Below are 46,340 nucleotides of genomic sequence, written 5' to 3' on the forward strand. Positions count from 1 at the left end.
GTCGCAGCTGATCCGCCGACTGACCTCGTTCCGTGTCCTCGGTATCGATGAGCTGACGCAGGAGTTGACGGCGCTCGCCACATGAAGCCCCTGTCCGGTGACCCGGACTCACCTCCACTACGCGGCAGCGAACTCCCTTCCCACGCAAGCGGGCCCGTGACCTGTCACCAGGCGGCCCTCACACGAGACGAGGCTTTGGTGTACGTAATGCGTCTGGCCACCGACGACGACCGGGCGGTGGTCCACGGACTCCTCCGAGCTCGCGATGACTGGTCGTGTCAGCGCGGCCTGTTACCCGCGGACGGCATGGCCATCCGTGTGCTCGTCGGGGATGTCGACGACGACATGGCTCTGATGCTCCTTGCAGAGGACGACGCCGTCGTGGGCTGCATGGCCATCTACGCCACCACGCCCGAGTGGGGATGGACGCCGAGCGAGCGTACGGAGGTGTCCATGAGCGTGGCTCTGATGTACACCCACCCCGACCAGCACGGGGGTCACCTGGCGCGTCTGATGACCCTGTGGGTGCTCGACTACGCCGCCCGCCGCCCCGATCCCGAGCCGAAGTGGGTGCGCTGCACGGTCCCCAACCTCCAGCTTGCACGCTACTTCCGCGACGACCTCGGCTGGAACGAGGTCCGAGTCATCGTCGACGGTCAGAGGCCGCGCCGGGTCCAGATGCAACAGCGTCCCCGTCAGATGCCCGGACTATCCGCCCTGATCACCGGTGACGGCCCGCTCCTCAAGCCCAGCGTCCCGACGCTCACCACATTCCCCGTTGCACCCCGGCAGGCATGCCAGAACCCGGACATCGTCACCAGCGACCAGGGAGGAGGCCGCCCATGACCTCACGCCCGAAGCGGCCGCTGCGGACCCGGATCGCCGAGGCGGTCATCACGACCACGCTGGCCGGGCTCATCGTCCTCGCCTTCGGCGTCGCGCTGGTCCACACGCTCTGGACCCGCTGAGAGAAGGGAGGACAACGATGACCGCCGGATCTGCGGCGTCCCAGCCCCCGCACCACCAGGGCGGACCGACCGCCGACGGCGTCCTGGAGAACCCGTGGAAGCGCTCGCAGTACCTGACGCTCCAGTACGCCACGACCGATCCCGACGTGGAGGACAAGGCGACAGCCAACGTCGGCCTGTTGCTCGTCGCGTGGGCCGTACCTGAATCGACCGCTGAGACGATCATCAGCTGTACCCGGGCCCTCATCGCCGACGCGGTGGAGACTCACGCCGGCGACCGGATCGCCGTCGCCACCGTACTGGCCGACGGCCAGGTGAGCGTCAACGTCGTGTCGGTCTCCTGCACCCAGCCTCATACAGACCTCATTGACCCGGACAGCGCCCGCGTGCTGCACAGCGTGGCCAACCAGTGGGGAGCCGGCGAGCCGAGCACGCGGTGCCTGTGCACCGACTTGGCATTGGTGGCGGAGGACTGGAAGCCCGGACGCATGTTCATCGCCCGCCCCACCAACCCCCGGCCCTTCTCCCCCGGCCCCTAGACCCGCAGGACCGTGCCCCCGTCGCGGTTCTGCTCCGAGGCGCCCCCGCCCGATTCCCCCGACTCGGTCGGGCGGGGGCGCCCTACCCCTCACCGATCACTGGAGAGCGCCATGAACACCACCCTTGACGAGCCGCCGCGCCACGGCCACGGGGGTGCGCAGTGATCGACGTCAGCACGCCCGCGAGTGCCCGGATGCACTGCTACCTGCTGGGCGGCACCGACCACTACACCGCCGACCGCCTTGCCGTCGGCGTGCTGCGGCAGCTCCATCCCGGCGCGGCCGTCCAGGCCCGGCAGGCCCGCGCGTACGCGCACAGCGCCCTCGACCGCCTCGCCCGCGACGGCATCGCCCAGCTGCTCGACCTGGGGTGCGGACTGCCCCACCGCCCCCACCTCCATGACACGGTCACGCGTCGGCAGCCGGGGGCCCGGACCGTCTACACCGACCGCGATCCGATCGTGCTCGCGCACGGCCGCATGATGCTGGAGGAGTCCGCCAACGTGCGGGTGATCAAGGCCGACCTGAGCAGGCCCGGCATCCTCCAGCACCCCGCCCTGCAGGAGCACCTCGACCTGACCGAGCCCGTCGCCGTCACCGCCGTCAACCTCCTGGAGCACCTCGACGACGACGCCGCCAGCCGCCTCCTGCGCGACCTGTCGGCCCTCGCCCCCGCCAGCGTCGTGGTCATCGCCACCCCCGTGTGCGCCGACCCCTCCCGCGCCGCTCTGATCACCCTGGCGATGGACCGGGCCGCCCACGGCGCCTGGGGCAGACTCCGCACCCCGCAGGAGGCCAAGACACTGCACCCCGCGCTGAGTTCGGGTCTCATCCACGCCCCCAGCGCCCATCCCCAGCTCGCCACCGCGCTGATCGCCACCACTGAGCTGTAGAGCCCCGCTGCCCGCGCCGTGCCGAGATCAAAGGGCGCGGGCAGCCTACGCCGGCGGTTGCGGCCTTGCCGCCGGTACCGGCCCCCTCGCGGCGCTTCCTTCGACGCCACGAGGGGGCCGGCCCTTTGGCGGCCGCACTCTCGGAGACGAAGGTCTCTGCCGCCGCCTACCGGTGGCCCCTGGGTGCGGTAACAATGGCCCGTGCTCTCGCTCGCCCGAATCCGGGCCGAGCAACGGCACCACGTACACCCCTAGGCCGAATGCATGCACGATCCGGCTGCGGCAGCCACGTCGGCGGGCTCATTCCCTGGGGTCACGGGCCCGGCGTCCGGTACGACCGTTAGCTGTGGCATGGACTTGGCTACGGCATGGGCCGATCAGGCCGCGAGCGCATCGCGGAGCTCGCGTACGGCGGCTTCTTGGTGATGATGGGCAGGGATCGCGCGGTACAGGTCCAGTGCGCGGCGGCGGACGAGCCCGCTGCGGTAGGCCTCCGGGAGACTGTCCATCACGGCGATCGTCCGCCTGCACGCCTCGTCGGGGTCACCGTCGTGGTGGACGCACGTGGCAGCGTCGATCTTCAGCAGGGAACGCGTCATCGTGCTGGTCGACGCGGACAGCTCCAGCGCCCGGGCCTGGCTCTCCCGGGCCCGGGAAGTGTCCCCGAGCGCGGTGAACGCATGGGACAGGTGGACGTGGTGCTTCTGCTCGCCGTGGGTGAACCAGGTGTCGGCCCGCGCGCCGGCGTCGAGTCGCTCCATGTACGTGTCGGCGACTGCAAGCGCGGCGCGGGCCTGCTCGGCCTGGCGGGAGAGGGCGTAGGCGCGGGCGGCGACGGCGGCCGCCAGGGTCGCTGCGGCGGTCGGCCGGTCTCCGGCGGCCTGTCGTGCCCGCTCGGCGAGTTGGGCGGCGGCTTGTGGGGCGCCGTAGTTGATCGGGACCATGGCCTCGCGTGCCCAGATCCAGGCGAGCAGCTGCTTGTCGCCGGACTCCCTGGCGGCTGTGGCGGCTGTGGCGAACCAGGCCCGGGCGTCGCGCCGGGCGCCGAGGTCGTGCAGCACGATCGCCGTCATGCCGGCCATCTGCCCGGCGGTCCGGCACACCCGAATCCGTGTGGCGACCGGCTGAGGGGTGCTCAGGAGGGGGCGGAGCTCGTCGAAGTCGGCGACGAGGTCGGCCAGGACACGGGTGGGGGCCTGACCGTGGTAGCCGTAGCCATAGGTCTCGGCGGCCGCTTCCAGGTCGGACAGGTCGGCCGGTTCGGTGTCGGCGGCGAGTGCCAGGTCCAACGACTGGCGGGTGTCGGTCAGTGTGGTGAGCGCCGTTCCGGTGAGACCGGCGGCGAGGGCGCCGCGCAGCAGCTGGCGGCGGTTCATGGGGTCGTCTCCATCGTCGGACTCCGGGTAGGGCGTCGGGTACCTGTCTTCCCAGGGTCGCGCAGCAAGTCCGAGAAGGGCACCCGGAATCCGAAGTGCGTCCGCAACTCGCTCGATGGTGTCAAGCGAGGTCACCGTCGCCTCGCCCCGAGCGATCTTGGAGACCCGTTCGGACCTCATGCCGCACGCCTCACCGATCCGGTTGAAGCTGACCCCGGCCCCGTGCGCCATGGCGAACACGACCGAGAAGTCCCGGTCGCGGACGGCATGGACGAACACCGGATCGCGCAGCAGACGGTACGGAACCTGAGCTGGTGAACGCGATAAGTCGTCCACAAGTCCCCCTGTGTTCTTGCAGCGTGACGGTGCGTCAGCACAGACGATACCCCCACGGTGGGGCCCCCATGGTGGGGGTTACCGGCCTCGACGAGAGCGGTTTCACTGGCGGACGTCAGCTGGCGTGCCGGTCCGGCCGGCCGCTGAACTCCAGTCCCTAGGAGGGGTCATGAAGTCCAAGTCCGCTGCCGCAGCCGCGGCCACCACCGCCGTCGGAACGCCGCCGGCGGAGGAGAGCCCGGTGACCACCGAGCCGGTGGTCGTCGCCGAGGACGTCGAGAACGACGACCCGTTCGTCCCCGCCTGATCCGTAGCAGTGCCCAGGGTGTTCCTCCCCGTGTCCCGCAAGGGCCGGGGAGGAACACCCCTCCCGTTTGACCGTAAGGAGGAGCTGTGCACCACGTGTACGTCGGGCCGACGCTCGCGCGGTCGGAGCCGGTGCTCTCGGAGCCGGGGGTGCGGGTGCTGCCGCCGGTCCGGCACGGGGACCTGTTCGACGCCTCGATCTGCGACGGCGACACGGCCGTGATCATCGACGGGGTGTACCACCAGGCCCCGGCGCTCAAGCACAAGGAGATCCTGCACGCGATGGGCCGGGGCGTGCAGGTGATCGGCGCGGCCAGCATCGGCGCCCTGCGGGCCGCCGAACTGGACGACTACGGGATGATCGGCATCGGCACCATCTACACCCACTACATCAACGGAGAGATCAGCGGCGACGACGAGGTCGCGGTCGGCCAGGCCCCGGACGGGGACCAGGAGGCGCTGACCTGGCCCCTGGTCAACGTGCGGCACGTTCTTCAACTGGCCCGGGCGGCCGGAATCATGGACGAGGCGCGGGCCGAGCAGCTGCTCGCCGCGCTGCGCGGCGTCTACTACCCGCAGCGCACCACGGCCGCCGTACGGGCCGTCTGCCAGCGACAGGGAGAGGCGGAGTTCGCCGGGTGGCTGGCCGAACAGCGCGAACGCGACCCGTACTTCGGCGACCTCAAGCGCCTCGACGCCCTCGCCGCCGTACGCACCGCCCTCCGCGGCCGGGGCCCGACCGGAGCCCCACCGGCGCCGACAACGTGGGATTCGCCGTACTTCTGGGGCTGGTCCAACCACTTCGCCCGCCACGTCGTGGACGGGCTGGAGCTGCCCACGCAGATGCGCGTCATCTACCAGCAGGTGTTCGACGAGGACTTCCGGGAGCGCTGGGCCGACTTCCTCGACCACCGCTCCCGGCAACCAGCACGCGGGGGCGAGGGCTTGCCGCTGCCCGAGCGTCTTCAGCGGGCCACCGGCGGTGTGCTGCCCGCGCACCGGGTGTTCCACCCGAAACTCGACCTGCGCGACGAGGCGACCCTCACCGTCCTGCTGGCGGGGGAGACCCGAGAAGACCGCGTCGCGGTCGCCCGGTACGCCGACGCACTCGCCGTGTTCCGCCGCGAGAGGCCCGGGGCCGCGTCCGTGTCCGACGACGTCGCCCGCCAGGTCCTGCTCCAGGTGTGGCACTGCCAGGCGAAGACGCTCGACGCGGAGGCGTCCGCCCGCGGCCTGATCAGCGGGGCGTACGCCGTCGAGACGGTCAAGCGGCTTGTGCCCGGCTTCCTGGCCGAGACGAGAGAAGAGACCGAGACGACGACGAGGGAGGCGGCCTGTGATGGGCGGTAACGGCCTGTTAGAGCTGCCCGGGACGGTGCGCGCCCGGGACCCGGAGCAGACCTGGGAGCTGCTGGCCGGACGGCTGACGAAGTACGGGATCACCCGGGTCGCCGACCTGACCGGCCTGGACACAATCGGGCTGCCGGTGTGGACAGCGATCCGGCCCGCCTCCCGCACCCTGAGCACGTCCCAGGGCAAGGGCGCCACCAACCTGCTGGCGAAGATCTCGGCGGTCATGGAGGCCATCGAGCTGTGGCACGTGGAACAGCCGCTGCCCGCCGCCGCACACGGCCCCGCCCAGGACATCGGCCCGCACTGCTCGCTGACCGCGCTGCCGCTGACCGTCCCGTACACCGCTGACGTGCTGGAGCGGATGGTGTGGGAGTGGACGGCGGGCAGCGGCCTGGTGAGCGGCGACAAGATGCTGATGCCCCTCGATGTGGTGCGCCGGCGGGTGCAGCGGCCGGAGTGGAGCCCGGATCTGCTGCGGGCCACCAGCACCGGCCTGGCCTGCGGGACCACCCGCGACGAGGCCCTGCTGCACGCCCTGTGCGAAGTCGTCGAACGGGATGTCCTCTACCGCGACGGCCAGTCCGGCGGACGGCGGCGCACACTGATCGCCCCCGGCACGGTCGACGACCCCTACGCCCGGGACGTCCTCGACCGTCTGACGGCGGCGCAGATGGCTGTGGAGATCGCGCTCGTGGACGGCCCGTACGGGCTGCCGGTCGCACTGGCCTACCTGTGGTCGGAGGACCTCCCGATGGTGTTCGCCGGCGGCGGCTGCCACCCCAGCCCCGCCATCGCGCTGACCAGGGCGCTGACCGAGGCCGCACAGTCACGGCTCACCCTGATCTCCGGGACACGGGACGACCTGCCGAGCGAGCCCGCCTCCACCGACCAGGTCCCCGACTTCCGCCCCGCACAGAGCACCGGCCTCGCCGACTGGCAGCAGGCTACGGCAGGTTTCGCACCCGCCCGCAGGGGCTTCGCCGACCAGGTCGCCGAGACCGCCCGGCGTATCCAGCGCGTCACCCGCCACGAGCCCGTGGCCCTGGACCTGTCCGACCCGGCCGAGCCCATCCACGCCGTGCAGGTCGTCGCTCCCGGCACCCGCTCCCGGATCACAAGGTCGATGCCCCGATGACACACCAACCCCTCCCCGCGGCCGCAACCGCCGCCGCAGCAGCACCAACCAACTCGCAGACGTCGGCGGCCGCGTTCGACACCTGGCACACCGTGCGGGCCGGCGCACCCCTCGTCACCCGCCTGTACGCCGAGGCGATGGGCGAGCGCTACCCGCACGAGGTCGCCGCGAACAGCTCGTGCGACGTGCCGCTGCTGGGACTGCTAGTCACCCGCCTGCACCTGACGCCCGGCCAGCTCCTGGTCGATGCGGGCTGCGGGAGCGGCGGGGTGGGCCTGTGGCTGGCCCGCGCTCTGTCCGCCCGCCTGGTAGGGGTCGACGTGTCGGCGTACGCCATCCAGCAAGCCACCGCCCGCACCCCTTCCTTCCTTCCGGTCGACCGTGTCGCCTTCCGTGTTGCCCAGCTGGAGGCCACCGGCCTGCCCGAGGGCTGGGCCCACGGCGTGGTGTGCGTGGACGCCTTCTCCTTCGCCGCCGACCGGACCGCCGCTCTGCGCGAACTCGGCCGCGTCCTGGCACCCGGCGGCCGTCTGGCCCTCACCCGGGCCGTACGACACGACGCCGACCCGGCCTTCGAGGAGCACGCCCGGGCCGCCGGGCTCGTACTGGAGCGCGTCGACGAACGCCCCGACGAGCCCGCGACGTGGGAGCGGCTGTTCCAGCTGTGGATCCGTCACGCGGACGCCCTCACGCGCGAGCTCGGCGACGCCGAGGCGCAGAACATGCTGGCCACCGCGAACCGCATGCTTCCCCGCCTGCCCGGCCGGCGGGCGGTCCTGCTGACGCTGCGCCGCCCTGCCGCAGGTCCTGCGGCCGATACGATGACCGTCCCCGGCCGGCACCCCGACGGAGGCCCGGCGCCGACCGAGAGGACCGATCCGTGAGCCAGCACTCCGTCCGTGCGGCGGTGTTCTCCGCCGGGTCCTGGGGCACCGCCGCAGCGGCGGTCCTCGCCGATGCCGGCACCAGCGTCGTTCTGCACGCCCGCCGCAGCGAGATCGCCGACTCGATCACCAACGACCGCCGCAACCCGGGCTACTTCCCGGACATCGAGCTGCCCGCCTCGCTGACCGCAACGACCGATCCGGCGGCCGCGCTGGCCGGTGCGGACTACCTCGTGCTGTCCGTCCCCGCGCAGTCCCTGCGCCAGTGCCTGGCGGAGTGGACGCCGTACATCGAGCCCACGACGGTCATCGTCTCGCTCATGAAGGGCATCGAGACGCACAGCCACCTGCGGGCCAGTGAGATCATCCGCGAGGTGACCGGGGTGCCCGCCGAGCGGGTCGCGGTGCTCTCCGGGCCGAACCTGGCGCGGGAGATCATGGCCCGGCAGCCCGCGGCCGCCACCATCGCCTGCACGGACGAGGCCACCGCCCGCCGGTTCCAGGCCGCCTGCCACACTCCGTACTTCCGGCCCTACACCTCCGCCGACGTGATCGGCTGCGAACTCGGCGGTGCGTTGAAGAACGTCATCGCGCTCGCCGTCGGCATCGCCACAGGCATGGGCCTGGGCCACAACGCCACATCCTTGATCATGACCCGGGGTCTGGCGGAGTGCATCCGGCTGGCCACCGCGATGGGCGCCCAGCCGGCCACCCTCTCGGGTCTGTCCGGCATGGGCGACCTGGTGGCCACCTGTTCCTCCCCGCTTTCCCGCAATCGCACCTTCGGCCACAGCTTGGGGCGCGGCCTGAGCGTCGACGAGGCCGCCGCTGAAACCCGGCAGACGACCGAAGGCGTCAAGTCGGCGGAGGCGGTCCTGGCGTTGGCTCGTGCTCACGGCGTCGACATGCCGATCACGGCCGTGGTCACCGCCCTGCTGCACGGCAAGGTCACCCTCGACGAGGCCGCTGCCGACCTGATGCAGCGGCCCCCCAAGCCCGAGTAGCGGCCTTCACCACCACGTTCACCCTCCCGCTCCCGGAGGTCCACTGCCATGCCCTCAGCCTTACTGTCCGCTGCCCAACTCGCCGTCACCGTGGCCCTGGTGGCGTGGATGATCACCGGGTTCACCCGCAGGCCCGGCCGCTGGTTCCGCTATCCCCTGTTCTCCCGGGCCACCTTCGTGATCATCGACCTCACCGGCACGAAGGACGGCCAGAGCGAGCCGGTCAACCCGTACGCGTTCCTGTCGCCGGGCACGTTCCTCCTTCCCCCGCCGCAGCTCCAGACGGTCATCGACCACCTGATCCGCACCGGCCGCTACGACCGGATCGACGGGCAAGGCCGGTGCCTGTCCGTCAAGGGCGAGCAGCCGATCGAGGTGAGGGACAGCCATGTGGTTCTTTGACGCCCTGATCTCCGGCTTCCACAGCCCCACCGACCCCGGACGCCTCCAGTTGTTCCGCATCGTCTACGGCACCGTCCTCGCCGCGCGGTTCGCCCTCGCCCTCGGCCAGGGCGGCTGGAGCCGGTTCGCGCCCGGATCGATCAGCCTCCGCCTCGCAGAACAGCGCTTCGGCCTCCGGCGCGGCCGCCTGCTCGCCGGCGTCTACCGGCCCGCCCTGATCGTCCGCACGGCCGCCGCCGTCGCCCTGGCCGCCGGCCTCGTACCCCGGCTGGCGCTCCTGCTGGTCCTAGCCGGGGCCGCCATGGAACAGCTCTACCTCAAGAGCCCGAGCGCCGTACGGTTCACGCTCCTGACCGGAGCCTGCCTTCTCGTCGCCGGAGACCTCGGCCACGGCCTCCACCTCGAGCACCACCCCAGCACCGCCAACACCTGGGCCCAGGTCCTCATAGTGCTCGTCACGACGGACCTCTACTGGAACAGCGCCCTGCAGAAGTACCGGTCCCGCCAATTCCGTACCGGCCTCTTCCTCGCCCAGTGGATGCACGCCTACACCCAGCTCAAGGACCGGGTCCCCTACCGCCGCCAGCACGCCATCCCCGGCTTCGTCCACCGGCACACGGGCAACCTCACCGCCCGTGACATCCGCCTGTGGCGGCTCGTTGCCGTCACCATCATCGTCGCCGAGGTCGCCCTGCCCGTCGCGCTGCTGATCCCGCAGACCACGCCGTACGCCGCAGCCGCTGGCATAGGGATGCACGCGGCGTTCACCTGCCTCAAACCGCGCCAGCTCCTGACGTTCTCCGGCCTCACGGTCGGCTCCTACTTTGCTTTCGCTGCCTGAGCGACCAAGCCCAGCTCCATCGACTTCGCCGCGGCCGCCCTGCGGCCTCGGCGGCCTGATGCCCCGCTGTCCATGCGGGCGTCAGGCAGGCGATCGTCCAGGGACGGAGTAGGGTCAACTCCGAGGCGTACGAGGCAAGGAGGAGGGGACTCCCGGTGGGTCAGGTGTGGATCGCAACGCACAACGCGGACTCGTGGCAGGCGGCTGGCGCGAAGCGGTACCCCGTCTGGTTCGCACTGGTCAACGCGGAGGACATCCGCACCGTGTACGTCAATACACGTGAAGGAGCCGGAACGTCGGTCGTCGCCCTCGTCAAAGGCTCCGGCCTCGATGGCAGCGGAGACTCCACCGTCCTGGCCTCCCGCTCCGAGCCAGCCGGCGCGCAGGACCTGCCCGCGCTGCCCCCACTGTTCCACCTCGACCTGATCGAGACCCTGCACCAGGCCCGACAGCTTGACGAGGCCACGCCGGTCTACGTCCGGGCCGAATGCGAGAAGGGTTCCTGGCGGTGGCGGGTGTACACCTACGAGCAGCTGCGTGAGCGGATCGAGATGGAGAACCTGGCCGCGGAAGCGCTGTGACCTGGTGCCGGAAGTAATCTCGGGCCAGATGCTCGGGGCTGCACGCGCGCCGGAAGCGGGCGGGCCTGCTCAAGAACCCGCCCCGCAGAGGAAACCGATGCCGAAGATTGACCACGGTGAACTGGCGGGACGCGAAGATGTCGAGCGGCATCATCGGGTCGGGGCGCCGCTTCTCTACGACGATGAAGGCGACCCCAGCCGCCACACCTGCCACCGCCGTGACCGCCACGATCAGCGAGTCCTCCCCGGCCTCGATCAGTGCATACGTCACCAGGGCGAGGGACAGGGCACCGAGCGCGGCGCCCAGTTCACAGCCGCGGCTCCTTCGCGACCGCAGGCTCGGCGGCAGACAGGGCGAGGCGGCGACGGGTCTCGAGCTGAGCCACGGCCTGCTGAGGGATGGTCAGGAAGACGCCGTCCAGCAGCGCACGGGCTTTGGTGTACGCAGCCCGGCGCTCGTGCTCCCGACGGTCGCCAACGTCGCCGCCTTCATCGAGGGCCAGCTTCAGAAGTCCGCGGGCCTTGGCGACCGTGGCGCGCTGCTCATGGGGAAGGTGCCGTGTGCCAGTCATCCGAGCGTGTTCGTCGGCAGTCCGCCATGCAGTCTTCAGCGCGCTCACCGCTTCGCGGTAGGCGGCGAGGTCGCCACTGCGGCGGGCATCGTCCGCACCGTCAAGGGCGTGCAGCAACGCCTCGGTCTGCGGGACGGTGACATCGTTGAGCGCAGGGCGGTCCAGCCACTCCAGGACATCGGCCAGGTAGTCGCCGTACGCCGTGACGACGGCATCGTGCTCGGCCTCGATCACCCGCCAGCGGGCGACGTGCGCGGCCTTACGGCGCTGGCGCCGGTGCAGGTACACGGCCGTCGGCGCCACGACCGACACGACGGCGAGTAGGCCAAGTCCCCACCACAAGAAGCCATCCGGCAGATCGAAGCCCGCCTCCGGTGTGCTGCTGTCGGTGGGCGAGGCAGAAGAGGCGGGGGCTTCGCCGAGCTCGTCCAAGACGGTATCCGAGAGGGCCTCGTAGAGATCAGGAAGGACGCTCTGGTACGTGAAGCCGCCGAAGATGAGGATTCCGGCGCCGAGCAGGTAGCGCGGCTCTCTCCGAACGGCCCATGCGACCAAGAAGGACACGCCGGAGAGGAGCAGGAGACCGCCGATCAGATGGCTCAACCCGTCGAACATCAGCATCGTCCACGGCTGCGGTGCGCGGGTGGCGTCGTCATCGATGTGACCCCCTTGGTCTCGGCGAGCTCATTCTGCCGCTGCGGTACGACATCAGGCGTCGTTGGCCGTTCTCGTCCCAACTGCGGCGGCTCTACGGCGTGCGATCCTCGGCCGCCGACGTGGGAGGTTCCTTGAAGTCGGTGCGGGCCGGAGGCTCGGCCAAGACACGGTCCTTGGCCGGGTCCCAGGCGGTGCAGTGCGTGGTGATCCGGCTGTCCTCGTCGTAACGGACGGTGATCTGCCACGTCGGCCACGAGGGGCGCGGCCCGCGGTCGATGGCGAGGACCTCGTACGCCGATCCCTGGTAGCCGTGGTCGTATCGGCCTCCCACCTTCCGGGGGCCGATCTGCCGGTTCAGCCAATTCTCCTCGGCCAGTTCCGGGTTGTCGTCGGAGCTGACGGTTCCCCCGCACTGGGTACAGGCGTCTCCCGCCGTGGCGGTGCCGCAGTGAGCACACTCCCACGCAGGGCGCTCGCATCCGTGACAGGAGTCGTAGTCGCTGGGGTTCTCGGCGCCGCAGGCACACAGCCATAACGCCCCGAAGTGACGGGCGCTGGCGAGGCCGTTCTCAAGCTGGGTCACTGGTGTCGTTCTCCTTGGGTGTGGTGGCACCGGCGGTGGCCCGGGCCCCAGCACAGTATGTCTTGACGGTCAAGAAAAGCAAGACCATCAATGAATTGACTACCGTCTGGGAATCCGCGACGATCAGGGTATGGCGAACACCGAGGACGAGCGCGAACTTGCCGACGCTTTGCAGGGACTGCGCGACGCAGAAGAACGGCTCGCCCAGGCCCTGCGCACCTACCTCGCCCCCGACCCGCTGACCGGCCGCCCTCCCCACGGACGGATCGGTCGCGCCATGACACTCACCGGCTGGGGCGAGCAGCGGGTGAAAGAGACCGTCAACCCCGGCCTGGCCGAGCGCCGCCGCGCTCAGCGGGCCGCGGCCAAGCAGAACGGCAGGGAGAGGACATGAGCGAGTTCGCGGCGATCGACGCGCTGCTCGAAGCCGTGCCGGAGCCGACGGCGCTGCCGCCAGCGGAGCGGCGCCGGCAACTGCGCGAGGAACTCGGTCTGCCGCGCGCGCAGGTGGCTCGCGCCCTGGGAGTGAGCCCGTCCACTCTTGGTGGCTGGGAGGCGGGCAGCCGCGATCCCAGCGGTGAACTCCGCGCGAAGTACGCCTACTTCCTTGAGCAGGCTGAGGCGAAGGCGAAGGTCCGCGCTCGCGCTCCCGAGCCCCAGGACACGGGTGCCGATGCACCTCCCGTTGTCGCATCCGACGACCTTGGTGCCGAAGGCGCCGACGAGGACCAGGAGCTCGCCGTGGCGCAGCCGTGCTGCCTGTGCGGGCAGCCTGCTCGCCACCAGGTGGCTGGCTACCCGCAGCACTTGGACCCTGCCGAGTGCGCCGCGGCCGTTGCGCGGAGCTCCTCCACCCATGCCGAGGCCCCCGTGGCGTCGCCGTCATCCCCGACGCCGGTCACGTCGCGTCCTGCCCGTCGTACCACGCAGCGCCCGACACGCGCGCCCGGTCAGAAGGTCGTCCCGGTGGGCAGGCGTGCCAAGGCTGCCTCTGAGATGCCGGACCTGATCGGCGACGCGGTGGCGGCCGCGCTCGCGAAACACGAAGGTGACGTCGAGGCTGCGACCGCAGCCTTGATCAAGCGAGCGATCCCGGATGCGATGGCGCTGCTGGACGAGACCCGCAAGGGTGGCCGCTACGACGTCGTGGCCCACCCTGGGATGCCCGACATCCTGCGCAAGCAGAGCGCCCGCGGTCCCGACTCGGTGTGGGAGGCCCGCCCCAAGTGGACCCGCCCGGAACTTCCTCCCGGCACGCACGAGGTAACCGCACTCGACATCAACGGCGCCTATCTCAGCGCGCTCAAGACGTGGCTGCCGCTTGGCCATCTGGAGCACTCCACTGGCAATCATCACGACCGCCGTCGCGCTGGCGTCCACCTGATCACCCCGCCGGACTGGGAGCACGACGCGGTGCTGCCCAACCCGATCGGCAGCCGCGACGAGCCTGGCCCGCTGTGGGTCACCGAGCCCACTCTCCGGCTGCTGCTGCGTGTGTCCGGTCCGAAGTACGGCCTGTGCGACCCGCCGGAGATCCATGAGTCGTGGACCTCGGGGGCCACGGAGAGCCTCCTGGAGAAGTTCCGCATCGTGCTGAAGGACGCTCGGGACAAGGCGATCGCGGAGGGGGACGGGGTGACGGAGGAGTACGTCAAGGCGATGTACTCGAAGTTCGTCTCGACTCTGGGGGAGTCGAACTTCAACCGGGAGATCTACCGGCAGGACTGGATGCACCTCATTCGCTCGCAGGCTTTTTCCAATCTGTGGTGGAAGGCTCACCGGGCGTACGACGAGGGCCTGATGGTCGTGCGCGCGATGGGCACCGACGAGCTTCACGTGATCGGGGACTGGAAGAGCGTCTTCCCCGAGGGGCGTGGAGTCACCGAGGTGAAGCCCAAGGACGTGTACCAGATCGGCGAAGAGCCTGATCCGGCCGAGGGCATGGAGTGATCCTCATGTGTCCCAGGATGGAGGTCGACAGCGAACCGGCGAGCGGGAGAGGCGAGCATATGCTCCTCGACCTGTTCCTGAATCTCGGCAACGTCCACCACGGGCCAGACGTCTCAAACTCGCAATAAACAGGGCGTAATTGATATATTCTGGCCCATATTGAGCCGTAGATGGCATGCCTAGGAGGGCAAAACCGAATGCCGGAAAGGAACCTTGAGTTCGGGAAGTATGGTGCCAGCGGCATCAAGGGCCACCTCGCCGTCGCCCGACAGCTTGACCGCCTCGCCGGCTACATCGCTACCCCCATCACGGCCCGGCGTGGCCTGCTGGCCCGCCTGCACTACCTCACCCGCACCAAGCACGCACGTCAGGCCACCCGCGACGCTGGCCTGACCGTCACCGACCGCACGCTGAAGGCATGGCTGGACGGCAAGCAGAACCCCTCCAAGAAGAACTTGGAGAACATCGAGAAGGCCTACCGGACGGTCCGCCGCCACAATGTGTCCCGCTACCTCCTCAACCGCCTCAACAGAGAAGGACGCGGCACACGGGTTGAGATTCACCCCTTGAACCAGTCCCAAGTGCCCCGCCCTCGCCAGCGCGTTGTCGACTACCGCCGATTCAACGTCCGCCACTGGGACGACGTCGTCCAGGCCTGGGCCGATGACGACGACCAGGCGTTGGATGATGCGTGGGTGGAACAGATCGTCGATCTCGGCAGCCAGTGGGGCCAGTACGAGTACGTGACCAACGTGGGGTTCGCCGCGTGAAGACTGGCTGCCAGTCTGGTCAGCGTGTTCTATATGGTCTGGCGCGATCACGCTAAATCCGCCCCGTGCGGGCATCTGAGGCCCGTACTGCCGCAACAGGCTCTTCAGCCGCCGAACCTCCTGCCACGATGGCACCATGACCGTGAATCCGGCGACGCGATATCCAACATCGACTGTTGTCCTGCCCGACGGCCATCTCTACCTGATCGCCGACCTTGCACCCAGGACGGATACTTCTCGATCTCGCGCGATCCTGATGAAGCCGAGCCTGCCGCTCTACGCCACCCCCGATGAGGGTGAGGACGGCTCGCCGGGCGAGGGCCCTGGGCCGGGTCTCACGAGGTGAGCTTGCTCCTTCTCTTACCTCGAACAATGTCCCGAACGCGATCACTCGTACGAGGATTCTGGGGACGTGAACACGGCCTCCGTCTGAGCCTGCGCGCCGAGCCGGGTGGGCAACCCCTCCCCACTGGGGACGCTGCCCGGCTACCGTGGGGGCATGAAGGAGATCCGCATCGAGGTCGACGACGAGACATACGAACAACTGCAGCGTCTTGCCGCCGGCGCCGAGCCGGGACAGTACGCCAAGCAGCTGCTGACCGCTGACCTCGCGCGGGCACAGTTCCTCGATGCGGCGCGCTCCTTCGCCGGCGAGCACGGGCCGGCCTTCGCCGAGCACTTCGGCGCGGGACCGAGCAGCCACGCCGCCTGACCCATGCCCTTCGTCCTGTTCATCGACGAGCGCTGGCTCCTCGACGTCGCGCAGAACCTCGTCCCCGGTGACCCCGACATCACCGACTACGGCGCGCTGGCCGCAGCCGTCGCCCGCCACCAGCACGAGGTCATGGGGACGCTGGTCTACCCGGCCCCACACCACCGGGCTGCTGCGCTCTTGCATTCCCTCGCCAGGATCCCGGCCCTCGAACACAGCAACGAGCTGTTCGCCGCGCAGGTCGCCTACGCCTACCTCCACGCAAGCGGCGTCCAGGTCAAGGTCAGCAGCCGGGACGCGATCGCCCTGGTCGAGAACGTCGTCGCGGGACGCCGCGATGTGCGACAGGTGGCCGAGGAACTCCGGAACTGGGGCTGAGCGTCACCGGCGTACGAACGTGACGATTGGGGCAGCGGCCAGTGGAGATGCGCCATCGGACGTTCAGGTGGAGGCGAGTCGGCGAGCCTGAGCCGCAAGGTCTGGGTCCCAGGAGGACGAGGCCGGGTTGCAGCCAGCCACCCACTCGGGCAGATCTTCGTCGGAAGGCTGCGCGCTACCGCCCCACGTGGTGCCCGGGTGGATATGGAGAGTGTGAATATCGCGCCGGGCGACGCGGTCGTACTTGACCTCGGTGGCCGCGTTGTAGACACCCCACCCGGACACCGTGATCGACATGCGCGCGGCGCGTCCGAAAGCGACGGCCGGCGGCCGATGGTGGAAGAAGAACCAGGTCTGCCCCAGTCCGGCAACCGTGAGGCCGACGGCGTAGCCGCGCCGCACGACCCGTTCATCGCGAAAAATCTGCCGCGGCAGCGAGTCGACCGTCTTGATGTGGTCGTACTGCGTCGTGCTGTTGCTGTCGAACCAGTTGGTGCCCTCGATCGCCATGGGGCCTCTGTACTGCGCTGCACCCGAGGTCTCCAGGCGACACCACGGCCGCTCACCCGCCCGGAGGGGCGTCCTGAAGGCGTCGGCTGCCGGGGACGCGACGCTCGGCATGCTCGTGTCCTGGCACAGCTCACCCTTCATCTCGCAGGACAGCTCGATCGTGCGTACGTGCGCTGGCGCGGACACAGCTCTCGAACGTGTGTTTCGAACACTTGCGCGAATGCGGGGTATGGTGGATACCTAAGGAGATGCAGGCCGGGCAGGGGGTGCATGAGCGACGGGAGGTGCGGGGCGATGGTTTTACTCACTTGCACACCGCCTCCGGATTCTCGGCTCGCTACGGCGCCTCCCACCCCAAGGACCTGGTGGCCCGCGCGGCGGAGCGCGGCATGAGCGCCCTCGCACTCACCGACCGGGACTGCGTCACGGGGATGATCCGCTTCGTGAAGGCCTGCGCCGCTCAGGGCGTGCGACCCATCCTCGGTGTCGACCTCGCCGTCGCAGCACACGCCCCCGCAGGCCCTGCCCAGAGACGTCGTACGCCGGTGAGGGGCGGCGCCCATGTGGTCGAGCCCCGGATGCGCATCACCCTGCTCGCGCAGACGAAGGAGGGCTGGGCGCGCCTGTGCCGGCTGGTGTCGGCCGCGCATGCCGCGGCCGCGGGTGGCTCCCCGCTGTTGCCCCTTCCCGCGCTCGCCGAGCACGCCGGGGACGGTCTGGTCGTCCTGCTGGGCCCGGTGTCCGAACCGGTGCGCGCCCTGGCCGCAGGCCGCCCGGACGTCGCCGAGCAGCTGCTCGCCCCGTGGCGCGCGCTGTTCGGCGCAGGCCTGCGCCTGGAGTGCGTGTACTACGGGCTGTCCGGCACCGGACCAGGATCGCTGAGGCTGGCCGCGCGCACGCTGCAGCTGGCCGACCGCATCGGCGTGACGGCGGTGGTGACCAACGCGGTCCGGTACGCCGATGCTTCCCAGCACCGGCTCGCGGACGTGCTGGACGCGGCCCGGCTGCTGCGGCCGATCCCGTTCCGCCGCCCGACCGGGCTGGACCTGGGCGAGCGGTGGCTGAAAGGCCCCGAGGCCATGACCGAGGTCGCCGCTCGGATCGCGCACGCCGCTGGCGCGGGCCCGCAGCGCGCGTCCCGACTCCTGGCCGAGACCGCGGCAACCGCCGCGTCCTGCACGCTCGACCCGGTAGCCGATCTCCAACTGGGGGTGCCGCACTTCCCGGAGCCGGAGGTCGTCGGGGCCGGCGGCGAAGCGGGGGAGGCGGACTGGCTGCTGCGCGAACGGTGCGAGGCCGGGCTGATCCGTCGTGGCCTGGACCGCGACCGGGCCGTACGGGAGCGGATGGAGGAAGAGCTCGAGGTCATCGCCCGGCTCGGGTACGCCACCTACTTCCTCACCGTCGCCACGGTGGTCGCTGACGTGCGGGAGATGGGCATCCGGGTCGCCGCGCGCGGCTCCGGCGCGGGCAGCATGGTCAACCATCTGCTGCACATCGCCACGGCCAACCCCCTCGACCACCACTTGCTGATGGAACGCTTCCTGAGCGTCAGGCGCCGCTCCCTGCCGGACATCGACATCGATGTGGAATCCGCCCGCCGTCTGGAGGTCTACGACCGCATCTTCGACCGGTTCGGTGCGAAGCGGGTTGCGGTGACCGGCATGCCGGAGACCTACCGTGCCCGCCACGCCTTGCGCGACACCGGCCTCGCCCTGGGGATCGCGCCGCACGTGGTGGACCGGGTGGCGAAGTCCTTCCCGCACATCCGCGCGTGCGATATCCAGGCCGCGCTCGCCCAACTGCCCGAGCTGAAGCAACTGGCCGCGGAGGCGAGCCGGTTCGGGATGCTGTTCGAGCTCGCCGAGGGCCTGGACAAGCTGCCGCGCGGTATGGCCATGCACCCGTGCGGCGTCATCCTGTCGAACGCGTCCCTGCTGGACCGGCTGCCCGTCCAGCCCACGCCGGGCGGCGAGTACCCGATGGTGCAGGCGGACAAGGACGATGTCGAGCTCGACGGGTTCGGACTGGTCAAGCTCGACGTCCTCGGGGTGCGCATGCAGTCGGCGATGGCGCACGCCGTGACCGAGATCGAGCAGGCCACCGGACGGCACATCGACCTGGACGACCCGGAGCAGGTGCCGCTGGACGACTACTTCGCCTTCAAGCTCATCCAGGACTCCCGCACCATCGGCCTGTTCCAACTCGAGTCATCCGGCCAGCAAGATCTTTTGTCCCGGCTGCAGCCGCGCGACGTCCAAGACGTGATCGCCGACATCAGCCTCTTCAGGCCCGGGCCGGTGGCCGGCGGCATGCCCGAGCAGTACATCGCCGCCCGGCACGGCGCCGAACCCGTCTACCCGCACCCGGACCTGGAGCCGATCCTGCGGGACACCTACGGCGTGGTCATCTGGCACGAACAGATCATCGACATGATCAGCGTGCTCACCGGCTGCGACCGGGCACTCGCCGAACTCGCCCGCCGCGCCCTCGCAGATGCCGAGCGCCTGCCCAAGCTGCGGGAATGGTTTCACACCAAGGCGATGGCCCGCGGGTACGACCCCGCCATGCTCACGGGCGTGTGGGAGACCATCGAGGCCTTCGGCGCCTACGGCTTCTGCCGCGCGCACGCGGTCGCCTTCGCCGTCCCGGCCCTGCAGTCGGCCTGGCTCAAGGCACACTTCCCGGCCGCCCTCTACGCGGGCCTGCTGGAACACGACCCGGGCATGTGGCCCAAGCGGATCATCGTCGCCGACGCCCGCCGTCACGGCGTTCCCGTCCTCGGCGTCGACATCAACCGCTCCCGCCCCCACCACAGCATCGAGCAGACCGCCGACGGCACATGGGGCGTGCGCCTCGCCCTGAGCGGCGTGAAGAACATCAGCGAGACGGACGTCGCCCGGATCGCCGACCACCAGCCCTACACCTCCCTGCAGGACCTGTGGCAGCGCGCCCGTCCCGCCCGGCCGACAGCTGAACGCCTCGTGCAGATCGGCGCCCTTGACGCCCTCGCCGGCACGCAGACCCGCCGCGACCTGCTGCTGCAGATCACCGAACTGCACCGGCACGCCCGCACCCGCACCACCACCGGCCAGATGCCCCTCGACCACGGCCAGGACCAGGTGCCCGCCCCGTCCGGGCTGCCGGAGATGACCAGCCGCCAGGCCCTCGGCGCCGAGCTCGAACACCTCCAGATCGACGTCACCCGGCACCTGATGGACCACCACCATCAGCTCCTGCGCGAGCTCGGGGCAGTCCCCGCCGCCCGCCTCGCCCAGCTCTACCCGGGCCAGCAGGTCCTCGTCGCCGGGGTCCGCGCCTCCACCCAGACCCCGCCCATCCAAAGCGGCAAGCGCATCATCTTCGTCACCTTGGAGGACGGCACCGGCATGACCGACCTGGCCTTCTTCGAGGACAGCCACGACGCCTGCGCCCACACCATCTTCCACTCCGGGCTGCTCCTGGTCCGCGGCCAGGTCCAGCGCCGCGGCCGCCGCAACACCCTTACCGGGCAGCGGGTATGGGATCTCGACGAGCTCGCCGCCGCCCGCCGCGACCGCGGCCCCGAAGCCGTGACCCGCCTCTTGGGCGACGACCTTCCGCCCCCGCCCGCCCCGGCCCGCCCGCGGCCGCAGCGCACCCTGCCGGTGGAGACCGGCGCCGCCCTGCACCCGTGGGCCGACCTGCAGCCCGCAGGCACCCGCTCCGCCGACCTCACCAAGCTCGGCCACACCAGTCCCGGAAGCCCGGGGTGAGCGCCATGACCCCGACTCAGCCCCCGATGCGGCACATCGTGCACGTCCACTACCACGACCTCGCCCCCGGCGACCCGCGTTACCCGCAGGTGCTGGACCTGCTTGCCACCATCAGCGCCCGCGTCCAGGCCCTCCCGCCCGACGCCGCGATCGCTGACATCACAGGAGCGGAAAAGTACTTCGACCGCGATCCCGAAGGCCTCGCCCAGATGATCCGGTTGCGTACCCTCGCCTGGACCGGCGTGCCCACCACGATCGGCGCCGGCAGCAGCCTCATGCTGGCTGCCATGGCGGCCGCTGTCACCGAGCCCGGCGGCCTCACCGTCATCGACGACACCGACGAGGCGATCGTGGCCTTCCTCCACCTGCGCCCCGTCGCAGCCCTGCCCGGCGTCGGACCGGCCACAGCGCGCACGCTGATCCACCACGGCCTGGAGACCGTCGGCGACGTCGCACGCACCCCGCTCGCGACCCTGCAACGCCTGCTCGGCGCCGCCGCCGGCCGCCAACTGCACGAGCGCGCACACGCCCACGATCCGAGAACCGTTGTCCCGAATGCCCTGTCCAAGACCACCACCGTCAGCCACGGCTTCGACCGTGACGAACTCGACCCGGACGAACACCACCGCGCTGTGCTCGCCCTCACCCACCAGCTCGGTGCCCGCCTGCGCGACGACCAGGCCGTAGCCCGCACGCTCACGCTCACCGTGCGCTACGCCGACCGCACCACCACCAGCCGCACCCGAACCCCGTCCGAGGCCACCGCGCACACCCTGGCCCTGACCCGGACGGCCGCCGGGCTCTACGAGAGCCTTGGCCTGCAGCGCGCCCGGGTACGCGCACTGTCCCTGACCGCCGAGCTCACGGATGCGACCGCCGCCGCCCACCAGCTCACCTTCGACCCCGACGACACCAAGGCCCGCCGCATCGAGGCTGCCGCAGACCGCGCCCGCCGCCGCTTCGGCGTCGACGCGGTGCTGCCCGCCGCCCTCGCCGGGCGCCGCGGCCGCCCATGACGGGGGAGTCACACACCGTGGAGACCACGTACCTCGCCCGGCTCAGATTTGTGGCCAACGGCCCCATCGTGGAGGGGGAGTGGGATGTCCTCGACACCGCCCAGCACCGGTACACGGAGTGGGTCGGGCTCTACAGCAAGGACCCGAAAGTGGTGGTGTGGCTTATCGAGAAGACGGAAGGCCGGGAGCACGTCCTTCGGACTTGGACGGCACACGGCGAGACCACGCAGTAGTACGCAGGGGTGCCCGGCGCGCTGAGTGGGACACGCCTGTACACCGCCAAGGGCGACATAGGATCCGTCGACGTGGCACACACATTCGATGAACTGGTGGAACTGCAGAGAGCCGCCGATGAGGCGCACGGTCGAGTACTGGAACTGCGGGACACCTACGGCCAGCCCACGGCGACGCCCTGGACGGTGGAGCAGACCGGGAATTACGAGACGGCCTGGCAGCACTGGCGGGATCTGGCCGGGAAGGTCCAGGCCGCCGTCACCGCGCACGCGAAGGAGAACGACGAGCCCCGCTTCGGCATTGAGGCCGCCGTACGGACCAAGGCCCGTCATCCCGAGGTTCAGTCGGCGGCAGCGTAGGCCCGCGCCCTGCGGCCACGTCTCCTGCTGGCCCCCCTGGGCTCCGCGCGCGGACTGATGCGCATGAGGCTGCGGCTGTCCGCATCCCCGGGCGGTGTCCATCATCGGGGACACCGCCGATCACCCACTGCAGAACGGGACGTTCGGGCCCGGCGTGCCCCGCTCAACGGCCGGTCCGCCGCACCATCGAGCTCCCCAAGGCCCGTGCCGCGGATACGGTGAGCTCCATGGTCGCGGACAGGGTGTGGCACCGGTTGGGCGGAATCGGGGTCGCCGTCGTCTTCACGATCGTCATGGCCGTGGCCAACTACGCAGGGGACCCGTCTGCGGGTCAGGTGCTGGTGGCGGTGGTCTTTGCCGGCGGGCTGCGTGCCGCGGTGGGGTTCAGCGCGCTGGGCAACATGGGGATCACGGGCCTGTGGCGCCAGCAGATGACCTGGGATGTGTACCGGGACCGCGTGTGGAAGCCGCACGAGGCCGCTCTGGCGGCCGAGGCAGACCAAATGCGCAAGGTCGACGCGCGCGTCACGACCTTCGCAACCGAGCATGGCATGGAGCGCATCACCCTGGCCGTGGCCGGCGCCCGGCTCGGCTGGTGGGGCGCCGCCGAATCTGTTCGCAGTTCCAGGACGTTGGGCCACATCGAGCTGGGGCACTTCTGGTTCTTCCCCGAGGGCGCGGCGAGTCTGCCGCACATCGTGGAGCACGAGCTCGCGCACATCCAGCGCAACGACTCCCGAACCTTCGTGCTCATGGCCTCGGCCGGGGCCATGAGCAGCGTGGCGTGCGCCGGCCTGCTCGCTCTCCCGCACGCCGCCGCGGGGATCACCGTGCTCTTCGCCGTGTGCACCGCCACCTCCTGGTGGGCAGAGTTGGCCTGTGACAGGATCGCGGCTCGGCGGTGCGGGCGCAGCGTAGCGGTGAGCGCGCTGACGCACTTCCTTGACGATAGCCGGGCACTGCCTGCGCCGACCCGGCTCGTCTCCACGGCAATCGCGCTACGCAGCCATCCGCCGTTCCGCCTGCGCCGCTGGTGGATTCAGCACGCATTGGCACCTGCCAGCTGCCCGGCAGATTGACTGGAGCGCTTGCTCGAGAACGCGCGGGCCGAACGCCTCCGTGCATGCCATGGCGCTGCCCCGGGCTCGTGCCGAGCGCGCGGGACTGGTGTCCCAGGAGGCTTTGCCGCACGGTGACCACGGTGGCAGGGTTGTCGTTGCGGGGACATGCACGAATGTCTTGATTCCGCGACGCAGCAACTGATCTGTTCCCGCGCCCAGTTGGAAGGCATCGCCGCAGCTCTCGCGCCCGAGCAGTTGGCCGGCTTCAGCCCGGAAGAACGCGCCGCCCGGGCGGAGCTCGCTGGCGATGCCCTCCGGCTCCTGGAGGACGCCGAGGTGGCGGTCGATTCCGGAGAACCGGTGGATGTCGTGGTGGCTCTGGTCAACGCGATCAACGAGCTCGCCGTCCGGCTGCGGGACCGGGTCCTGGACCAGGCCGTCGCATCCAGCCCTGCACCGGATCACTGGCCGAAGTGAGGCTCCGACCAGGCGACCGGCGGCTGGCTGTCGCCCACGGGGCGGGCGGATGGGATGCGCGAAGTGTGAACCTGGACGTCGCGATCCTCGACATCGATGACCTTGACGTTTCTACGAGGAGACTGGCGTGACAGCAGAACTCAATTCCACCCCCGACAAGAAGGTCCGTGTCACCGTCGATCTCCCACCCGCCGACCACCAGGCGCTCAAACGCTGGTGCAACACCGCGGCTCTCGACCTCGACCTCACCAGAGTTGCCCTCGCCCAGGTCCTGGGTGCCCTTGCCGCGGAACTGACCGCCGATCCTGCGGACCGCCTCGTAGGCCTCGACGACCGCCTCCGCGCTCGGCTCACGGGCGTGGACGATCCCGAGGTCGCCTTCACGACCGCGATCCCGAAGAGCCTCCAGCAGCAGCTCAAGCTCGCATCCGTGGTCCACAACACCACCATCAAGGCCGCCGTGACCGATGCAGTACGTATGTGGCTCGCCCAGCACCCACTGCGTCAACAGTCCGTCCTTGACGCTGCCCTGGAGCTCGCCGCGCGCGGTCTCGGAGACGACCTGGCGGGCGAGGGTGACACGCTGAAGCCGTGAGCGGCATCAGGCGCACGCAAGTCCGGACTTGCGGTGGTGGCTTGAGTTTTACGTGCCACGGGCTGTGAGTTCCCGCCATCGGCTGGCCAGCAGGCCGAAGAGAAGGGTGTCCGTCCACTCGCCGGTGTTGATGTTCCGGGTGAACTCGGGGCGCTGGCCCTCGAGCTGGAAGCCTGCGCGTTCCAAGAGGCGGGCCGAGGGACTGTTGCGGGTGTCGCAATCGGCGGAGACGCGGTGGAGCCCCTTGGTGAACAGGTACTCGAGGATGGCCTGCACGGCCTCGAGGGCGTATCCCCTGCGGTGGAGATCCGGCCTGAGGGTGATGCCCAGCTCGGCCTGCATTCGGTTGCCATGAAGGAGCACGCCGAGGTCACCGGCGAGGCTGTGGTCGGCCTTGAGGTCGATGGCGTACTGGAACCATCCGGGCTGTTCAGGGTCCTGTTTGCTGTACTTCCGGACCTGGTCCGTGGCGGCCTCGGGGGTGAGAGGGGAGGGCCACGCTTGGTAGCGGGCGATGTCCCGGTCATTGCGGTAGGCCGCGAGCGGAGCTGCGTCGGCGAGCTGGAATCGGCGCAGGATCAGGCGTTCAGTCTCGATCATCAGGGCAGCCTGGCACGGCACGATGGAGCGCTTACGGCTGTTTCCGGGATTCGAATGATCCTGCAGGCACGGCTATCAGGCCGACAAGCGAACCAGGAGGTTGGCTGCGGGTGCATCTTGCCTGTGCTCCCGCAACTCGGGATCATGATCTCCTGGTTAAGCCGACAGCAGGTCTAGGGGGCTCTCAGGGATGTCGACACCACCGCGCCGGGATCTGGGCACCCGGGCCGCCGATGTGCTCTCGTCACAGACCCTCAACGCTCTGATCGGCATCATCGGCCTCGCCGTGCCCGCTGTCGCGTGGGCGATGCAGCAGAAGAACCTGACGAACATCCTGCTGATCGTCGAGACGGTCCTGCTGCTCCTCATGATCGCGAACCACATGTGGTTACGGCGTATCTACATCCAACTGCGCCGCGCCAACGACCGGGACATGGCCGATGCGAAGTACTTCGCGCTGATCCGGGCGCAACTCGAGCAGGAGCTGATCGCCGACTTCGGCGAGATAGCCGACGGGCATCTGCAGGTCTACGCCTCCGAGGTGCCGCGGCTGTCGGTCATGCTGTTCCGCGTCTTGATCGCGTCCGGCTCCGAGCCCAAGCGTGTCCTGGCCGCCGACCTGACCACCAATCCCAATCTGCTCACGGCGCGCCGCGAGTACCTGACTGTGAACCGGCAGCTGATCGAGGCCGGCGGCAGCATCCAGCGCCTGTTCATCTGCTGGGCCGATGACCTGGCCAAGGAGGGCTTCGCCCGCTCACTGCTGGAGCTCATCGACCACCACCGGTCCCTGGGCGTGCAGTGCGCCCTGGCGGTGCGCGACCGGCTGCGAGCCGACCAGGCCATCGACTTCGTCGTCGTCTCCAACGCCGCTGTCCTGGTGGAGGAGGAGCAGGGGGATGCCGAGTACATCCGCGGCCGCTCGTCGGTGTACTTCAAGTCGGTGGAGCGGTGGGCGGGCCGGTTTGAGTCGACCTGGGGCCACGGCTCGACCTCCGCACCGTTCGCGCTGAGCACCTTCGAGGCCCGCGTCCGGCCCATGCTGGCGGGAGCGGGCTGGGATGAGGACGCTGTCCGGGCCACGATCGCCCAGCTGTGATTGCCGATCGCCCGCGCCCGCGCCTGTGCCTGTGCCTGCGGCGCGGGCGGACTGTGGCCGCCGCCTAGACTGGCCTGGTCAGGCTGGTCCCGGCTGGGAGGGCCGGTAGCGAACGACGGACGGACACGATGGCGCTCTCGATCACCAAGACACACGGCTCCCTGAACGACATCCTCGTCATCGACGGCGCCCCCACCGACCACTTCGCTGAGTCTGACATCGCCCGCGCCGTCGGGCTGATGTGCGATCGCCGCCGCGGACTCGGCGGCGACGGCGTGTACTTCGTCGCCGACCACGGCGACGGAACGGCGCAGGCCTGGTTCTACAACCCCGACGGCTCCGAGGCGCTGCTATGCGGCAACGGCATGCGCGGCGCCGGCCGCCTCCTGCTCGACCGCCACCAGGCCGAGAGTGTGGTGCTCCACACCGGCCCGTACGCCTTCACGGTGCGCGATGCCGGCACCACCTCGCACGGCGTGCGCCAGGTCGCCGTCGACCTGCCCGCCGTCGACTTCACCCCCGCCGACCCGATCGTGGCCCAGGCCGAGGGTTCCTTCGTCGACCAGCTCCTGCCAGCCTTTCACCCCTCCCGCCCCGTCACGGCGCTCGCGGTACCCAACTCGCACCTGGTCTGCGTGGTCGACACCTACGACGAGGCCGAGCTGGTGGCCACCGGCACCCGGGTGGCCACCACGCCGGACGTCTTCCCGATCGGCGCGAACGTCTCCTTCGTCCTGCCGCTCGCGCCCGCCGAGGTGTTCATCCGCACATTCGAGCGGGGCGCGGGCCTGACCCTGTCATGCGGCTCGGGCGTGGCTGCCTCCCGTGCAGTGCTCTCCTGCCTGGGACAGGTGGCCCCGGAACAGCCGGTGGTGATCCGCAACCCGGGCGGGATTGCCCGCAGCTGGCTGCAGCAGCATGGCGACGTCTGGCGGCCGGTCCTGGAAGGCAACGCCACCAAGGTCTACTCCGCGCAGATCGACCCGCAGGCGCTGCTCGGCGATGACCCCGTTGAGTATGCAGGTGAGGCCTATCTCGACGAAGTTAATGCATTCGCCGCTCTGAACAGCGAGAATCGCAAGGTACTGCAGGAAGCCGGGATCAGCCTGACCGACGTGTAGCCCCAGTGGCCCGCCCCGTATGCGGGCTTGTGCCGCGGCTGCGCCGGATCTGGCCGGGCCCCGGCACAAGGACCCGTGAAGGGGACGGTCTTGGTCACGTACCTGGGGATCATCGCCGCCGGTATGGCGGTGCGGCAGGCGGACCGCTGGTGGTTCAGCCCGCGCCGCGGCCGCCACCAGTTAGCGTCACTGCGCGACGTCATGGCGCTGCAGCGCGCCCGCGCAAACAACATAACCCCCGCTTTGCTGTTGGTCGGCCACTGGATCGAGCTCATCGGCTGGTGCCTGATCGCAGCCCATGGCGGCCCCGTCGGGTGGCTCGCCGGTGCAGCCGCCGGAGCGGTGAAGTTCCGCCACCTTCAGGAGGTAAGCCACTTCGCTGTGCATGGCGTCCTGACCCGCAGCCCGCGCGCGGCCATGATGCTCGCCGAGGCGGCCGTCCACATCCCGCTCGGCTTCGTGCCGGTCCCGGTCCGCCGACAGCGTCACGTCCGCGAGCACCACCCCAACGCCACCGTGATCGGAGCCGACCCCAACCTGCAGGAGCTGCACGACGCAGGCCTGCGCACCGGGGTCACCCGGACCCGCTTCGTGCTGGCCCTGGTCTTCCCGCTCACCCCGGCCGGCCTGGCCGCGACGCTGCGAGGCATCGCCGACAACCTGCGCACCAGTAGCGCGTGCTGGTGGCGCTTGGCCGGCTTCGCGGCCGTGCCTCTTGTCATCACCGCAGTCTTCGGCTGGCAGGCGGCGCTGTTTGTGTTCCTCCTGCCTCGCCTGCTGCTGTATCCGCAGCTGGCCTGGATGTCGCTGCTCGTCGAGCACCGCTGGTGGGACGCCGACACCGTCGAGGGGCCTCCGGCCTTGGTCGAAGCCGCCCGGTGCCTGCGCCTGTACCCCCGCAACCCGGTGCTCGCCCTGCTCGCCCGGGGCACTTGGCTGCCGTACGGCGACCTTTACCACTACGCCCACTCCGCCCACCCGGCGGTGCGCTGGAACTACCTGCCCGCCCTGGAGAGGGACATCCTCGGCATCCCCGCCTACACCCCGGACGCCCTGCTCCTCGGCGACAGTGCGGTTGCACGCCGGCACTTCAGGGCGCTGACCGGGATGCTCGCCTCCCCGCCCGGTCTGCAGAACGGGCGGCTGGGGCAGCGGGAGCGGCAGCCGGTGTCCTGAGCTGCTCCCCTTGGCGTCACGCTGCCCGCGCGACGATGTGCCCTTCGCAGCCTGGATGCGGAGGGCACATGCCTTTTATTGGGGAGCGGGGATGCCGATCTCGTAGGCGACTTCCCACCGCACGTCGGGCACGACGATGTCGGCGGTCTCCACGGCGCGGCCGCCGGTGTCGTAGTAGGTGCGCTCGATGATGAGGACCAAGTCGCCGAGGCTGATGCCGAGGACGTTGGCCTGGGCCTGGGTCGCGCGGGCGGGGCGGGGGACTTCGAGCGCGGTGTCGACGGTGATCCCGATGGAGCGCATCCGCTCGACGACGCCCTTGCCGGCCAGCGGCCCCATCTCGGGCAGCACGATGGGGGTCTCGCCGGTGATGGCCATCGGCTCCCAGCTGACCGAGGTCTGCACCGGCTGGCCGTCGGCCAGGTACTCGTAATGGGTACGCACGCACAGATCGCCCGGGGTGATGCCCAACCGCTGGGCGATGTGGTCCGGCGCGGGCGTACGGGCCTGCGAATGGGACTCCCACGTGCCGGCGGAGCCGAGCTCCGCCATATCCGCCCTGAACGGGGCGCCTCCGCGCTGTTCACCCTGGCGGGTGCGGACCATACGGCGGCGCTCGCGCGGCGTGCGGACATAAGTGCCGGACCCTGCGCGGCCCTCTAGCACCCCTTCGATGATCAGACGCTCTTGGGCCTTCTGCAGCACGTTGGCGCCGACACCGTAGGCGGCGGCCAACTGGGCGCGGCTGGGCAGCTTCTCGCCGACCTCCCACTCTCCGGCGGCGATGCGGCGGCGCAGGTCATCGGCGACGCGCAGGTACGGCGGCGACTCGAGACCCATGCGTGGACTCCGTACGGCTCTGCAGCGGGCGGGGCGCGGGAGCGAGGCATGCATCCCGATTGACAAGTTAATGCATCAGAAAGAAACTGATGCATTAGAACTACTTTGCGTAATTCTCGTGTGGGGGAAATCTGTGAGCTCGCCGCATACCCGGGCCACCGAGCTCGCCTCCCTACTCGCACACGCGCTCGCTACGACACCCCACCAGGACGTATCGGAGCACCGGATCCGCATCGAAGCCGAGGTGCCCGACGGGCTGGACGAGACGCTCCGCCGCACGATGCTCACATCGCTCAACTCCACCGCGGACCGCTTCGGACATGAGCTGAAGGACGGCAGATCGATCATCTGGGCCGAACTCGATCGAGAGAACCCGCAGTAATCAACTGAACCTTCCAAACAGACCCGCGATGGACTCCGAGAGCCCACGTCATCCCTCCCCGCCCCGGGGCGTACGTCCTGATCGGTCCTCCGCGTGTGGTCACCGGCGCGGACACCCAGGTAGCCGCACGACTGCTGGGGGCGAGTAATGACGCCAAGTCGACAGGAAACCCCTGGGAGTTGAGGGAGGATCAAGGAAAGGGACAGCTGATCAGAGGGCGAGCAGCAGCGGGGAGGAGTTCGTGACGCAGCCGCGGAAGGCGAAGTCGGGGAAGAAGCGCGGAGTACGCATCCCGGAGATCGAGGATGACCGGGGCGACCCCTACGGCCCGTCCGAGATCGACCGCCAGCCGCACCCGCGGTACGTGCCCCCGCTGAAGTGCGGCGGGTGCGGAAGCAGGGTGGGCGCCCGGCACGGCAACGCCGACGACCCTGATGGCCGCACCTCCCACTACTTCAAGATCGACCCGCACAAGCCGAACTGCAAGTACGACCTCGACCAGCGCGGCAAGCATCTGGTGGACTCCTCCCAGGGCACCGTGGTGCGCCGCCCCGGCCAGTGGCGGCTGATCTGCCCGCCGCTGGACCAACTGGGCACCGGCGGCAGCACGAAACAGCCGGCCACCCCGGCCCGGCCCGGTCGCGCGCGTGGTGGAGGAGGCCCGCGTCCCACCAGCAAGCAGACCGGACAGGCGATCGCCTCCGCCCGCCGCATCGTGCAGATCCTCAACGACTTCCGCCAGGACCCCGACGTCGCCGCCCAGTTCGCCGCCATCGCCCCGAACGGGCAGCGCAACATCCCCTGGAGCGAGTTCTGCCACGGTCGCGGCGACGTGGACGCACTCGCCCAGGCGCTCATCGACGGCACCGCCCCACCCATCCCGCATGCGGTGTGGGGACCAGCCAGTACCGTTGGTGCCGCCGGCCGCAACAACGACTCCTATGTCGTGATGTACATCGCCCGACAGCCCGTTCACATCGACGGCACCGCCGTGCGCCTGCGCGTCGCCCTGCGCAGCACCACGCCTGAATGGATCGGCGCCACCACCCGCTCGGGCCAGTTCCTCGGATACGGGCACTGGGAGTTGTTCCCCGCCGATCAGGCCCGGGCCCAGCGGCAGGGCTGGATCGAACTGCAACTCTGGGTGAAACAGCCCTGGCAGGTGGCCCGTTGGGACACCGATGGCACCACCGTGGACCTTCCTAAACCCCTGCCCGGCACTCGTCCACGCCGCCCTCCTCGCCGCCCGGTCGAACCACCCTCCATCGCGGCACCATCGGAGCAGACACCGCCGTCGGAACAGACCGGACAGCCAACACCACCAGCAGCCACCCCCACACGTCCCGGCGCCAGCGAGGCCGAGACCGCCCCTGCCGTACGACAGCCCCGACAGCCGAAATCGGAGGCCGCCGCGGCCAGTACAACCGGAGACGACGCGAACACCGCAGCCGCCGAGGAAACCGCCCTGGCCAGCACCGATCGCGAGCCAGCCGCGCCGCCTGCATCGCGAATCCCGCCGATGCCCGCGCAGCGACCGACCCTCGCAGACCGGATCCCACCGCAGCCGGCGCCGACCTGGCCACCCCTGCCGCCTTACCCGCCGCCCGACCCGGGCGAAGGCGGACGACGGGCGGCCCTGCGACGGTGGCTGAAGCGCGCACGCCGACCGTAGAGCCCGGCCCCGCACAGCCCCTCGGCGAAGACAGAACCGGACAGCGAGCCCAGATCAGGGGACAGGAGAAAAGAGTCCCCAACAGGATGCGCTGGCCGAGATACTTCGGGGATGCCGCAGACGGATCTCGAGGGCGCCCGGTCGGCGCTGCGCGCCCATACGCCCACCGCGCTGCTGGGATTGCGGGAAGGCCAGTGGCTGGACGCCAAGGGGGCCCCGTATGAGCTGCGCAACCCCACCTCGGTGGAAGAATTCGCCAAGGACGTCACCGCGTTCGCCAACGGCGGCGGAGGGCTCCTCATTCTCGGGATCACCACGCGACTGGAGCACGGTGAGGAGGTGCTCGATCGGATCGTTTCCGTCGACCGGTCGGCGGTCGATCTCGACCAGGTGCGCAAGCTGCTCCGCGAGCGCGTCACCCCGGCGCCGCGCGGCGTGACCGTCGGCTGGGCCGACGACGGACACTCCTGTGTGGTCTTCATCGACATCCCGCAGCAGGCGCCGGGCACGGTATTCGTTGTCGCCGCCCCAGCCGGCAAGCCGGGCCAGGTCCCTGCGCACACCGTTGCCGTCCCGGTGCGCGATGCGGACGGAACCCACTGGCTGCCCCGCACGGAGATCCAGCGCCTGCTGTCCATGGGGATCGCGGCGCTGGACATGCCCGGCCCCCAGGCCCTGACCGAGCTTGTCCGCCAGGCCGTCGCCGATGCGAATGCGCACACCTCCGTCCCGGAGCTGCGCGTGGGTCAGGGCCTTCCGGCACGCGAGCGGGAGCTGAGTGAGGCCTACGAGCAGCTGCGCCGCGTGGCGGACCTGGGCCGGCCGACCAGCGAGGCGTACGCCCAGGGCGCGGCCGTGGTGCAGCACTTCGCGGACACTGCGGAGTCCAGGCCCGGCTGGGTGCTGTGCCTGGTGGACCGTCAGCCGCCGCTCGCGCTGGCCGAGCCGGTCTGGCAGGCCGTGATGGACGCCGGCCGACGGGACGCGGCAGGCCAGGCGATCCCGGCGGTGGGCTATCCGGCCGTCGACGGTGAGCAACCCGCGGTGCTCGGCCCCGACACCGAGTCCGTGAATCTGGGCGGCGGCAGCTGGGGGCCGGGCCGCCTGGTCCGCTCCGGAAGTGGTCCGTGGCAGTGGGAGCCGCAGATCCGCCTCAGCCTCGACCAGACCGGCGCCGCCCGGAACTGGACGGCCAACCAGCCCGCTCCGCAACTGCGGTTGAGGGCCCTGGTGAACTGGCCCTGGGCCGACGCCGGGGATCTGGAGATCACCCCGCCACGCCGCCGCGAGCTGAGACAGGGCCTCCCGTTCAGCGCGCTCGCCGGCGCGGCAGCGCTCCTGTCGCGCCGCCGGGGCACCGAGCTTCTCGCCGCCCAGTGGCCGCCGGGGCCGCATCGAAACGCACGGGACGCCGCGAGCTACTCGAGCACCGTCACCGCCCCGGACGGCCGCCCAGCACTCACCGCCGCGGTCATGGCGGCCCTGCCCAGCCCCCTACAGGTGCACGTCGTGACGTGCGCCGAGGTGCTGCTTGAGGACGCCGCCGCGTGGAAAGCCGCCCTGCCCGCCGACGCCACGACGCGGCTGTCGCTGGAAGAGGCTCAGGCGCTGCTGCTCGCCGCATGGGAAACCGCAGCCGACCTCCTGCCTGCGGCAACCACCCAGGAACCGGACCACATGCAGTGGGCAGGAGCTCCCACAATCGAGCTGCGCCTGAGCGCCGAAGGACCCCACGGCCAGCCACGGTCCGACCTCGGCACGCTGATCGACCTCAGCCCGCTCGGTCCGACCGACCGCGGCGTGCTCCCCGAGATGGCGGTCACGATCACCGCTGTCCCATCCCTGGAACACAAGGACCGCCGGGCCCTGCTTCGCCGCGCCCTCGTCTACATGGCCCACAGCTTCGGCTTCGTGGAGGCCGACGAGGAGGTGTTGCTGTAAAGAGGCCGACGTCGCTGTCGCAGTCGGCACTGAGGCCCGACTGGGACGGCTTCACCCGGTCAGCCAGCCCACCCCAGATCCACGACCTCGATCCCGTCGAGGTACGCGCAACTGCACCCAGCACCGCGCGCCGAACCGCAACGCCGCGCTCCAGCCGCCCGGCGCCGGCCGCGAACCTGGCCGGACCAGGACTGCAGCGATCACAGCCCGGTCAACGCCGCTTCTACCCGGGCCGCCAGCTCCACTCGGTACATCCCGCACCCCCGTGCCCGTGATCAGCTTGGGAAGTACCGTACGGACCCGACGGCCAGGCCGCGGAAGCCTGTGGATGACTTCGCCAGCCCGGATGCCACGGCACCCGACGGCTCATAGCCTGAGGGTGCTCGGGGCTGTCGCGGAGGTATGGCCATGCCGAGCATCTGGACCGGCGCTATCTCGTTTGGCCTGGTCAGCATCCCTATCGGCGTGGTGAGCGCCACCGAAGACCACAGCGTGCACTTCCGCCGGATCCACCTGGCCGACATGGGCTTGGTCCGCAACCGCTACATCTGCGAGGCCGAAGACCGCGAAGTGACCTATGGCCAGATCGGCAAGGGCTACGAGCTCCCCGACGGACGTGTGATCCCTGTGACGGACGAGGAACTGCGCCGGATGCCGCTGCCGACGGCGCGTGCGATCGAACTCACCGGCTTCGTTTCGGCCGCCTCGATCGACCCGGTACGCATCAGCCAGGGCTACTACCTGCAGCCGCAAGGGCCCGTGGCCGCGAAGCCGTACGTCCTGCTACGCAAAGCCCTGGCACGCACCAGCAAGGTGGGCATCGCGCGGTTCGCATGGCATGACCGCGAACGGCTCGGACTGCTGCGCGTACGAGGCGACGCGATCGTCCTGCACGCAATGCTCTGGCCCGACGAGGTACGCGATCCATCCCAGGTGGCGCCGAAGGCGGTACAGCTGTCCGACGACGAGATCGCCGCAGCCGTACAACTGATCGACGCCATGACACGGGAGGAGCTTGACCAGGGGGAGTTCCGGGACCACTACACCGAGGCGGTGCGCGAGGTCATCGACGCCAAGCGCGAGGGCCAAGCACCTCCCGAAGCCCCTGCACCGCAGACGAGACCGGTCCAGGTGATGGACCTGATGCGCGCGCTGCAGGAGTCGGTGGCCAAGGCGAAGGCCTCCCGCGGTGAGACCGCCGCCGAACTGGCCGAACCGCTGCGGAAGAAGACCGCGGTCAAGAAGACAGCCAAGAAGGCCCCCGCGAGGAAGACCACGAAGGCGACCGGGCGGACGCCGCGCGGTGCCTGAGAGTCCTCCCGTAACTGAAAAGGCATCGGTGCCGTCCCACGGGGGAGGACGGCACCGATTCCGTGCGACCACCGCACGCGCCTCGGCGCGTCTGCGTCTGGTTCAGCAGGGAGTTGGACTCGAACGGATGGGCGCCGTACTCCGATCCGGCCAGGAGAGCCCGAGCCGCTGCTCAGCGAGGGCTCATCGTAAGCGCCTTCGCCAGAACCTCGCAGGTTGCTGTGCTCTGGCCTTCTTCCGCGCGTCGGCGCGGTGCGCAGCGTGACGCCAGGGCCGGTGCGCCACGACGAGCAGCGCTGCTGCTGCCGTGACGAGCGAGCCTGCCAGCGCTGCGTAGACGCCGCTGCCCGCTACCAGGACGGCGAGCGTGACGAGACTGGGGACGGCCAGATAGCCCACGACGCTGAGTGCCTTGAGGGCCCAGTCGCCCAGCAGACCGAGTGCTTCGGACCTGACTGCCTCGTTGTCCGCGGGAGCCGACCGCCGGGCACGCGAGTCCGTGATCATCCCCGCGCCCCCATCCGGCCAGATCCAGGCCGCCCGGCCGTCGGGCCATCCGAAGGGTCGGCCTTCCCCCTCTGTGAAGGAAGCCCCAGCCCGCAGTGCCGGCACCCGCCGGGCTGAGTACTGGCCCCGTGCTTCTTCGACGCGCGCCCCACCTTGCGTCGGACCAGCTCACCGAAGTGACCAGGGCTCTTCGCCTTTGCGTAGACGGCGGCCTCGTACCAGCCCGAGACCTCGTCGCCGAACGCTTTCGCCAGCACCGTGGCGGTCTGCTCCTCAGTGAAGCCGGCGAGCAGGACGTCGACGCATGGGTGATCGAGGTTCTCCCGCCGTACGTCGTCGCCAGCATGGACCAACGTGGCGGTGGTGCGGACGTCGGTTTCGCCCAGGTAGCCGATGTGGTGATGCTTCAGCTTGCGTTCGTGTAGGGGCTTGCTCCAGGCACGCAGCCGCTCGACCTCGCTGTTCAGCCGGGCCGCGAAGCGCTCGTTGTCATGGATTTCGTCGCCGTCCAGGATGACTTGCTGCACCCCGTCGAGGACGGCCTGCACGTTCTGGCTCCGCAACTTCCACTTCTTCGCGAATGGGCGGACCTTGCTCACGTCCTGGTGGTCGAACCAGGTCTTCAGAACGTCGTGAGCGTCCCGGTACGCCTCACAGGAGTTGACCGGGACTCCCCATAGGCCGAGCGCGAAGCCGATCTGCCCGTATACCTCCGAGGGGTGCACAAAGGCGATCTTGCGCTTCCGAGGAAGGGCGGTGATGAGGTCACGTCGCGTCAGACGGCCACAGCGGGAGACCATGTGCACAGCCTCGGCCGGGAGGCGTGATTCCAGGATGAACGGGACGCCGTCGTCGCCGTAGATCTCCTGGAGGCGAGCGCTGTCCTGGATGGTTACAAGGCGGGTCGCCAGGGAGTCGGGGCGAATGCCGATCATGCGGGCAATGGTGCGGTCTCCCCGTGAGGGACGACCGCACAGCCAGCGGGCCGTGCGGGTCCACGCGTTGGTGTTGTCCGCAGGGGCCGGGGTATCAGCGTTACGGATCATTACGAGCACCGCAGTGCGGAGCCTGGCCTGCTTAATGGAACCGATCATGACTGCACACTCCTTAGGGAAAACGAGGGTTCACCCCTCTAGGCCCTCGGATGGGCAGATCGGCACTAGATGCATGTGGAATCTTGTTTCGTCTCGCACGTCTACCGCTGCCACCCGGTTCCACGACGTCCTTGGCCGCTCCATCGCGGGGAGCGGGTGACGCCGCCACCGTGCGCCCCGGCACCGGCGCTGGTGTGGGACGAGCGGTACGGGTGGCACACGGCGACCAACCGCCGCCACCCGATGGGCAAGGACACCGGAACTGCTCCGGAAGGCGAGGGCATCCGCTACCTCAGTGCTGAACATCAGCCGGAGCCGGCGGACCTCCTCGCCGCGCTCGCCGATGGTCGCCGCGGGAGTCGGCGCCCCAACGCGGACCACCCGGTCGGTGACGACAAGCACGGCTGACCCGTCTCAGCGGAGAGTGCCGCGCGCCGAACGCGCGCCGAACGCGGGCAGTACGCAGGTGGCGGGCTCGGTGACGAAGCCGACCGTCGCACCGATGCCCCGCGGGGCGCAGGAGGTCACTGGGGCTCCGGCTTCTTCAGTGGCTCGGTTCGCAGCTCAGCAAGCCACTGGGACGGCAGAGCCTGATGGCTGTCGAAGATGGTAGCGAGTTCGTTTACGGACAGGGTCGGGATGTCGCGGGCGCGCGCCGTACGCCAGGCCCTGACCAGCCGGTCGTAAAGGTCGAGGACTTGGGGCGGGCGCACGAGGTAGGCGTGGTCCTCGGCGAGCATGCGTGCGGACGGCATTACTCCCGGCTTGGGAGATAGAAGGAGGCTGACCGAGTCGCTGGGCGCGGACTGCTTGCGCTCGGTCTCGGTGTAGCGCAGATGCCCTTGTGCCTGGCGCACGTTGTCGGCGCCGACCTGGCCGGTGGGCTGCGCCTCGCTCTTGGCTTCCCAAGTGACCCAGCGGGCGTCCTCGAAGACCCACACTGCGTCTGGGGCAGCAGGGTCTTCGTCGTCGTTGTTGCCGTAGCTGGCCGAGGCGCCGGCCAGTGTCCCGAGGGCGACGAGCCCGGCCTCGTACGACTTGTACGCCGTCCCGGCGAGTCCGCTGCGGGCCTGGGCGATGGCTTCCTCAAAGACCTCGGATGGCTGCAGGCCGTGGTGCGCTGCGACGATGCCGCGCATGGCGGCCTCATCCAGCGGATCGATGGCATCTTCGGCCGGCGCGCTGGCTCGGTCGCTGGGGGAGGCGAGGTGGGAGAGCCAGCTGGTGCCGGCGCTCTTGCGGCGGGCGTCGCGGTAGTAGCGGGCGCCGGCCGCGAGGTGGCTGTGGTCTCCGGTCTGCTGGGCGAGTCGGTGCGTGAGGCTGTAGCCGAGGTAGTTCCATAGCGCTGCGTAGCGCTGCGGCGTACGCTCGCCTTTGAGGCGGTCCAGCACGCGCTGAACGGCGGTGAGCGCCCAGTCCCACTGGCTGTTCCAGATGGCCTCCCAGGCGGTGACCTCGGGGTCGGCGGAGCGCTGCAATTCGACCGCGCTGGGTGCGACGGTGCGCGTGTACTCCTCGCGCGCGGCGACAATGTCGTCGTCGACTTCGGCCCAGTCGCGGTCGTGGGCGAGGAAGACATCGAGGTTGTCGAGCATCTCGGCGGATGGGGTCCTGAGGCTGTTGCGGCGGCCGAACTCGACCTCGGCGTGCACCTCAGGGTGCATGGCGGACTGCACATCCTGCCCGGACAGGTAGGAGGTCAGGGGCTGGCCGAGGACGACGACGGCGGCGTAGTCGCGTGTGTTGCGGGTGGCGCGGCCCGAGCCCTGCACGATGCGGGCACGGATGCGCTCCTGTAGTACTTCGACGGCGCCGAGGGACTCATGGAGGAAGCGCTCTTGCAGGTCGCCGCGGGCAGGGAGACCTGCAAGCACGACTAGTCGGCAGTCGTCGCCCGGCAGGTCGATTCCGTCGTAGCGGTTGGTCAGCACCAGGGCTGCAGGCGTCTGGGAGGTGAAGGCCGCGAGATCGTTCTCGACATCTCCGGCCTCAAGGACGGGGCATCCCTGGGGGAGCGCGTGCTGGACGAAATCATCTGCCGCACGGCGATCGGGGGTCAGCACGACCACTCGGCCAGCTTTGGCGATGATCCCGGACACGAACGCGGGCACCTGCGCGGGGTCGGCGGAAAGGTCGGAGGTCAGCTCGGGGAAGAGGAAGAACCGGCGGCCGGTGCCCTGCTTCTCCCATCCCTCCGGCACTGGGATGCGCTTGATCTTCTTGCGGCCGAAAGAGCGCTCGAGTTCTCCGCCGTCTCCCAGGGTGGCGCTCATGTAGATGCGGCGCGCGGGGCTGCTGAAGGCCGAGTGCTGCATCGTCGGCGGGATCAGCGGACGGATCAGGATCTGCCGGTACGAAACGTAGACCAGGCACCGGTCCAGACGGCCCTGGAGCAGGGGCCAGACGTGGTGCGCCTCCTTGGTCAGCTTGTTGGCGCCGTCAGCCGCGCTGATGGCCGCCTCGAGCTGAGCTGCTTGGGCTGCGACCCCGATCGGGGATGCGAGATAGATGTACGAGCCGTGAGAGCGGTCGGATCCCGCCGCCCGCAACTTGGGGTAGACCAGCGGATCCAGGGCTGGCTCGAGTACAGAGAGGACGTCGAGGTAGGCGCTCTCCTCATCGTCCCGGGAGATAGTGAGACTCCACGGACTGGCGACGTAGCCCTCGGCGGCGTGTGCATCGTCCAGCACCAGCATGTCGGCGTTGTTGAGCGCGGGGTTGGAATTGAAGACGTGGCTGTAGACGCTGACCGCGATCGCCTCGCCAGCCTCATACTGGGCACGGTGCGCCGGATTCCATGTGGACACGCGGTTGACCAGCAGTACATTCGGGATGCCGTACTCGTCGAACTTTTCCGCAGTCTGCCGCGCCAGTTGCTTCGTGGGGCACAGGTAGGCGATGCGCTCGTTGTCCTTGCGTCGCCGGAACTCCCCAATGAGCCCGCCGACCAGGGTCTTGCCCGCACCCGTGGGCAACTCAATGGCCACATCCGGCTCGTCCGGCATGTTGTGGTGCCACTCCCGCAGCACATCCTGCTGATGGCCCCAGACGGCCTCTGGCCCCCTGTTGTTGAGAGCCAAGAGCCGGTAGAGCTGCACCGGGTCGTCCGGCATGCCCACATCAGCTGATCTGCGCTTGAACGCCATAATCGTCTCTCTACCTCAGGCCGGGCCTGCCGCCCGGCCGAATCCCCACCCCTGACACTGAGTCAACATCAGGCTACTGGCTGATCCCGCTCGCGTGTCCTCTCTTCCGAGGCGCACCCCGTCCCGCGAGGGTGGACCGGGACGGTCTGGCGGCGCATCGGGGGCGACGCGCCGCCAGTAGATCCCACAACGGCGGGAAGGCGACATATCACTCGGGGCGCTCAACCGGTACGGTCAGCGCATGTCTATGGGGGAACACGACTCAGATAGGCCATCGCGCACGGGAGTTGGAGTGTCCGGTGTCGGACTGCCGGCACAAGGGGGCCCGCGCGCGACCGAGTTCCAGCTGGAAGTCGGAGAGCGGAAGATCCTTCAGTTCGCGCGGAAACCGCAGATCGCCGCGGTGGCCGAACTGGTGTGGAATGCTCTTGATGCAGACGCGAGCCACGTCGAGGTCGAACTGCGTCGCACAAGCATGGAGGCCATTTCCGAGATCGTGGTCAGGGACGACGGTTACGGCATTACCCCGGAACGGGCCCGGAGTGCCTTCCGTGACTTCGGTACCACCTGGAAGGCTGGTCAGACACACACCAGGGGCGGCCGCAAGCGGATCTTGCACGGCCGCATGGGCGAAGGGCGCCTGTTCTCCTTTGCTCTGGGCGACCAGCTCATGTGGGAGTCCGTGTCTGCGGTCAGCGGACCCTCCACGGCCGTCCGTATTACGGGCAGCGTCCAGCACGCGACCGTCTGGAAGGTCGAAGAGATCACACCCACCGCTACTCCGGGCACGACGGTGCGCATCTCGGTTCCCCAGGGCAAGAGCCTGCGAGCGCTCGAGAGCGATGAAGCGGCCACCAACCTCACCGCGAAGCTCGCGTTCTACCTCAGGGCCTACCCCGACGTCTGCGTGACCTTCGACGGGAAGCGGCTGGACCCCAACGACATCATGGTCGGGGAGCCCGTCGACCTGCCCCTGGAGCTTTCAGAGGAATACTCCCAGGACGATCCTGCCCCGGTCGTGACGTTCGTGGAGTGGAACCAGCGGACGAGCGAGCGCAAGATGCTCATCTGCAACACGGACGGTATCGCTCTGTATGAGCAGGGCGGCGACTGGGCCGACGGCATCGTCAGCTTCACGCCCTACCTGCGGTCCAACCGGTTCAATGACCTGTCGGTCGATGACCTGCACCTGCTGCCCATGACCCACCGCGAACTTCTCGACGCCGCCGACAAGGCCGTCCGGAAGCACCTGGCACTCCGGGGCGCCGAGATCTCCGCAGCAGTCATCCAGCAACTCAAGGACGAGGGGATCTACCCGTACACGAATCACCCCGCCAGCCCCACACAGACCGTCGAGCGCCGGACGTTCGACGTCGTGGTCACCGTCGCGCGCAACGCCCTCCCCGACAAAGGCGCAGCTCGACGGCTCTCAGTCGACCTCATCCATACCGCGCTGGAAAGCAGTCCGAACGACCTTCACGCCATCCTCGACAAAGTCCTGGCCCTCAGCGATGAGGACCGAGGTCACCTATCCCGGCTTCTGGCCAGGACCGACCTGACCGATGTCATCGGCGCCGCCACCACAGTCACGAACCGCATGGACTTCATCGGCGCGCTGCGCAAGATCTTCGCCGACGACCTGCTGCGCAAGGAGCTGCGCGAAGTCGATCAGCTTCATCCGATGATCGCCCGGAATCTCTGGCTCTTCGGCGAGGAATGGACCATCGCCCGCACCGAGGTTGGCTTGACCAACGTGCTCAAGGCCCACTTGGGGCTCCTGGGCGACGATGTCGTGTTGGAGAACCAGCTCGACGCTGTCCAGCGCCAGGACGGCCGAAGCGGCCGCGTCGACATCCTGCTCTTCCGAGGAATCGGCGATGACCGGTCCACCGAGCGGATCGTCATCGAGCTCAAGCGGCCGACTGTCCGTGTCGGTGAGGAAGAACTGCGGCAGATCAAGTCCTACGCCAGGGCCATTGTCGAGAATCCGCAATACCGCGGCGTGGACTGCAAATGGCGCTTCTATCTGGTCACGTATGAGTACGCGCCGGAAATCCGGCGCGACATCCATCAGAAGGGCAAGCCTCCTGGTCTCTACGACGACCAGGAGGAGTACGAGGTCTGGGTCAAGAGCTGGGGTGAGATCTTGCACGCCGCCGAGAAGAAGCTGTCGTTCTTTCAACGCCAGTTGAACTACGAGGCAACTGACGACCGGGTCACCCAGCACCTGCGCGAAAGCTACGCCCACTTCATCCCGGACTCTCTCACCGGAGCCGCCTCGGAAGATCCGGAGGCACCTGCGGGCTGACCAGCAGCGTCGGCACTGAGCAGCAGCCGGATCCCACCGACCTCATCGCCACGCTCTCCGACGGCCGCCGAGCCAGCCAGCACCCCATGACGGTTCACACCATCGGTGACGAGCAGCACGCCTGGCCCAACGCACAGGATCGGAGCAGGTCGAAGGCGCTCCTTGGGGTGTTAAGCCGAGGGCATGCCGTTTTCCAGGTAGAGGGTGGTGTGGTGGGCGCGGGCCTGGGCGCTGTGTTGGATGCGGCTGGCGAGGAGGGGGATGAGGCGGTCGGCGATCTGGTGGAGGGGGACGAATTCGTATGCGCGGAGCTCTTCGGGTTGGAGTTGGATGGTGGCGAGTTGCTCGGCAGTGAGATGCCCGCCGTCGTAGATGAAGACTAGGCCTTCGCTGCGGTCGGGCCGGGGCGGTGTCCAGTCGACGACGAGCAGGCGGCCGGGCGGTAGGTCGAGGCCGAGTTCCTCTTTGATTTCGCGGTGCGCGCCTGCACGGGGGGATTCGTCGGCTTCGACAGCTCCTCCTGGGATCTCCCAGGGCGTTTTGTAGACGGGGTCGACGAGCATGACGCGGTCATGGTCGTCGACGAAGAGAACGCCGGCGGCGACGCGCTTGCGAGGTAGGGCTCGGTCGTAGTCGCTGTTCGGGCTGGCCACATAGTGAGGCTAGCAACCGGTGCGGCTTAGAAGGGTGTTGGGCTGTGGGCCGACGCCCGACCGCGGATGCGGGTGGCATGGGCGCCGGCCATCGAAGGCCCGAGCCGACGGAAGACCGCTGGCCAGGAGAGGCCAGGATAGCGCGCGAACCACCGGAAATGATAGAGACATGGTTAGAGTTTTCTCCTTGACTGCTTGTCGTAGGTCGCACAGAGAAGGGACGGGGGATGATCCGGGCCGGGCGCTTGGGGCTGGTGCAGACGGTGGCTGACCTGGCGGTGGTGCTCGGGGTGTCGGTCAAGACGCTGCGGAACACGCAGCCGTACGCCGCACCCGGATTTCCCGAGCCGGTGAGCTCACCACAGGCGCAAAAGCTGCTATGGGACGAAGAACAGACGGCGGCGTACTTTGCTGGCCGCGAGGTGCCGGCCCTACCGACAGGCACATCCGATGATGACCTTCTGGACCGCCATGAGGCCGCGGCCGAGTGCGGAGTGGGGGCGGCGACATGGAACTCCTACAAGAACGATCCTCAGGTGGCTGAGCACCTGGTGATGGTGTCGGGGGTGGAACACTGGCCCCGCCAGGCCGTGCGCACGTACCGAGAGGCGCGTCCGGGCCGGGGTTCAGCGCGGACGGGAGGCCGGCCGAAGGGCAGCGGGGACCGGGTGCCCAGGGAGCAACTGCAGCAGCACACCGCCCGGTTGCTGGATGCCGATCCGGCCGTCACCGCGGCGGCCGTGATGGAGGAACTCGGCGTCGCCATGACGACAGCGACGGCCGCTCTGGCGGCGCTGCGGGGCCAGCGGATCGCCGACCTCCTCGAGGCGCAGCCGCAGATGTCCGCCCAGCAGGCGGCCGAGCACCTGGGCTACCCGCCCATCACCTACCGCCGCGCGCTGGCTGCAGCCCGCTCAGAGCAACGCATCCGAGGGGAGCGCCCCTACATCCGGGGCGTGGCGCATGCGTTGGTCGCGGCCGGACTGGCGGAGCCCGGGGAACCGGATGTGGTGGAGCTGGCCAGTGGCGCTCTCGCCGCCGTGGTCCGCCTGGAACCGGGCCAGGGAGCAGCAGCGGTGGTCTGGGACGAGCGTTTCGGGTGGCGTACATCGCGAAGTCGGCGCCACCCGCTCGGCAAGGACACCGGGGCGCGCCCGGAAGGAGAAGGAATCCGGTACCTCACCGGCCAGGCGCGCCCGGCGCCATCTGCCGTCGTGAACGCACTGCGCGGCTGAGAGGCCCAAGCCCTCGCTGCCGAGGTCGCAGCATGCGGTCTTCCGCGCCTTGCTGCCCCCACCACGGGCCGCGATGCCTTCGACAGCGGGCGCGTCTCTCCCAGCGGGGCCCGTGCCGGGCGCAGCAAGGCGCGGAAGACCGCATGCCAAGGTGCGGCCACGTGGGGCGCAATGCCCTTCTTCTCAGCCCGGGGCGGGGCGTGGCGCCGCCCGTGCCGCCGGGGGTGTTCCGGTCCGCTGCGCTCCCCGGAACACCCGGGGGCCGCTCCGCTGCGCTCCCCGGCCCCCGGTGGCCCGAGGTCCGCTGCGCTCCCCTCGGGCCACGCACGCGCACCCGGGCCTCCGCTCCGCTGCGGCCCGGGGCGAGCGCTCCGCGCTCTTGCGCGCTGCGGGATGGGGCAGCCGGGAGCGGTGCGCTCCGCGCCCCGTTCCCTCGCTCCGCGCTGCCGCATCCCTTGCCTCTGACGCTCCGCGCCAGAGGTGCGGCGGCACGGCCGGCGCCATGCCCCGCCCCGGGCTGACCAACCCCCTTCTGAGCTGGGAAAACGGGTCAACTGAGTGGCCTGAAACCGCTGTTCGCGGGATAAAGAGAGAGTTATAGTTTTCTTGTTGGTCGGGGTGGCAACCGGCCAGCGATCGAAGGCCCGAAGAAGGGGATCACGTGAACAAGCCCAACACCCGCATCAAGACTGGCGACTCGACCCAGCTCGAAGCCGCCGGACTCCTCCAGATCGGCACCGGTTGCCAGATCAGCCCGCTCGCTCGGTTCGAGCCGCAGGACGAGACCGGCCAGCTCCGCCCGATCACCATCGCCGACAACGTCCGCATCGGCGCCGGGGCCGTCATCCACGGCGGCGCCCGCATCGCCACAGGCGTGCGCGTTGAGGACCACGTCACCATTGGCCAGCCGGAACTCGGCTACGCCGTCGGCCGCACCTACACCGGCACCGGCGCCCCCACCGTCCTTGCGGAGGGCACCGTGCTGCGGTCCGGCGCCATCGTCTACGCCGGGGTAACCATCGGCGCCGACACCAACATCGGTCACCGGACGCTGATCCGCAGTCACACCACCATCGGCGAGCACTGCAACATCGGCCATGGACTGGTCATCGAACGCGCCTGCGCCATCGGCAACTGGGTCCGCTGCTCGCCCCTGTCCCACATCACCTCGGCCGTCGTCGCCGAAGACCGGGTGTTCCTCGGTGCGGGCATCCGCACCATCAACGACAAGCACCTGATCTGGAACGACACCGAGGGCCGGGAACCGGACCTGATCCCGCCCCGGTTCGAGACCGGCGCCAAGGTAGGCACCGGTTCGACCGTCCTCGGAGGCGTCACTATCGGCGCCCGCGCGCTAATCGGCGCCGGATCGGTCGTCACTCGGGACATCCCCGCCGGGGCCGTCGCCTACGGCAGCCCCGCCCGCGTCCGCAGCACCGCCAACGGGGGAGCACAGTGAACCAGACACCCGCATTCACGGGCTGGATCGAGCCGCAAGCCGCCGCAGCCTGGCCCTTCCTGACCCCCCAGAACCTGGAAGGCCTGCGCCGCCTGGAAACGGCCCTCACCCAGGGGCTCAGCACGCACCCCACCCCCGCACAGCGCTTCCTCGCGGTCCGGCGGGAACTGGCCCCCTACACGCCCGCCCGGACGGGCGGACCCGCCACCGTGGAAGCCGTGATGGCACTCGCCGGATTCATCTGCGGATGGCACGACCTGAACCTTCGAGACACCGTGGGCCCCGGCCACGGCCGCATGATCCTGCACCATGCCGCCCCGGCACTGCGCGCCACATGGGCGAAGCGTCTGGGCAGCGGGGATCTTGTAGGGATCGCAGCGACCGAGCGACACGGCGGCAGCCGCCTGACCGAGATCACCACGCGCCTTTTCCCGGACAACAACGGGTGGCGTCTCAGCGGTGAGAAATGCTGGGTGTCGCGCCTGGAGGAGGCAGCCGCTTTCGTAGTGTTCGCCAAGGACCCCAGCGACCGAATCCAAGCGGCCGTTGTCCCAGCGGACGCCGAAGGTGTCACCCGATATCCCGAAACACCTTCGGGGTTGGGCGGGTGGGCGTGGGGCACTCTTGCACTGACCGACGTGAGCGTGTCATCTGACAGCATCCTCACCACCCCCGGCGGGGATGGTGAACAGATATTCCGCACGCACTTCGCGGCGTTCCGCCCTCTGGTGGCCTCCATCGCTCTCGGCACGGCCGCAGGTGTGCACTCCCGAGTGCGTAGCACCTTGCACGCCCGCACCGCTACGCGGTTGTTGCCCCGCGTACGAGACACCGCACTCGTCACCCTGGGCCGTACGCAAGGAGAGATCCATGCAGGGCTTTTGGCGGCCATCACAGCCGCGCGGCTCACGGCCCAGCACAACCCCCAGGCGGACATGTGGGCACGGAGCATCAAGGTCCACGGAGTGGAGACCGCACACCGGGCCGTGCAGGACCTTGCCCCCCTCGTCGGGGCGAGCGGCTTCCGGGCAGATTCGCCGATCAGCAGAGCCCGCACGGATCTCGGCGGGCTGCTGTACGCCGACGGCATCCATGACGCCCTGCTCCGCTCAGTCGGTCGTACGCTCCTGAGTACGTAGTAGAGCACCCTGGGGAGCTGAATATGTATCAGCTCCCCAGGGATACACCCATTCCTCTGATATCCGAGTTGCAATTTTAAATTCCGGCGTGAAATAGTGGGGTTGTTCAATTCAAGAGAGGGGCAGCGGAGTTCACCGGAAACAGGGCGGATGAAATTGGGCTCGGGACTGGGAATAGGGAATTGAAGGGAGGTCAGTTATGAAGGTGCGTCAGTTCCTCATCGGTTCCTTTCGAGCCGGTCCAGCCCCTACCCACCACCTCGCCGCGCTTTTCAGGAATTCGCGGAGCGAATTTCCTGCGGTGAATTGCGGAGCAATTCACATGCACCGTTACGGAGTGACGGTGCATCAACTTCCTTGCGGAGCAAGGGAGTTGCCGTTGCGTAGCGACGGCGCGTCGTGTCTGCGTA

General features: G+C 69.5%; 48 protein-coding genes and 1 pseudogene (1 of these 49 only partly in view). 38 read left to right on the forward strand and 11 right to left on the reverse strand.

Annotated elements, in window-relative coordinates:
- From PBV52_RS51110 to PBV52_RS51130, 5 genes are all read left to right on the forward strand, one after another.
- Window positions 1-85, forward strand: the end of a protein-coding gene (locus PBV52_RS51110) for a hypothetical protein (protein ID WP_274250108.1). 602 nt of this gene lie to the left of the window's left edge; only the last 85 of its 687 coding nucleotides appear in the window; the start codon falls outside the window, past its left edge; its stop codon occupies window positions 83-85.
- 221 nt (window positions 86-306) lie between these two features.
- On the forward strand, window positions 307-846 hold the full coding sequence (locus tag PBV52_RS51115; RefSeq protein ID WP_274250110.1) for a hypothetical protein: 540 nt from the start codon (window positions 307-309) through the stop codon (window positions 844-846).
- Window positions 843-968, forward strand: a complete 126-nt coding sequence (locus PBV52_RS51120) for a hypothetical protein (RefSeq protein ID WP_274250111.1) — start codon at window positions 843-845, stop codon at window positions 966-968. The genes PBV52_RS51115 and PBV52_RS51120 overlap by 4 nt, the downstream gene beginning before the upstream one ends.
- A 17-nt stretch (window positions 969-985) precedes the next feature.
- Window positions 986-1,507, forward strand: coding sequence for a hypothetical protein (locus tag PBV52_RS51125; RefSeq protein WP_274250112.1), 522 nt, complete (start codon window positions 986-988; stop codon window positions 1,505-1,507).
- Between the two features lie 161 nt (window positions 1,508-1,668).
- Window positions 1,669-2,400 (forward strand): SAM-dependent methyltransferase, encoded by a 732-nt coding sequence (locus PBV52_RS51130; protein ID WP_274250113.1) that lies wholly within the window; start codon window positions 1,669-1,671, stop codon window positions 2,398-2,400.
- Between the two features lie 377 nt (window positions 2,401-2,777).
- Here PBV52_RS51130 and PBV52_RS51135 read toward each other — a convergent pair whose 3' ends face one another.
- The gene (locus tag PBV52_RS51135) at window positions 2,778-3,776 is read right to left on the reverse strand and encodes a hypothetical protein (RefSeq protein ID WP_274250114.1); all 999 of its coding nucleotides are present in this window, start codon (window positions 3,774-3,776) and stop codon (window positions 2,778-2,780) included.
- 505 nt (window positions 3,777-4,281) lie between these two features.
- Here PBV52_RS51135 and PBV52_RS51140 point away from each other — a divergent pair.
- The 8 genes from PBV52_RS51140 to PBV52_RS51175 all read left to right on the forward strand — a co-directional run bounded on the left by PBV52_RS51140 (window position 4,282) and on the right by PBV52_RS51175 (window position 10,618).
- Entirely contained in the window at window positions 4,282-4,419 is a 138-nt protein-coding gene (locus PBV52_RS51140; RefSeq protein WP_274250115.1) for a hypothetical protein, read from the forward strand.
- Window positions 4,420-4,505: 86 nt separating this feature from the next.
- On the forward strand, window positions 4,506-5,768 hold the full coding sequence (locus tag PBV52_RS51145; protein ID WP_274250116.1) for a TfuA-like protein: 1,263 nt from the start codon (window positions 4,506-4,508) through the stop codon (window positions 5,766-5,768).
- On the forward strand, window positions 5,758-6,906 hold the full coding sequence (locus PBV52_RS51150; RefSeq protein ID WP_274250117.1) for a YcaO-like family protein: 1,149 nt from the start codon (window positions 5,758-5,760) through the stop codon (window positions 6,904-6,906). The genes PBV52_RS51145 and PBV52_RS51150 overlap by 11 nt, the downstream gene beginning before the upstream one ends.
- Entirely contained in the window at window positions 6,903-7,790 is an 888-nt protein-coding gene (locus PBV52_RS51155) for a class I SAM-dependent methyltransferase (protein ID WP_274250118.1), read from the forward strand. Before PBV52_RS51150 ends, PBV52_RS51155 begins: the two co-directional genes overlap by 4 nt.
- On the forward strand, window positions 7,787-8,794 hold the full coding sequence (locus PBV52_RS51160) for an NAD(P)H-dependent glycerol-3-phosphate dehydrogenase (RefSeq protein ID WP_274250119.1): 1,008 nt from the start codon (window positions 7,787-7,789) through the stop codon (window positions 8,792-8,794). The genes PBV52_RS51155 and PBV52_RS51160 overlap by 4 nt, the downstream gene beginning before the upstream one ends.
- Window positions 8,795-8,842: 48 nt before the next feature.
- On the forward strand, window positions 8,843-9,196 hold the full coding sequence (locus PBV52_RS51165; protein ID WP_274250121.1) for a hypothetical protein: 354 nt from the start codon (window positions 8,843-8,845) through the stop codon (window positions 9,194-9,196).
- Window positions 9,183-10,037 (forward strand): hypothetical protein, encoded by an 855-nt coding sequence (locus PBV52_RS51170; protein ID WP_274250123.1) that lies wholly within the window; start codon window positions 9,183-9,185, stop codon window positions 10,035-10,037. The genes PBV52_RS51165 and PBV52_RS51170 overlap by 14 nt, the downstream gene beginning before the upstream one ends.
- 155 nt (window positions 10,038-10,192) lie before the next feature.
- Complete coding sequence (locus tag PBV52_RS51175) at window positions 10,193-10,618, forward strand: hypothetical protein (RefSeq protein ID WP_274250124.1); 426 nt, start codon at window positions 10,193-10,195, stop codon at window positions 10,616-10,618.
- Window positions 10,619-10,721: 103 nt separating this feature from the next.
- Here PBV52_RS51175 and PBV52_RS51180 read toward each other — a convergent pair.
- The 3 genes and pseudogenes from PBV52_RS51180 to PBV52_RS51190 all read right to left on the reverse strand — a co-directional run.
- A pseudogene (locus tag PBV52_RS51180) lies at window positions 10,722-10,925 on the reverse strand (MFS transporter); the annotation flags it as partial.
- A gap of 1 nt (window position 10,926) precedes the next feature.
- A complete protein-coding gene (locus PBV52_RS51185) occupies window positions 10,927-11,811 on the reverse strand; it encodes a hypothetical protein (RefSeq protein ID WP_274250126.1) in 885 nt (294 codons plus the stop codon).
- Between the two features lie 127 nt (window positions 11,812-11,938).
- Window positions 11,939-12,430 (reverse strand): hypothetical protein, encoded by a 492-nt coding sequence (locus PBV52_RS51190; RefSeq protein ID WP_274250128.1) that lies wholly within the window; start codon window positions 12,428-12,430, stop codon window positions 11,939-11,941.
- A 130-nt stretch (window positions 12,431-12,560) separates the two neighbouring features.
- On the opposite strand from PBV52_RS51190, the gene PBV52_RS51195 reads away from it, so the two are divergent.
- The 6 genes from PBV52_RS51195 to PBV52_RS51220 all read left to right on the forward strand — a co-directional run bounded on the left by PBV52_RS51195 (window position 12,561) and on the right by PBV52_RS51220 (window position 16,240).
- Window positions 12,561-12,824: a hypothetical protein gene (locus tag PBV52_RS51195; protein WP_274250130.1), complete on the forward strand. Its 264-nt coding sequence runs from the start codon at window positions 12,561-12,563 to the stop codon at window positions 12,822-12,824.
- A complete protein-coding gene (locus tag PBV52_RS51200; protein WP_274250132.1) occupies window positions 12,821-14,380 on the forward strand; it encodes a helix-turn-helix domain-containing protein in 1,560 nt (519 codons plus the stop codon). The genes PBV52_RS51195 and PBV52_RS51200 overlap by 4 nt, the downstream gene beginning before the upstream one ends.
- 197 nt (window positions 14,381-14,577) lie before the next feature.
- Window positions 14,578-15,150, forward strand: a complete 573-nt coding sequence (locus tag PBV52_RS51205) for a transcriptional regulator (protein ID WP_274250134.1) — start codon at window positions 14,578-14,580, stop codon at window positions 15,148-15,150.
- A 136-nt stretch (window positions 15,151-15,286) separates the two neighbouring features.
- Entirely contained in the window at window positions 15,287-15,496 is a 210-nt protein-coding gene (locus PBV52_RS51210) for a hypothetical protein (RefSeq protein ID WP_274250136.1), read from the forward strand.
- Between the two features lie 153 nt (window positions 15,497-15,649).
- Window positions 15,650-15,862, forward strand: coding sequence for a hypothetical protein (locus tag PBV52_RS51215; protein WP_274250138.1), 213 nt, complete (start codon window positions 15,650-15,652; stop codon window positions 15,860-15,862).
- A 3-nt stretch (window positions 15,863-15,865) separates the two neighbouring features.
- Window positions 15,866-16,240, forward strand: coding sequence for a fic family toxin-antitoxin system, toxin component (locus PBV52_RS51220; protein WP_274250140.1), 375 nt, complete (start codon window positions 15,866-15,868; stop codon window positions 16,238-16,240).
- Between the two features lie 63 nt (window positions 16,241-16,303).
- Here PBV52_RS51220 and PBV52_RS51225 read toward each other — a convergent pair whose 3' ends face one another.
- Window positions 16,304-16,750 carry a hypothetical protein gene (locus PBV52_RS51225; RefSeq protein WP_274250141.1) on the reverse strand — a complete coding sequence of 149 codons (447 nt, stop codon included), beginning with the start codon at window positions 16,748-16,750 and terminating at the stop codon, window positions 16,304-16,306.
- Window positions 16,751-16,998: 248 nt separating this feature from the next.
- On the opposite strand from PBV52_RS51225, the gene PBV52_RS51230 reads away from it, so the two are divergent.
- The 7 genes from PBV52_RS51230 to PBV52_RS51260 all read left to right on the forward strand — a co-directional run bounded on the left by PBV52_RS51230 (window position 16,999) and on the right by PBV52_RS51260 (window position 24,247).
- Window positions 16,999-20,505, forward strand: coding sequence for a DNA polymerase III subunit alpha (locus PBV52_RS51230; protein WP_274250143.1), 3,507 nt, complete (start codon window positions 16,999-17,001; stop codon window positions 20,503-20,505).
- Between the two features lie 26 nt (window positions 20,506-20,531).
- Entirely contained in the window at window positions 20,532-21,521 is a 990-nt protein-coding gene (locus PBV52_RS51235; RefSeq protein WP_373922057.1) for a hypothetical protein, read from the forward strand.
- 17 nt (window positions 21,522-21,538) lie between these two features.
- Window positions 21,539-21,754: a hypothetical protein gene (locus PBV52_RS51240; protein ID WP_274250147.1), complete on the forward strand. Its 216-nt coding sequence runs from the start codon at window positions 21,539-21,541 to the stop codon at window positions 21,752-21,754.
- A 72-nt stretch (window positions 21,755-21,826) separates the two neighbouring features.
- Complete coding sequence (locus PBV52_RS51245) at window positions 21,827-22,114, forward strand: hypothetical protein (RefSeq protein ID WP_274250149.1); 288 nt, start codon at window positions 21,827-21,829, stop codon at window positions 22,112-22,114.
- Between the two features lie 227 nt (window positions 22,115-22,341).
- On the forward strand, window positions 22,342-23,193 hold the full coding sequence (locus tag PBV52_RS51250; RefSeq protein ID WP_274250151.1) for a hypothetical protein: 852 nt from the start codon (window positions 22,342-22,344) through the stop codon (window positions 23,191-23,193).
- A gap of 201 nt (window positions 23,194-23,394) precedes the next feature.
- Window positions 23,395-23,652 (forward strand): hypothetical protein, encoded by a 258-nt coding sequence (locus PBV52_RS51255; RefSeq protein ID WP_274250153.1) that lies wholly within the window; start codon window positions 23,395-23,397, stop codon window positions 23,650-23,652.
- 127 nt (window positions 23,653-23,779) lie between these two features.
- A complete protein-coding gene (locus tag PBV52_RS51260; protein WP_274250156.1) occupies window positions 23,780-24,247 on the forward strand; it encodes a hypothetical protein in 468 nt (155 codons plus the stop codon).
- 48 nt (window positions 24,248-24,295) lie between these two features.
- On the opposite strand, the gene PBV52_RS51265 is transcribed toward PBV52_RS51260, so the two are convergent.
- Window positions 24,296-24,847 carry a GNAT family N-acetyltransferase gene (locus PBV52_RS51265; RefSeq protein WP_274250157.1) on the reverse strand — a complete coding sequence of 184 codons (552 nt, stop codon included), beginning with the start codon at window positions 24,845-24,847 and terminating at the stop codon, window positions 24,296-24,298.
- Between the two features lie 190 nt (window positions 24,848-25,037).
- Between PBV52_RS51265 and PBV52_RS51270 the strand changes: the two genes are divergently transcribed.
- The 3 genes from PBV52_RS51270 (at window position 25,038) to PBV52_RS51280 (ending at window position 28,243) form a co-directional block, all read left to right on the forward strand.
- Window positions 25,038-25,946: a hypothetical protein gene (locus tag PBV52_RS51270; protein ID WP_274250158.1), complete on the forward strand. Its 909-nt coding sequence runs from the start codon at window positions 25,038-25,040 to the stop codon at window positions 25,944-25,946.
- A 128-nt stretch (window positions 25,947-26,074) separates the two neighbouring features.
- Window positions 26,075-27,067 carry a diaminopimelate epimerase gene (gene dapF, locus PBV52_RS51275; RefSeq protein WP_274250159.1) on the forward strand — a complete coding sequence of 331 codons (993 nt, stop codon included), beginning with the start codon at window positions 26,075-26,077 and terminating at the stop codon, window positions 27,065-27,067.
- Window positions 27,068-27,157: 90 nt separating this feature from the next.
- On the forward strand, window positions 27,158-28,243 hold the full coding sequence (locus PBV52_RS51280) for a fatty acid desaturase (protein ID WP_274250162.1): 1,086 nt from the start codon (window positions 27,158-27,160) through the stop codon (window positions 28,241-28,243).
- A 75-nt stretch (window positions 28,244-28,318) separates the two neighbouring features.
- Here PBV52_RS51280 and PBV52_RS51285 read toward each other — a convergent pair whose 3' ends face one another.
- Window positions 28,319-29,083 carry a GntR family transcriptional regulator gene (locus tag PBV52_RS51285; RefSeq protein WP_274250163.1) on the reverse strand — a complete coding sequence of 255 codons (765 nt, stop codon included), beginning with the start codon at window positions 29,081-29,083 and terminating at the stop codon, window positions 28,319-28,321.
- Window positions 29,084-29,216: 133 nt separating this feature from the next.
- Here PBV52_RS51285 and PBV52_RS51290 point away from each other — a divergent pair, with 133 nt between their 5' ends.
- From PBV52_RS51290 to PBV52_RS51305, 4 genes are all read left to right on the forward strand, one after another.
- The gene (locus PBV52_RS51290; RefSeq protein WP_274250164.1) at window positions 29,217-29,465 is read left to right on the forward strand and encodes a hypothetical protein; all 249 of its coding nucleotides are present in this window, start codon (window positions 29,217-29,219) and stop codon (window positions 29,463-29,465) included.
- Between the two features lie 241 nt (window positions 29,466-29,706).
- Complete coding sequence (locus PBV52_RS51295; RefSeq protein ID WP_274250166.1) at window positions 29,707-31,137, forward strand: hypothetical protein; 1,431 nt, start codon at window positions 29,707-29,709, stop codon at window positions 31,135-31,137.
- Between the two features lie 111 nt (window positions 31,138-31,248).
- Window positions 31,249-33,078 (forward strand): hypothetical protein, encoded by a 1,830-nt coding sequence (locus tag PBV52_RS51300; RefSeq protein WP_274250167.1) that lies wholly within the window; start codon window positions 31,249-31,251, stop codon window positions 33,076-33,078.
- Between the two features lie 408 nt (window positions 33,079-33,486).
- Window positions 33,487-34,389 (forward strand): Ku protein, encoded by a 903-nt coding sequence (locus PBV52_RS51305; RefSeq protein WP_274250168.1) that lies wholly within the window; start codon window positions 33,487-33,489, stop codon window positions 34,387-34,389.
- A 183-nt stretch (window positions 34,390-34,572) separates the two neighbouring features.
- On the opposite strand, the gene PBV52_RS51310 is transcribed toward PBV52_RS51305, so the two are convergent.
- Entirely contained in the window at window positions 34,573-34,896 is a 324-nt protein-coding gene (locus tag PBV52_RS51310) for a hypothetical protein (RefSeq protein ID WP_274250170.1), read from the reverse strand.
- The gene (locus PBV52_RS51315; protein WP_274250171.1) at window positions 34,893-35,831 is read right to left on the reverse strand and encodes a hypothetical protein; all 939 of its coding nucleotides are present in this window, start codon (window positions 35,829-35,831) and stop codon (window positions 34,893-34,895) included. The genes PBV52_RS51310 and PBV52_RS51315 overlap by 4 nt, the downstream gene beginning before the upstream one ends.
- 315 nt (window positions 35,832-36,146) lie before the next feature.
- Here PBV52_RS51315 and PBV52_RS51320 point away from each other — a divergent pair, with 315 nt between their 5' ends.
- Complete coding sequence (locus tag PBV52_RS51320) at window positions 36,147-36,398, forward strand: hypothetical protein (protein ID WP_274250172.1); 252 nt, start codon at window positions 36,147-36,149, stop codon at window positions 36,396-36,398.
- A 116-nt stretch (window positions 36,399-36,514) separates the two neighbouring features.
- Here the strand turns inward: PBV52_RS51320 and PBV52_RS51325 are convergent, their stop codons facing one another.
- Window positions 36,515-39,136 (reverse strand): DEAD/DEAH box helicase, encoded by a 2,622-nt coding sequence (locus tag PBV52_RS51325; protein ID WP_274250173.1) that lies wholly within the window; start codon window positions 39,134-39,136, stop codon window positions 36,515-36,517.
- A 292-nt stretch (window positions 39,137-39,428) separates the two neighbouring features.
- Here PBV52_RS51325 and PBV52_RS51330 point away from each other — a divergent pair, with 292 nt between their 5' ends.
- A complete protein-coding gene (locus PBV52_RS51330; protein ID WP_274250175.1) occupies window positions 39,429-41,444 on the forward strand; it encodes an ATP-binding protein in 2,016 nt (671 codons plus the stop codon).
- 170 nt (window positions 41,445-41,614) lie between these two features.
- Here PBV52_RS51330 and PBV52_RS51335 read toward each other — a convergent pair whose 3' ends face one another.
- Complete coding sequence (locus PBV52_RS51335) at window positions 41,615-42,097, reverse strand: NUDIX hydrolase (RefSeq protein WP_274250177.1); 483 nt, start codon at window positions 42,095-42,097, stop codon at window positions 41,615-41,617.
- A gap of 227 nt (window positions 42,098-42,324) precedes the next feature.
- Here PBV52_RS51335 and PBV52_RS51340 point away from each other — a divergent pair, with 227 nt between their 5' ends.
- The 3 genes from PBV52_RS51340 to PBV52_RS51350 all read left to right on the forward strand — a co-directional run bounded on the left by PBV52_RS51340 (window position 42,325) and on the right by PBV52_RS51350 (window position 45,930).
- Window positions 42,325-43,332, forward strand: a complete 1,008-nt coding sequence (locus PBV52_RS51340) for a DUF6292 family protein (RefSeq protein ID WP_274250178.1) — start codon at window positions 42,325-42,327, stop codon at window positions 43,330-43,332.
- 661 nt (window positions 43,333-43,993) lie between these two features.
- Window positions 43,994-44,791: an acyltransferase gene (locus PBV52_RS51345; protein ID WP_274250179.1), complete on the forward strand. Its 798-nt coding sequence runs from the start codon at window positions 43,994-43,996 to the stop codon at window positions 44,789-44,791.
- Window positions 44,788-45,930: an acyl-CoA dehydrogenase gene (locus tag PBV52_RS51350; protein ID WP_274250181.1), complete on the forward strand. Its 1,143-nt coding sequence runs from the start codon at window positions 44,788-44,790 to the stop codon at window positions 45,928-45,930. The genes PBV52_RS51345 and PBV52_RS51350 overlap by 4 nt, the downstream gene beginning before the upstream one ends.
- Window positions 45,931-46,340 lie beyond the last annotated feature (410 nt).

It is taken from the genome of Streptomyces sp. T12 (genome assembly GCF_028736035.1).
Classification (GTDB): domain Bacteria; phylum Actinomycetota; class Actinomycetes; order Streptomycetales; family Streptomycetaceae; genus Streptomyces.

What these genes read in the sequence shown, in the direction of transcription:
- PBV52_RS51115 (WP_274250110.1), top strand. Translation starts at nt 307, where the DNA reads ATGGCCATCCGTGTGCTCGTCGGGGATGTCGACGACGACATGGCTCTG.
- PBV52_RS51120 (WP_274250111.1), top strand. Translation starts at nt 843, where the DNA reads ATGACCTCACGCCCGAAGCGGCCGCTGCGGACCCGGATCGCCGAGGCG.
- PBV52_RS51125 (WP_274250112.1), top strand. Translation starts at nt 986, where the DNA reads ATGACCGCCGGATCTGCGGCGTCCCAGCCCCCGCACCACCAGGGCGGA.
- PBV52_RS51135 (WP_274250114.1), bottom strand. Translation starts at nt 3,776, where the DNA reads ATGAACCGCCGCCAGCTGCTGCGCGGCGCCCTCGCCGCCGGTCTCACC.
- PBV52_RS51140 (WP_274250115.1), top strand. Translation starts at nt 4,282, where the DNA reads ATGAAGTCCAAGTCCGCTGCCGCAGCCGCGGCCACCACCGCCGTCGGA.
- PBV52_RS51150 (WP_274250117.1), top strand. Translation starts at nt 5,758, where the DNA reads ATGGGCGGTAACGGCCTGTTAGAGCTGCCCGGGACGGTGCGCGCCCGG.
- PBV52_RS51155 (WP_274250118.1), top strand. Translation starts at nt 6,903, where the DNA reads ATGACACACCAACCCCTCCCCGCGGCCGCAACCGCCGCCGCAGCAGCA.
- PBV52_RS51165 (WP_274250121.1), top strand. Translation starts at nt 8,843, where the DNA reads ATGCCCTCAGCCTTACTGTCCGCTGCCCAACTCGCCGTCACCGTGGCC.
- PBV52_RS51170 (WP_274250123.1), top strand. Translation starts at nt 9,183, where the DNA reads ATGTGGTTCTTTGACGCCCTGATCTCCGGCTTCCACAGCCCCACCGAC.
- PBV52_RS51185 (WP_274250126.1), bottom strand. Translation starts at nt 11,811, where the DNA reads ATGCTGATGTTCGACGGGTTGAGCCATCTGATCGGCGGTCTCCTGCTC.
- PBV52_RS51195 (WP_274250130.1), top strand. Translation starts at nt 12,561, where the DNA reads ATGGCGAACACCGAGGACGAGCGCGAACTTGCCGACGCTTTGCAGGGA.
- PBV52_RS51200 (WP_274250132.1), top strand. Translation starts at nt 12,821, where the DNA reads ATGAGCGAGTTCGCGGCGATCGACGCGCTGCTCGAAGCCGTGCCGGAG.
- PBV52_RS51205 (WP_274250134.1), top strand. Translation starts at nt 14,578, where the DNA reads ATGCCGGAAAGGAACCTTGAGTTCGGGAAGTATGGTGCCAGCGGCATC.
- PBV52_RS51210 (WP_274250136.1), top strand. Translation starts at nt 15,287, where the DNA reads ATGACCGTGAATCCGGCGACGCGATATCCAACATCGACTGTTGTCCTG.
- PBV52_RS51215 (WP_274250138.1), top strand. Translation starts at nt 15,650, where the DNA reads ATGAAGGAGATCCGCATCGAGGTCGACGACGAGACATACGAACAACTG.
- PBV52_RS51220 (WP_274250140.1), top strand. Translation starts at nt 15,866, where the DNA reads ATGCCCTTCGTCCTGTTCATCGACGAGCGCTGGCTCCTCGACGTCGCG.
- PBV52_RS51225 (WP_274250141.1), bottom strand. Translation starts at nt 16,750, where the DNA reads ATGGCGATCGAGGGCACCAACTGGTTCGACAGCAACAGCACGACGCAG.
- PBV52_RS51230 (WP_274250143.1), top strand. Translation starts at nt 16,999, where the DNA reads ATGCAGGCCGGGCAGGGGGTGCATGAGCGACGGGAGGTGCGGGGCGAT.
- PBV52_RS51235 (WP_373922057.1), top strand. Translation starts at nt 20,532, where the DNA reads ATGCGGCACATCGTGCACGTCCACTACCACGACCTCGCCCCCGGCGAC.
- PBV52_RS51250 (WP_274250151.1), top strand. Translation starts at nt 22,342, where the DNA reads ATGGTCGCGGACAGGGTGTGGCACCGGTTGGGCGGAATCGGGGTCGCC.
- PBV52_RS51265 (WP_274250157.1), bottom strand. Translation starts at nt 24,847, where the DNA reads ATGATCGAGACTGAACGCCTGATCCTGCGCCGATTCCAGCTCGCCGAC.
- PBV52_RS51270 (WP_274250158.1), top strand. Translation starts at nt 25,038, where the DNA reads ATGTCGACACCACCGCGCCGGGATCTGGGCACCCGGGCCGCCGATGTG.
- dapF (WP_274250159.1), top strand. Translation starts at nt 26,075, where the DNA reads ATGGCGCTCTCGATCACCAAGACACACGGCTCCCTGAACGACATCCTC.
- PBV52_RS51285 (WP_274250163.1), bottom strand. Translation starts at nt 29,083, where the DNA reads ATGGGTCTCGAGTCGCCGCCGTACCTGCGCGTCGCCGATGACCTGCGC.
- PBV52_RS51300 (WP_274250167.1), top strand. Translation starts at nt 31,249, where the DNA reads ATGCCGCAGACGGATCTCGAGGGCGCCCGGTCGGCGCTGCGCGCCCAT.
- PBV52_RS51305 (WP_274250168.1), top strand. Translation starts at nt 33,487, where the DNA reads ATGCCGAGCATCTGGACCGGCGCTATCTCGTTTGGCCTGGTCAGCATC.
- PBV52_RS51310 (WP_274250170.1), bottom strand. Translation starts at nt 34,896, where the DNA reads ATGATCACGGACTCGCGTGCCCGGCGGTCGGCTCCCGCGGACAACGAG.
- PBV52_RS51315 (WP_274250171.1), bottom strand. Translation starts at nt 35,831, where the DNA reads ATGATCGGCATTCGCCCCGACTCCCTGGCGACCCGCCTTGTAACCATC.
- PBV52_RS51325 (WP_274250173.1), bottom strand. Translation starts at nt 39,136, where the DNA reads ATGGCGTTCAAGCGCAGATCAGCTGATGTGGGCATGCCGGACGACCCG.
- PBV52_RS51340 (WP_274250178.1), top strand. Translation starts at nt 42,325, where the DNA reads ATGATCCGGGCCGGGCGCTTGGGGCTGGTGCAGACGGTGGCTGACCTG.